Genomic DNA, 54677 nt, shown 5'->3' with positions numbered 1-54677 from the left:
CCGGGGTCGTCATCGGCTACGTCGAGGCGACGACCTGGCCCCGCGGACCATCCATCCCCCCGACCCGTACGTCTACGACCGACACAGAACCGTTACAGCACAGTGCTGTTCGGTGTCAGTCGCCGCGCTGCCGGGCGCGGCGGAGCAGCACCGGATCGTGGGCGTTGACCAAGAGAAGTCCGGGAGTCTCGGTGCTCCACAGTTCGGTGAGCCGTTCGTGGTTGGCCCGCACCCGCCGCATATCGCTGGCGACGAAGCGCTCCATCAGGGTCAGGGCCGGTGGCACACGGCCGCCACCGTCGATCTGCCCGTGGTGGTAGAACGCGTCGCCCGCGTGCAGGATCCACCGCTCACCGGTATCGATGGCAACGGCGGCATGGCCGCGACTGTGGCCGGGCAAGCCGATGATGGCGAGGCCGGGCGCGATGTCGGTCAGCTCTTTCGTGGCGGCGAACCCGTTCCAGGATTCCCCGTCACCGGGGTTGTGGCACAACAGGTTCGGGTGGTGGTCACGTTGCGCCTGCAGGTATCGGCGCTTTTCGACGAGGCTTCGCGGGTGCAGCGCCGCGTCGGCTTCGGTGGCGGTGAGATGCACTCTTGCCCAAGGAAAGTCAGCCAGCCCGCCGACGTGATCGGCATCGAAATGGGTGATGACGATGTCGCGAACATCGTGCGGGTCGAAGCCCAGGCATTCGATCTGCCGGATCGCGGTCTCGTTCTCGTCGAAGCGCGGCCGCACGTAGAAGCGTGCCGGGCCGAAACGTCCGGCCGGATCGGCGATATCGCGCAAACCGAGCCCGCTGTCCACCAGTGCGAGTCCGGTGGCGGTTTCCAACAGCAGCACGTGGCAGACCAACCTTTCCGGTGTGCCCGGCGGGTGCATGGTGCCGCAGTTGAGGTGATGGATCCTCATCCGAGCGCCTCCAGCATCGCGGCCATGGCAGCGGGATCGCCACCGACGAGCGCACGCATTGCCACGGTCTTCTCCTGAGCTCGTTCGAGTGGCGGGTTAGCCGAGGTCGGGTGGGATGGTGGCGAGCAGGCGCGGGTCCGGTTCGGTGCCGGCCGCGGCGAGGGCTCCACCGAGAGCCCTTGCGAGCGTCAGCAAGTCGCGCGGGCTGCGCCGATCCAGGCCGCCCAGTAGCTGTTTGAGGACGGTGAGCTGGTCGAAGTAGATGCGTTCGACCACCAGGCGCTCGTGCTCGTCGAACACGAAGTATGCGGTCATCCTGGTCCGGTGGGCCGACCCGGTCGGCGGGATCTTGCCCAGCGGACCGAGATGCGTTCCCAGCAGCCAGAATTCGACGATCACCGCATCATGGCTATGGCGCAACGCGATGATCTCGTGATCCTGGTCGGGGAACGCGACGCGAGTGTCGCGATAGTAGCCCCGCACCTCGCCGTCACCGTCGTGCACGACCATCGGGGCGATCAGCTCGTAGTGCGGATGCGGGAACGTGAAAAGCGTTGCGTCCCAGTCCTGAGCGACTTCGTCATGGAAGTGATCAAGGACCACTTTCTCCCGTGCGCGCAGGACGTCTTCGGGAGGCAGGGTGAATCGTGACGACATCGGATCTCCTCGGAGCCGCAGTCTTCAAATATCCACGGCGTGGGTTTTCTCACCCTCAGTTAAACCCACAGTGTGGATTAAAACAAGAGCGTGGGGCAGAATGGCCGCATGCCCAGCCCCGCTCCCCCAGCCCGCCGCGGACGACCTCCGAAAGGAGCCGGGCAGCTCACTCGCTTCCGGATCGTGGAGGCAACACTCGAGGTGATCGATCGCGAAGGTGTCGATACGGTCGGGATGCGCGCCGTCGCGCGGGTGCTGGAGGTCGACCCGAAGAGCCTGTACAACCACGTCGACGGTAAGGACGGTTTGCTCGACGCCGTCGCCGAGCACCTACTGGGCTCGATCGAATTACCCACGCGCACCGGCGATCTGCGGACCGATCTCCGCGCGATCGCGACGGCCTTCCGCGATCGCGCATTGCTGCATCCCGCCGCCGCGGCCCTGGTCCTGACCCGGCAGTTGGCTTCTGTGGCGGGTTTGGCACCGATCCAGGCGGTGCTGGAGATCCTGCGCGCCGCCGGGTGCGCGCCCAACGAAGCGGTACACCTACTGCGCACCATGCTCGCCGCGCTCATCGGAACCGTGCTCCGTGAGGTGAACGCCGGTCCCGTCTACGGCACCAGCGACACCGCCGGTATCGCCGCCCGCCAGACGATCCTCGAACAATCCGGCCTACCAGCGGTCGTCGAAGCCGCCCCCTATCTCGCCCGCTTCGACAGCCAAGCCGAATTCGACTTCACGATCGACGTAGCCCTCGACGCCGTCATCGCCCGCATTCCCCCACCCGGCTGATCCAGGCGATCAGGTCGTCCTCGACCTCGGCACGGTTGAGTTCGTTGAGGATCTCGTGGCGCGCGCCTGGGTAGACGCGGTAGGTGATGTCGGTCAGACCGGCGTCGCGGTAGCGGGCGATCAGCAGGTCGCTCAGTCGCAGGTCGTCGTTGAGCGGGTCATGGTCGCCGACCATCACGTAGAGGGGAAGGTCGGCGGGTACGGTCACCGGCTTCGACAACCGGTCGGCGGCAACCGATGCCAGCGAGGCCATGTTGGCGGGGTCGATCTCGAATCCGCACCACGGATGCGTCACGTACGCGTCGACCTGGGCCTCGTCACGGCTGATCCAGTCGGCCGTGGTTCGGATCGGCTGGAACCGGGCGTTGAAGAACTCCGAGAGATCTCCCTCGGCCGCGGCGATGGCGGCGAACAGCTGGTCGACTGCTGTGGTCCCGCACAATACGACGTCGTCGACCAGTCCCGAGTGATCGAGGATGTACTGCTGAACGGCGAAGGATCCGAGGCTGTGGCCGAACAGCACGACCGGGATTCCGGAGTGCTTGTCGCGCACCGACTTCGTCAATGCCACGAGGTCTTCCACCAGCAGGTTCCAGCCGTCGGGACCGAGGTCACCGGGCGTTCCGGCGATGCTGTGGCCGTGGCCGCGATGGTCATTCGCGTACACGGCGTAGCCGCGGTCGGCGAGGCGCTCGGCGAGATGCGTGTAACGGCCGGCGTATTCGCCCATCCCGTGCGCGATCTGCACGATGCCGATCGGCTCACGATCGGTCGGCAACCATTCGCGAACGTGAATGATGGTGCCGTCTCTGCTGGTGAATGTGGACATGCAGAAGAGCGTGGCACCGACGGGTCGGCGGTCCCATGGTCGCGGGAACAGCATCGCTGCCGCCGCGATTGTGCTCGGGAACAGTTGCGGTGCCGGTAATCTGCGGAAATGTCCCGATCCACCCCGCCGGACGAGGTCGTCGAAGTAGCGGACATCCTGCTCGAACGCATCGACGATCTCGGACTCCGGCTGGCCGAGCGCTTCCTGGTCGAGCTCGACACCTACCGCAATGCGGCGCAGGTTCCCTTCGACAGCATCCGCACGTCGTGCACCCGCAATCTGACACTCATGCTGCGGCACTTCACCACCGACGCACCGGTGGACCCGCAACCACCGAAGGAGACGGGACGGCTGCGCGCGCAGCAGGGGGTGCCGTTGGCGGAAACCTTGCACGCCTTCCGGATCGGGTTCGAATTCCTGTGGTCGGAACTCGTCACCGAGTCCCGGCGCCACCCGCAGGTCACCGACGCGATGCTCGTTCCCCTCGCCGCAGACGTGTGGGCGCTGTCGGGTGAGTACGCGGTCGCCGTCGCGGCCGCCTACCGGGACATGACGGCGGAACTGGTGATGCAACGCGAACACGAGCGTTCGGTACTCGTGGAGGCGCTGTTCACCGGCATGATCGCGGACCCCGCCACGCTCGGCGAGGCCACTCGGATTCTCGGATTGCCGCCCACCGGACGGTATGTCGTCGTCGTGGCGGAGGCGCCGGCCACCGGCCGCGAGGCGCTGCCCGGAATCGAGGCCGCGCTGGGCGCCCAGCAGATCACCTCCGCCTGGCGATTGCTGCCGGAGCAGCAGATCGGGGTGCTGTGCCTGCCCGCCGCCCGAGAACCCGCCGCGCTCAACGCCTTACGCAAGCACCGCAGGCGGATCGGGGTCAGCCCGCCCTACGATGCGCTGCCCGAGACTCCGCAGGCGCTGCACTTCGCGCGGCTCGCGGTCGCCGGTCTGCGGGGTCGCGCGCACGGTGTGGCCCGCTTCGACGACGACCCGCTCGCCATGCTGATCGCGGCCGCTCCCGTGGAAGCCGAACGGATGGTGCGGGTTTCGCTGGGGCCACTGCTGGCGCTGCCGTTCGAGGAACGCGAACGACTGCTGGAAACCCTGCGCACCTGGTTCGCGGCAGCGGGTTCCGCCGCCGATGCCGGCAAACTGCTGTTCCTGCACCCGAATTCGGTGCGCTACCGGCTGCGCCGCATCGAGGAACTGACCAGCCGCTCGTTGAGCGATCCTCGCACCGTTGTCGAACTCGGTGCCGCGTTGCGGGTGCTGCCGGTCAGCGGGTCCGGTGCAGCACGATCGGGCCGCCGGGGAGCTGGAGGGTGAGGTCGGTGAGGGTGGCGGTCGCATTGAACTCGCGTAGTCCGGTGGTGCCGGTGAGGGTTTGGATGGCGGCGGCCAAGGCCGGGGGCTGGCTCGCGAGGCTGTCGAGGACGGGCTGAGGGACCTCGATCGCCGCGAGATAGGTGCGAGGGACGTCGGTGAGGCCGTCGGCGGCTCGGAGCAGTCGGAGGCTGTCGATCAGGTGCAGGCGCAGGTCCACGCACGTGTCGGCGGCGCACACGCGCAGCGGTGCGGGTGAGGCGGCGTAGTCGAAATCGGCGGTGGTCATGGACCATTGGGCCGGGTCGATGTAGCCGTAATCCATCCCGGACGGGGGTGCGAGGGTTTCGTCGGAGTGGTCGCCGGGGCGGTTGTCGAGTAGGTCGGCGGTCAGGTCCGCGCCGGTCGCTTCGAAATTCCAGTTCGCATCCGGATCAACGGGTTTGTGCCAGTAGCCGGTTCGGCCGCCGCTGCGGCCCTGCACCCGCAGTTCTCGATCCGGGGAGTCTCCGCCGGTCTGGTGGATGCTGATCGCCGAGGTGATCTCGCCGGGAATCTTGGGCTGGCGCACCCAGTCCGGTGCGGGCAGCTGGTTCGCGGCGTAGGCCTTGGGGCCGAAGAGGTTGTCGATCTCGGCGAGGCTCAGGTTGGGGGCGGAAGGCTTGCCGCGCTGGTCGGCGTAGGAGTAGCGGAAGAAGAGGTTGTCCGCACCGGACATGTCGAAATCCCAGAGCCGCGTGTACATGTCGCCGAATCGGTTGATCACCAGGGTGGTCGAGCCCGCCGAGCTGAGGTTGACCGCCTCGAATCGACCGCCCTTCGGGGTGGACATCTCGTAGGAGTAGTCGTCGGGCGCGCCGGGGTCGCCACCCGGGAGCCACGGATCCAGGATGGCGATCCGATTGCCCTGCGCGCTCAGCACATACGCCGTGGTGACACCCGCGCCGCCGACCGGTTGCCGGCTGTCGGACGTGTCGTTCCAGAAGCCGAACTGCTCCCAGAAGCCCGGCTGCAGCGACGGGATCAGCGTCGGAATCCGATTGTCCAGCCACGACAGACTCCACGCCCGCGAGCCCGCCCGCACCCGCTGCCCGAACGGGCTCTGCCAGATCGGCGCGCCGAATCGGGAAGTCCAGGCCCAGGTTTCGGGCCCGTGGGCGGCATTGCCCATGGTGTAGAGCCGACCGGTCGTGTCGGTGGCCATCAGCACATTGCCGTCGACCGAGACGGAGGTGAGCTTCCCGGCCAGGCAACCGGGCAGCCAGACCTGCCGCCACGGTTCGCCGCCGCCGGTCACGTAGAGGTTGCCCGCGTCGAGCGCGTAGGACCACTGGTTGTTGAAACCCTGCCGCTCGGTGCGCAGGTCGACCTGCCGCGGCAACCGCGCCTGGACCTCAGCGGCGGCCACGGCCAGCGGGCCGAGCCCGGCACCCGGGTTCGGCGCCGTGTAGAGCGACAGCGGCGGCCCGACCAGGCCCGGCAGCGCCAATTGAGTGCAGCTGTCCAGCGGGCCGTCCGCGTTCGCCGAGTCCGCCTGCGCCGGACCGGCGGCGGCGCAGGCGGCGATCAGTGCCAGTCCGAGCCGCAGCGCGTTGCGCACACCATTCACGGTCACCAGATCCTCGTTCGCTCGTCGCGCGGGATGAATCACTCAACGAAGTCAGGACCGTACTCGGTGGTCTGGGCCGACGGTGATATTCGCGGGCGCCGTGTCGCATTGTCACCGCGTGAATATCGGGGCGACCGGGCCAGTGCCGGCGCGGCTGAGTTCGATGGCGGGAAACGCGATGGGGGCCACCGGTTTCCCGCCCTGGACCTCCCACGCCTGGCCGGTCTCTCCACTGCGGACAACGTGTTCGACGGCGGCGGCGACCTCGTCGGGATGCGCGACGAAATATCCCTGATCGCGCAGGCGCGGTAGCCATTCCGTGGGGATCATGCCGGTCTCCACCACGCCCGGGCAGATTGCGTTCATGGTGACTCCGGCCTCCGACCACACCATGGCCAGTGACCGCACGAAACCGATGATGGCGTGTTTGCTCGCGGAGTAGGCCGGGTCGAACGGGGTGGGCGCGACACCTGCGAGGCTGGAGGTGACCACGATCGCGCCGCCACCGGAGGAGATGAGCGCCGGGAGGGCGGCGCGAATGCCGAAGAGGGTGCCGTCGACATTGATCGCCATGACCCGGCGATAGCGTTCGAGGTCGAAATCGTCTCCCGCGCCGCCCGCCCCACCGGCTCCCGCATTGAGGTGCACGAGGGTGAGGCGACCGAATTCGGCCAGCGCGACTTCGACCGCGGCCCGATTGTCGTCCTCACTGGAGACATCCGTGACCACGAAGGTCGCGCCGGTCTCGGCCGCCACCGCCAGGCCCGCGGCCTCGTCGAGATCGGCGATCACCACCTTCGCTCCGGCGGCGGCATAGCGGCGGGCCACCGCCGCGCCGATACCGTTCGCGCCACCGGTCACCAAAACAACGTCGTTGCTCACTGCAGCTCCAATCCGGCTTCGGCGGCGACCTTGGCGCGGGTGCGCGAATTGCGCACGGCGCGAAGGCTGGACACCTCGAGCACCACGAACACCACTACGTACTGCAGGCCGTTGATCAGCGGCACCTGGTCGACCGGCAGCGTGTAGGCGAGCACCACCCGCACCACCGCGTCCGCGACCAGCCCGACACCCCAGATGAGTGAGGCCAGCCGCACCGCACGGCGGAAGGTGGCCGAGCGCGCCCAGCTGATCTCGATGCGCTCGCGTGCGGCGCCCGTCGTCATCGCCCGCGCCATCTGCAGATAGAACGGTGTCCGCAGCAGGGTCGCGCACAGGCCGAGCCCGATGATGCCGGTCACCCAGCCGTCCTTGGCCAGCACGAACCGGGGGCTGCCGGTCAGGAACGAGACCGCCACGCTGATCGCCAGGATGCCGATCGTGAACAGCGCCAACGCATCCACGCGCCGCCGGGTCGCGATGGTCCACGCGGTGTAGGCGGTCGGCGGGATCACGCCGAGCGTGACGGCCGCCCACTGATCGACGCCGCCCGCCCGCAATCCGTAGAACAGCGCGACGGGGGCGACCACATTGATGGCGAGATTCGCGAGCGCGGCCCGCCGCGGATCCGGTACCGCTTCTTGTGTCGCGGCCGGGGCCGCGGTCGACAGATGCATGACATTCCCTCCGAAACTCACGGAAACTGCTGGTAGAACCAAAATTACGAGACCGGGGCGCGCGGGGACATCCGCTTGGCACCCCGGCGGGGTGGGGCTGGCCCCACCCCCTGACCCGGGTGTTGAGGGCACTCCTTCTCGCATCGCGGTAGGCCAGACTGGAACCGACGAGGAGGTGGGAGTGTCCCGGCTGTACACCGGAACCCGGGCGATCGGACGCGGACTGGCGTGGTGCGTGCTCGCACCCGTGCAGTTGGCGGCCTTCCTCGCGCAGGCGGCCGCGATCGTCGCCGCCTGCGTCGGGCTGATCTTCCTGTTCCCGCCGATCGTCGAGCGGGTGCGCGCATTGGCGGCACTGGCGCGCCGGCTGTCGGCGAAATGGTCCGCGGTGCCGATCGATTCGCCCTACCGACCCGAACCGGAGGTGGCCGTGCGCGGCGCCGACGAGCGCTTCCACGCCCCGGACGGCACCGCCTATCCCACCCGGCGCACCGCCGTGTTCGGGACGCGCTCACGCTGGGTATGGACGGATCCGGCGACCTGGCGCGATCTGCTGTGGATGCTCACCGACCCGTTCGTGGGCGGCACGCTGGCGGCGTTCCCGGCCTTCATGATCGGGGCCGGGCTGGCGTTGCTGTGGTGGCGGCCGTGGTCGTGGCCCGCCGCGCTGGGTGTGGTGAGCATCGTGCTGGGCTGGGTGATCGCACCGACCATGCTTGTGCTGCACGGTTATTGGACGCGGCTCCTGCTGGCACCGGCGTCGGCGGCCGCCCTCGCGCGCGCCGAGCGCCTGCGGCGGCGTTTCGGGGCGGGCGTGCTGGCGGTGTTCCGTTGCCTCGTGCTGGGTGTGCTGTCGCTGCTGGCCGCGCCGCTGCTGGCGGTCTGCTTCGTGTCGCTGCTGTTCACCGGTCCGGTGGTGGCGATGTGGGTGCTGGCATGGGCGCGCTGGCTGCCGAACCTGTTCCGGCGCTTGGGCATCGACTGGTCCGGCGCGGAGCTGCCGCGGCCCTATCTGTCCACGCCGCGGCTCGACGTGGTGGACCGGGACCCGCGCGCGAGCTGGTGGGCCGGGTTCGCCGGTCAGGCCCGCGCCATGTGGTTCGATCCGGCGACGTGGCGGGATCTGGGGTGGCTGGCCTGCCAACCGGTGGCCGGGCTGCCGCTGTTCCTCCCGGCCGCGCTGATCGGCTACGGCGTCTGGGGGCTGTTCTTACCGGTGCTGGAATCGCCTCTGGGCGAGACGGTTTCGCCGTGGTACGGCGAGGTGGCGGGCTCGAGCTTGGCCGCGGTGGTGGTCGGGCCGCTGCTGGTGGCGCTCGGTCTGGCGCTCGCGCCGGGTCTGCTGCCGCGACACGGTCGCTGGCTGCGCGTGCTGTTGCGACCGACCGACCGGTCCCGCCTGGTGGTCGAGCGCGCACAACTGGCAGCCCGGGTCGAGCGGCTGACCGAGACCCGCACCGCCGCCACCGATACCCTGACCGCCGAATTGCGTCGCATCGAACGCGACCTGCACGACGGCGCGCAGGCGCGGATGGTGGCGGTCGGCATGACGCTGGGCGCGGTCGAAGCCCTCATCGATCGGGATCCGGAAGCGGCGAAAGCGCTGGTGGCGCAGGCGCGTACGGCCTCGGCCGCGGCGCTGGCGGAGCTGCGCGGGCTGGTGCGCGGCATCCATCCGCCCGTGCTGGCCGAACGCGGACTCGTCGACGCGGTGCGGGCGCTGGCTCTCGACTGCCCGATCGAGGTGCGGGTCGAGGCCCGGCTGGACGCGCCGGTCGCGTCGCCGCTGGAGTCGGCGCTCTACTTCACCATTGCCGAACTGCTCACCAACGCGGTCCGGCACTCCGGGGCCGACCGGGTCGAGGTGGAGCTGGCCGGGGACGCCGCGCTACTGCGAATCAGTGTGCGCGACAATGGTTCCGGCGGCGCCGACCCGGCGCTGGGGAGCGGGCTGCGGGGGATCGAACATCGTCTGAGCAGCTTCGACGGGCAGGTATCGGTGGCGAGTCCGCCGGGCGGGCCGACGGTCGTCAGGGTCGAAATACCGCTCACCGTGGACTGATTACGCGCGATAACCTGGTGCGCGACGACCTCGACCCGGGAGCAGCCGTGCGCATTGTCCTCGCCGAGGACCTCTTCCTTCTCCGTGACGGCATGACGCATCTGCTGACCGCGCACGGGTTCGAGGTGGTCGCGGCGGTCGCCACCGGGCCCGAACTGCAGCGGGCATTGCGCGACACCGAACTCGATGTGGCGCTGGTGGATGTGCGGCTGCCGCCGACCTTCACCGACGAGGGCTTGCAAGCGGCGCTCGCGGCCCGCCGGGAGCGACCGGGGCTGCCGGTCCTGGTGTTGTCGCAGCACGTCGAACAGCTCTACGCGCGGGAACTGCTGGCCGACGGCACCGGCGCGATCGGTTACCTGCTCAAGGACCGGGTGTTCAATGCCGAGCAGTTCGTCGATGCGATCCGACGGGTCGCGGCGGGTGGCACCGTGATGGATCCCGAGGTGATCGCGAAGCTGCTGGCCAGCACTCCGCGCAACGAGCCGCTCGGCACACTCTCACCGCGGGAGCGGGAAGTGCTGGGCCTCATGGCCGAAGGCTGCTCCAATGCCGCCATCGCGGGACGCCTGTTCGTCAGTGAGGGCGCGGTGGGAAAGCACACCGCCAATATCTTCACCAAGCTCGCGCTCACCCAATCCGACGACACCAACCGCCGCGTCCTGGCAGTGCTGGCGTTCCTACACGGGCGTTGAGGGTCGATTGTGCAAATCCCCATCCGACCCTTCGAAGATTCGTGATCTGCCACATTTCACACCGGCCGGTCTCGGATAGCTTTGACGCACCAGGAGAATTCACGCTGGACCGAGCGACCGGCCGCCGTCCAGAGGGAGATTGCACCGATGAAAGGTCTCGACACTTCGACGGTGCGAGCAGAGTGGCGCGACATCCTCGGTGAGGTGTACGCGGACGCCGAGACCTTCGTGATCCTCAAGCACGGGCGGCCCGAAGCCGTCCTGCTCTCCCAACGGGCCTGGACACAGGGCTGTCGCGTGCTGCCGGTGCCCGACGCGGACCGCCGGTACCGCGCGTCGTCCGATGTCCGCAGCGGTCTGCGCTCGGTCCGGTCCGCGGCGGTGCAGCGCGGCGAGCACACCCTGATCCAGCGACTCTACGGTCCGCTGTTCAAAGACCCTGCGGCCCTGACGATCGCCGCGGTAGTCTCCCCCTACTCCTGGGTCCGCCGAGCCTTGCCGGAACTGGGGGAATTCCCCACCGCGTGAAAGCGTCACACAGATGTGTTGCCGGACAGTGCGTTCGTTCACCTACTGGTGGGGCTGACGAGACATGCTCGCGGAGGGACCGCTGACGACCACGAGCACAGGATGGGCAGAACCCCTTGGTGATCGAAACAATGCGACAGCGGGCGACGCCCGGCCCCGCCGGGGCGGTACCGGCCCGCGGCAGTGAGTACTCGGTCCTGCTGCGGCGGGTGCGCGAGGCGGGCCTGCTCGACCGGCGGACGCGGTTCTACGGCTGGCGAACCGCGCTCACCGCAACGGCTTTCGTCGGCGGCTGGGCGGCATTGTGGCTGATCGGGAACTCGTGGTGGGCGCTGATCGCTGCGGCCTTCCTCGCGGCGGTGTTCGCGCAACTGGCGTTCCTCGGGCATGACGCCGGGCACCAGCAGATCTTCGCGACCAAGCAAGCCAACCAGTGGTACGGGCTGGTGGTCGGCAATCTCGCGACCGGCGTGAGCATCGGCTGGTGGACCAGCAATCACAACCGGCACCACGCGCACCCCAACACCGAGGGCGCCGACCCCGACATCGAAGGCGTGCTGGCGCACTCCGGCGCCCGGGCGAGGATTGCAAAAGGCTGGCGGCGCTTCATCTTCCGCCACCAGGCCCGGCTGTTCTTCCCGCTGCTGCTGCTCGAGGCGGGCAGCCTGCACTTCGCGAGCGTGCGCGCGGTCCTGACCTGGCCCATCCCCCACCGCATCCGCGAGGGCATAGCACTGTCGGCCCACGCCATCCTCTACCTGAGCGCAGTCTTCCTCATCCTCTCCCCCGTCAAGGCGCTGGTCTTCATCGCCGTCCAACAGGGCCTGTTCGGCTTCTACATGGGCTGCACCTTCGCCCCCAACCACAAAGGCATGGCCGTTCTCCCCGAGAACGACCGCACCGACTTCCTCCGCCGCCAGGTCCTCACCTCCCGCAACGTCCGAGGCGGCCTCCTCACCGACGCCGCCCTAGGTGGCCTCAACTACCAAATCGAACACCACCTCTTCCCCTCCATGCCCCGCCCCAACCTCCGCACCGCCCAACCCCTCGTCCAAGCCTTCTGCACCGAAATAGGCGTCCCCTACGCCGAAACCACCCTCCTCGACTCCTACACCCAAGCCCTCCGCCACCTCGACAGCGTCGGCCGCCAAACCCGCTCGTAAATCGTTTTACCGCAACCAAGCGGGAGCGTTTTTGGGCGAAATCGGGTGCCTACGTGGAGAAATGTCTTTCGAACCCCGACGGAGAAGGTGGCGCGGATACTGGGTGGGAGCCCGGAGGAGGCGTCATGGATCTTCAGGCACCCGTGTGCGTGGTGGGCGCTGGACAGAGCGGGATCCTCGTGGCGGCGAAGTTGCGGGAGCTGGGGTTCGAGCGGGTCGATGTGTTCGAGGCGCGGCCGCGGATCGGGGGTTACTGCGAGACCGCGACAGTGGCGGGTGAGGTGTACGACTTCCAGGCGCACCTGGTGATTCAGCAGGACTTCGGGGCGGGGTTCGCGGGGACGGCGATCCACGGATTGCTGGAGCGGCATCCGGTCGAGACACAAACCGAGGCTTTGTATTTCGTGGGGCGATCGCGGTCGGGGAAGCCCCGGATAGGTGTGCCACCACATTTCGTGCCCCTGTTCGCGGCCTTGACGCCGGAACAGGTGGCGGATCAGATCTCCGAGGCGTGGACGATTATCGAAGGGGCGGTACGGGATCGGCGCGGGCCGGGAATGAACGGGCTGGCCTTCGACCGCCGAGCCGGGGAGACGTGGGAGACATATCGGGCCCGACACGCACCGCTGGTGGGGGAAGTACTGCAGGGGCTGACCCTGTACGCGAATATGCGGCGGCCGCGGCAGCCGGCCGAGAGCGTCATCAACATCAATGCGCATATCTCGGGGCACGTCTCGCAGCTGGCGAAAATGATGCTGTCGGCGTATCCGGGACAGCGGGAGTCCCTACTGAAACGCCTACCTGAATCACTTGTCGCACAGATGAATTCACCCTTGCCGGTCACTCTCAGCTTCCGGCGGGGATTTATCGATCTCCTCCGGCGCATCGTCGCGGACAATCGAATCGAGGTGATGGTCGACGCTCCGGTGACGCAGATCGAGTCGCTCGGCGCGGAAGGTGTGCGCGTCAGTTATCGACACGCCGGAGTGGCGTGCGCCGCGCTGTACTCCCAGGTGGTGATCACGACGCGGCCCACGCAGATCCGGGAGATGTTCCAGGGCGGGGAGATACGGGAACTCTTCGATGAGCGGAACTGCCCGCGCGCCTGGACACGCAGTTACCTCATCCGAGTTCGCAACGAGCTCATCACGTTCCCTCGCGGAGTCGATGACCCCGAACCGCTGGGCTTCTGGGTGATCGACCCGTACGGGAGCTACACCGACACCGATCCGGAGCAAGCCCTGCATCGGATCACCGCGGCCAATAAGCAGCACCCAGGGCCCTACTGGGTGTGCTTCAGCAATTCGGACAGATCGGTGTCCGACGCGCGCGCCTGGGACCTGGCGAAGGAGAGCCTCTTCCTGTTCGAGGACCCGGAACTGATCACGGAGACCATCGCCGAATGGCCCGCGTATCCGAGCGCCGCGGCCATCCGCGAAGGCTGGCTCGACCGGGTGGAGGCCATACAGGGCCGCGACGGCATCTACTTCGCCGGGGAGATTCTATCCGGGCCAACCATCGAGTGCATCAGTTCCTTTGTACAGGAGGCAATTCCGCAGTGGTGCGGCCCTGGGAACTGACAGCCGAAGTTGCAGTTGAGAAGGTTCATTCCGACCGCAGGGCCGGAGGTCCTGCGAGTCTCGCGTCCGCAATCACAGGGGAAGCTCACCCACGATGCGGGCACCGTTGTCGAAGACGAGAGTCAGTACCTCATCCTTCGTTTGTGCAGTAGCCAGTCGGCATCGCAACAGACCCAGGACTGGCCCTGCCGTGCGGGGGTCGCCCTCGGGGCGGACATCCCATTCCTTGCCCTCAGCGTCGGTGAAGTGGAAATCGTTGAGATCCACATAGGGATCGCCGTCAGCGCGTGGGACCGAGTCGAACAGAACGATGCGCACCCAGCCGCTCCAGACCCACACCTGCTCAACTTCCAAGCCGGACAATCCCGCAAACCAATCTGCAACCACGATCGGCAGCGTACTGGCGACCAGCGCGTTCCGGACGCTCGAGCATGGCCGCCGATCCCACACCCTCCCAACAATACCGACGTCGTCATCACCAACACCGGACCATATCTCATCGCTGAGTGGCACATCCTGGAGGCGCTTCGCCTGTCTTGTCCTCCATTTTGTGCCACTCGGCATTCGGCAATGCCGGACACCGCCGGCGCCTGAGACGATCTCGGCTCGTTGGTCTTCCGGACTGCCGCGCTGGCCGGTTCGGTCAGCGCGGTCCGCGGCAGAAGGGGACGTTCGGCCGTCCGCCAGCAGCACGACTCGTAGAAGGTGCGGCGCGCCGAGTTCGATTGCAGGACGGTCATTCCCGTAGCGGCCACAGGCTGCGCCTGGTGTCGAGTTCGTTGTACTGTTCCGGCGGTGCTTTCGAGTGCTGTCTTATCCGTCCGAAAGAATGGATTTGCCGTGACCCCTCCTCAGCCCACCGAGCCGGGCCCGGCGGCGCACGACGACGATCCTTTGGTTCCCATCCCGATTCCTGCGCTCATGGCCCTGCTGATCCGTCGGGAAGACGACAAGGGTGAGGCTTTGACAGAGGACGAGGCCCTCGACGTACGCGATAAGGCCCTCTGCATGATGCTGCCACTGTCGGCGCAGCGAGCGGTGGATCGGTCGCGTGGATACCGCGACATCGATCCGGACAACCTCTGGCAGGAATGGTGCGCTTACAAATCCGGTCAGGACCCCTTCATCCTCGCCGACGATCACCTCTGATTGCGCTCCACCGGCACCTTCGGCGGACTTGAGAGTATGTCCCCAAATGCGGTTGCGTACCGACGGTCTTGTTTTTGACCCAGATCATGAATGCGCTGGAATCGGCATTCGGGATGTTGAAATGTCATGTGGCCGGCACAACGTCGATTGGGCTTGGCCTAGGCGGACGTCTGACGCTGGTCGCACAGGCCTCGCCGCACCTGCCCCCGCCCCAAGGGCTTCCGTGGATCGCGGACAGCGGCAATAGCGCGGGGTTCGTATCGGTGGCATGTGTGACGCTCGCCCTGACCGGCGCGTCCGCAACAGCACACGCGGACGAGACCGCCTGGCTCTCACTGCAACCCGGCGATTGCGCCAATGGCTTCACCGTCGCAGACATCGGCAACGAAACAGGATGGGCCTCATTGATGCCCTGCATCGCCCCACACGACGCCGAGGTCGTTGCGAGAATCAACTACTACGGGGAACCGTGGCCCGGTGAGGCCGAGATCTTGGGCCGAGCCTGGACCGCATGCTCGGACCCCGTGCCACGACTGGTCAACAACCGCATCTTCCGAATGACCTGGTCGGCGATCTACCCCAACACCGAACAATGGTGGGACACCAACCCCGCAATCGTCTGTACCGTCGTCGACGCCGGCGGCGGCAAGCTGATCGGCGGCTTTGTCGGGCAACCGCAGATTCCCCTGGTTGGCTTCTAGAGGCAAAGATGCCACAGTTTCAACCCTCGGAATGCATTGCTGACAGCCAGCTTTGGGGTGAGCGGATGGGACTCGATTAAAGCTATGAGGTTTACGTTCAACGGAATTCCGCACGTGCGCTGTTGGAGACGGTCAGGGCGAGTACGTTCTCCAGGCCTACCGAAACCACCGCTTCGACTCGGCAACTACAGTTGGAACCTCGATGGAAGCGGAACCTCCACTTGCCACGCCCTCGGTGGAAAACCACCGCCATATCGGGGTTTACGCAGGTAACGACTAGAACATCGCGGCGGAAGGTGAGAAGCCAGCGGCCGTCCTCCTAGGTCGTGCCGTACAGCGGCATATCGAGTCCCCGCACCACCCGATTCCGCACCTGCATCGCCGTGAAGTGCGCGAACCCCGCGAACATCCCTCCAAAGGCTCATCGACGCGTCGGCTCCCACGTAGCAGAACCGGGCTCGGCGTTCCATCGCGCCGCAATGGACCATGAAGTCGTTTGGGCGGCACCGGAATCGGTTCGGCCCGGACCTTCTCCGGCGTGCCGGAGTGTGTGAAACGATCGTACGTAATATCGGTGGTGGAATTCCTGCCGGAGCAGTGGCGGCGGGTTGTGGATGAAAGGATCCCGATGACCACCGAGACCACCGAAGACACCCGCCAGGCGGAGACCCCGCAGGCGCCGATGACCCGGGCCGATCAGTTACGGGCGGTGGTGACGCTGGTCAAAGCGGGTGGATTGAAGCCGCTGGCTATCTACCTGTACGGCGAGCGGAAGAAGGCCGCCAAGAACACCATGTACCAGTACGTCGGCAAGGGGGTCATGGCGGGAACCGCCGCCCTGCACCGCGCCATGCTGCCCGTGGCGACCGCACCCGGCGACGGGCCGGTGCGCGACCGGCTGATCGAACTGCTCGACCGCCAGGCCGAGGTCATCTACGCCGCACCGGTGCGCAAGGTGGCCCTGACCTGGCTCGCCGGAGGTACCCCGGTCGATATGACTGCGCCGCTGAGCAAGGCCGACATGTTCAGGCTGGCACTGAATTACCACTACCGGCAGCCGTTCGAGGAGTTGTTCGCGACCGAGGAAGGCCGTGCGGTGCTCGGTACGGACAATGTGCCCGCGGTGGTCGCGCAACTGGTCGGCCCGATCGCCTACGGCCGACTGGTCGGGGCCGCCCACACCACCCACGACGACCACGTTCGCATCGTCGACGAGTTCCTGGCCGCGCACCGCCAGCCGGAGGCCGACTCTGCCGCCGTGGCTACGGAGTCTTGACACAAGTTAGATCCAGCTGGAACCACAGGAAGCGGCCGGTCATCGCAGGCGTTGCGATGACCGGCCGCTTTGATCCGGTCACGGTGGCGCGCACAGGGTTTCGATTACTCCTCGATCGGGGTCGCCGCCCGGAAGACTGCGTAGTCGTGTGCCATCGGCAACGGGGGGTTCTCGACCGCCGCGGCAGCATTGTCGATCACCGGGTTCGACCAGACAGGCATGTACTGCCGATGATCCAGATCTTCGCTCATGCTTTCGATCATGCCCGATTCGCCCGCGCCGCGGGTACGGCCACGCCAGATGAGCCCCTCGATCATTACGTTTCGGCGGAGTGTCACTCCCCCAGTTGGACCGCTCGGCGTAGGTCGGCCGCGTACGCCTCGGGCTGTTCCCACGCTGCGAAGTGGCCGCCCGCAGGGTGTTCCACGTAATCGCGGATGTTCAGGAACGCCTCGGCGTAGCTTCGGGGTTCCGGTTTGATGTCGCGCGGGAAGACGGAAAGCACTGTCGGCGTGTCGATCCGGTCGGGGAGAGTGGCCGGTTCGGCGTAGGTGGCGAACGAGGTGCCGATCGTGCCGGTGGCCCAGTAGGCGGTGACCCAGGTGAGCAGTTCGTCCTCGGTGAAAGCCGAATCATCGGACCAGGACTCGAGTTTCTCGACGATCCAGGCCGCGAGGCCCGCGGGCGAGTCACCGAGCGCGACGGCGAGAGTGTTCGGCCGCGTCGACTGTTCGGCGATGTATCCACCCTCCGTTCGAAACCAGTGCGCCGCCCGGTCGAGGTAGGCCACCGCGTCGGGCGCGAGCCGCGTGCGATCCGCCGTGAGCGCACGCAGTGGGGCAATGTTCGTGAGGTGCAGGGCGGCAACCCGGTCCGGGTGTTGTGCCGCAAGGATTTCCGCGACGGTGCCACCTACGTCGCCCCCGGACACTGTGTAGCGCGCGTAACCGAGTTCGGCCACTGCGTCCGCGATAATCTCGGCGATCCGGTCGACCGGCATGCCCGAACCGTCGAGCGGGACCGCGAACGGGAAGCCCGGCAGTGCGGGAACCACCACGTTCATATCCGCAAGCAACGGCAGGACGCGCTCGAACCGCAGCACCGAGTCGGGCCAGCCGTGCAGGAGTACGACGACCGGGGCGCCGGGCGACACGGACCGCCGGTGGATCACCCGCAGCGCGGCATCCCCCGCTTGCACTGTCACCCAAGGCAACTCGGCGATGCGGCGCTCGTGCGCACTCCAGTCGTATCCGTTCACCCAGCGTTCGAGCAGTTCGTCGAGGCGAGTTCCGGTGATGCCCCGCTGCTCGTCGGCACTCCACGGCGTCGTGACACGCCGCGTCCGCTGCAGTCGTTCCCGTAGGTCATCGATCATGTGTATCAGCGTACACATGAATGTGTATGCTGATACACATGACTTTGCGTAACGCGGCCGCCACCAAACAGCGGATCCTGGAGCATGCGCAACGCCAGTTCGCGCAGAACGGATATGCGGCGACCACCGTCAAGGGGGTTGCCGATGCGGCCGGTGTGTCACCCAACCTCATCACCCGCTACTTCGGTGGCAAGGAGGGCGTCTTCCTGGCGGCGACCCGGGTGGAGATCCCGGTCTCGAATTCCTTCGACGGCGACCGTTCCGAGTTGGGTTCGCGCCTCGCGGCGAGCATCGTCGAGCGCTGGTTCGGTGTGCCCGAAGAGGATCCGCTGCTCGTGCTGCTGCGCGCGTCCGGCGAACGCCCGGAAGCGGCGGAGGCGCTTGCCGGGTTCCTCGACACCAATTCGCTGGAACCGCTGTACCACTACCTGCGCGACAGCGGCCTGGACGACGGCGAAGCCCGCGCGCGAGCCGCGGCGATCGACGCCTTCGTCCTGGGCGTATCGGCTCGCCGACGGGTTCTGCGTTCGGAACTCGGCGACCCCGCTGAACTCCAGACTTGGCTGAGCACCACCATCCAGCGCCTCACCGACGGGTGATCCGAGAGATTCCAACACCCAGTCTCGGGCGGAGTTACCGGGCGCAGGCTGCGGTCGCTCAGATGACGCGGGCGGCCACCAAGGTCTCGAAGGTGTAGGGCCGCAGCCCATCGGTGCGGTCGGCGAAGTAGCGCTGTTGGAGGTCTGCGCGGGTGGGATGGTCCATGACCTTCAGCCCGCACCGGCTGATCAGCCGCTCGATCTCGGATACCGGCCAGCCGGGTTGAAGAGGCTCGCCGACAGCAGCTGCGATCGGCGTGTAGATGCGGGCGAATTCCGTCCCCGCCGCGTCGAGCGCACTGTCCTCGGCTCGGTAGGAGAACACCACCTCGGACCCGGGAGCGGCCGCCGCGATCGTATGCAGCGTCGACTCGATCGCCTGGGCCGTCAGATAGGGGGCGACGCCCGTCCAGCTGAACATCGCCGGCTGCGTCCAGTCGAAACCGGCCGGGCCCAGAGCATCCGCAACCGGTCCGGCCTCGAAATCGACCGGCACGAATACCTGCGAGTCGCTGAGCGGTAGGCCGAGCTCCCCGACCCGCTCGAGCTTCCATGCCTGGGAGGCAGGGTGATCAACCTCGAACAGCGTGAGCGAGCCGAGTAGATCCGGCCTCCGCCACGCGAACGAGTCGAGCCCCGCACCGAGAATCACGTACTGCGGGAAGGCACCGGCAGCGAGCCGATCCTCGGCGTACCGGCTGCGGGTGCAGACGGCCGCGCGGGATTCGCGACGGACACGGTCGGGGAACAGCGGATCGAACCGGTCTCGCAACTGCTGCCACACCGGACCGACCAGCGCCAGGGCCAGCACATCGTCCAGCACCCACGGCGACGCGTTCTCCAGGCGAAACAATCCACGCGACACAGCCGCAAACATCGCCGTCCTGCTCGGAGCGCTTTCCATGCATTCCTCCTCGCCGACCAGAACCCGGCATGTCCGACCGCTCGTCCACTCTGCGCACTTCACAGGATGCGCCTGAAGCGCCCCGACGGCCATAGCCAGATCGCCTGTCCACCACGATCTGCCACCGTCGAGATACTCCAAAACCCATGCACGCCAGCATCACAGCCGCCGGTAAGAAGGCTGACCTTGCGGATAGGTCGAAGCCGTTGCTGCGGAACGGCGTTCGATTTCGGTCAGAGTTGGGTGTGTCCGGAGCCGCCGAGGATGATCAGGGGCATCAACAGGGTGCCGAGGATTTCGTTGCCGGTGCATTGGGCCGAGGCGCTGGAGCTGCCCGTTGGCTGGCTGCCGCATTGCTGCACCGTCATGGACTTCGTTGACGAGCCCTGGGTGGCGGTGAGGCTGTAGATGCCTTCGGGAAGCTTTGAGCGATAGACGTATTGGATGGTTCCGGTGCCGGCGGTGGATCCGGCTTGCGGGGTGAAGGTGCCGACGTTCTGTCCGTCCAAGGTGATCGTCACCGGTGCGAGGGCGTCGGCGCCGCTGGTGGCTACCAGGATCGTGCAGGTATTGCCTGCCCCTTCGCATCCGCCGATGCCGGTCTCGACCTGCGTCAGATTCACATTGTCGACCGTGGCCGACGCCGTGGCCGCCGCGACGACCGGTACCGCCAGCGCGGCCACGGTGACGGCGGCCCAACTCATTTGCCTCATCTGTACTTTCCCGTTGGAGTAGTCGTTGCGCACCCGAGTGCGGCTCCGACGGTAACTGCGTAGCGAGGCCCCGCGCGTACAAATTGAAAAGCTCATACTTCAATATGTCGCTGGGGGGTGCGCGGCACCGACTGCGTGTCCGGGGCCGAGTGGGCGCCTGGTCTGCGAGTCTTGGGGTGATCGACGAACCCCATTGCCGGAGAACGGAGTCTCTCCCGTGACCGATGATGTACTGCTGGTCGATACCGCGGCGGGAACGATCGCGGGATGCCACCCGCCGGCTGGGGGTCGCCTGTTCGCAGGCATTCCTTTCGCGGCCGCACCGGTGGATGAGTTGCGATGGCGGCCGCCGCAGCCGCCCGAGCCCTGGCAGGGTGTGCGGCCCGCCGACCGTTTCCGCGCCGCACCGGCGCAGGGCGCCTCGCCGAATGTGCCGGGGGCGAGCCCGAAGTCGACCTTCCCGACCTTCCCGACCGCGGAGATCACCGAGACCTCCGAGGATTGCCTGTACCTCAACGTGTGGGTTCCGGCCGGAACGGGAGATGGGCCGCGGCCGGTCATCGTGTGGATCTACGGGGGTGGATTCGAGGCAGGCTCGGCCGCACCCCCGTACAGCGACGGCGAGGCACTGGCCCGGCAGACCGGTGCCGTCGTGGTGGCCGCGAACTATCGACTCGGGGCGTTCGGGTTCCTGCACCTCGCCGATCTGGGCACTCGATGGGCCGGGTCCACCAACCTCGCCGTGCAGGATCAGGTGGCCGCACTGCGCTGGGTGGCCGCGAATATCCGGGCTTTCGGCGGTGATCCGGGCAATGTCACCGTGGCCGGTCAGTCCGCGGGCGCGTTTTCCATCGGCACGCTGCTGGCCGTCCCGGCCGCGGCCGGGTTGTTCGCCAAGGCGATCCTGCACAGCGGCAGCACCTCCCGGATCCTCGACCGGAGTCTTGCGAACGCGATGACCGAAAGCCTGCTCGCCGCACTACGACTCGACGACCCCGAGGACCTGATGCAGGTCCCCACGCAAGACGTCTTGGATGCGCAGACGATCATCGCGAGTACCGACATCGGCAGCCGCAACCTGCCCGGCGGGCGCGTGTGGGGCGTCGTGCTCGACGGTGTCGTGCTGCCGCGTGACCCGCTGCGGGCCGTCGCCGACGGTGCGGTCGCGCATATTCCGTTGCTCATCGGCACGACCCACGACGAGATACGACTGTTCCAGCGACTCGCCGGGGACGCCTTCCGCCCGGCAGACCGCGCGGCTTTGCTCGCGGAGATGCGGCGAGCCGGAATCACCGAACCGGACGAACTCCTGCACGCCTACAGCTCTCGCGTTCCGCAGTCCGATGATCTGGCCGATCTGCGCAGCATGTTCCTCACCGATGCGGTGTATCGAATGCCGGCCGTCGACCTCGCTCGGGCTCAGACCGCTGCGGGCGGGCGTGCCTACCATCATTTGCTGTCGGCCGAACCGTGCGGCCCGGACATGGGTGCGTTCCACGGCGCCGACCTCCTCTACCTGTTCGACAAGCTTGCCCTCGTCGATGCCGCTCGCCCGGAACACCTCGCCGTGCGCGATCTGCTCGTCGGCGGGTGGACCGACTTCGCCGCATCCGGGGCTCCGCCCTGGCCGGTGTACACCCCTGACAAGGGGGCCAATTCCCGCGCGATCACCGCGCCACCGATTGTCGATTCGATGATCACCGAGCCGCCGGACGACATCGCGCGCCTGTGGCCACTCTCCCCGATCTGAAGACTGCGCTGCGGTCACAGCTCAGACCGGTGGCCGTGCGCGGCGTCACACTTGAACATGTTCAACAAGCCGCCTAGCCTCACAGTTGAACACGTTCAAATAATCGAGGAGCTGGGACAATGAACTTCGTCGTCATCACATACGCGGCCTACGCGACCATCAGCCTGGCAGTCACATTCTGGGTGGCGCGCACCCTGCATCGCACCGGCGCGCTGTTTCTGGTCGACGTCATGAACGGCGACAGCGAACTCGCCGAAGTCGTGAATCACCTGCTGGTCATCGGATTCTGGCTCGTCAATGCGGGCTTCGTCGCGGTGGCGCTGCGCATCAGCGGCCCGGTCGTCGATACCCGCGCCGCCATCGAGGAACTCGCCATGAAACTGGGCATGGTGCTGCTGGTGCTCGGTGGCATGCACTTCGCAAACCTGATCGCCCTGAACAAGATCCGCCGCAGCCGCCACCAGGAGCAGCAGACCACGGTCGATCCGTTTCCGGTCGACGCGGCCACGCTAGCCTGACCCGCATGACCCGCCCCGAGCCCGCGACCGCGCGCGGCGAGGAAACTCGCCAGCAGATCATCGACGCCGCCCTGCGTCTGTTCGAGCAGAACGGCTACACGAAGACCACCATGCGCGCGATCGCGAGCGAAGCCGGTGTCAGCGTCGGCAACGCCTACTACTACTTCAAGTCCAAAGAGCATTTGGTTCAGGGCTTCTACCAGCACATCCAGGATCTGCACGCACAGCAGCTCGAGCAGACCACCCGCGGCGACTCACTCGCCGCCCGCTGGCAGACGATGGAGCTGGCCTTCGTCGATATCGCCGGCCCTTACCACGAGTTCGGCGGCAAGTTCTTCGCCAGCGCCGCCGAACCCACCAGCCCGCTGAGTCCTTTCAGCGACGAAAGCCAGCCCGCCCGTGCGGCTTCCACCGCCATCATGCGCGACCTGGTCATCGGCAACGACGTCAAGGGTGACAAGCGGCTGCTGGCCGAGCTGCCGAATCTGTTGTGGCTGGCCCACATGGGCGTGGTCCTGTTCTGGGTCCACGACCGCAGCCCCGACCAGGAACGCACCCGGTTGCTGATTCGCCGGGTGGCCCCGCTCGTCGAACGGATCGTCGCGCTGTCGAGACTTCGTCCCCTGCGTCCCGTCCTCTACCCGGCCCTGGATCTCATCGACGACCTCGGTAAGTTCACCAACGGCACCCCCACCACCAACTTCACCCCCGGCGCACCCCACGACGGCTCCATCATCGACCACCTCACCGAACGAAAAACCTCGAACTATCCACCCGCAGAACCCCTTTGACACCATCCCGGCCGATTCCGATCCCCGCGTTTCTGCAACGACGTTGAACGGCGAACACGCCATAGCGGGCAGTTCAGTGCGTTCGGTAGGTGACCCAGTTGTAGCCGGCGCACTGCACGCGTTCCGTTTCGGTCCAGCGGTTCGGATCGATCACAGGGAAATAGACATCACCGTCGAGGACTGACTCGATCTCTGTAATCTCCAGGCGATCGGCGTGACCGATGAGCTGGGAGTAGAGCTCACCACCACCGAAACAGATGACTTCACCGTCGCCTGCGGCCGCCATCGCCTCGTCGATCGACCCCATGACCGTGACACCGTCTGGCACCCAGTTGTTCTGGCGGGTAACGACAATGGTGCGTCGATCAGGCAGCGGCCGTCCGATGGATTCGAAGGTGCGCCGCCCCATCACCAGCACCTTGCCGAGCGTCATGCGTTTGACCCGCTGTAGATCATCCCGGTCGCGCCATGCCAGATCCCCGCCGCGGCCGATCACGCCGTTCTGGGCCACCGATGCAATGAGCGTCAACGTCACACCCACATCATGCCTGGCGAGGCGGCAGCGAACATGCGCTGCATTGAGCTTCTGCGTTGGACTATTGCTCGACTACTTCTCCGTTGCCTTTCGGCATCGGTGGGTCCGCGAATTCAATCCTGCCGAACTCCCGCTGAGCCTGTGCGACAGCAGCTGGAATGTCACCGTGATCGGTGTCAGAGATGCACTCCCACTCTGCATCGCAGTAGAACAGGTACACATCGGAGCCAGAGTCATACTTGGCGATCGCCAGGCGCGCGAAGTCCTCGACGATGCGACCATCCACCCAATGCCGCGTCACACCGGTGGGGATCACGCCACGAACGTCAGCCACTTTCAGAACTCGTGCACCATCGATGAATGCCGGTACGTCTGTCACGATCTCATTGTCGCTCGCGCCTTGACGGACTCCACTCTGGCCCGCCTGATCCGTGAATGAAGGCAAGCACCGTTGGCGGCCACGAGGACCAAATCGAGGGTCGCCGGTGACTTGCTGCGGAGTGCGGAGGCCCCGGCAGTGCCGGGGCCTCCGGTCGGTGTCGTTACTTTTGGGCCGAAAGGCTGCTGAGGAGTCCGCCAATCACGGGAATCGAACTCGCGCTGCCGGTTCCAGCGGGATTCGTGGGCGTGCAGCTCGCGCCGGCCGGGGCGCTGTTGACAACGTTGATCGGGCCCAGGGTCAGCTTTCCCTTGCCTGGGAGCGTTCCGTTGAAGGGAACTGCGGAAATCGTCGTCTGCGCTGCTGCTTGGGGTGTCCACTGCACGGTCACGTCTTTGCCGCTTGTCCAGGGCACAATGCCGACGGCGCTGAAGATGGTGTAGGGATCTTGCGTGTACATGGAGTTGAAATTGATTGTGCTGTATGACGGATCAGTCTCCAACGCGGCTGCGTCGGCGGCTGGAACGGTGATCGTGTACGCCGTGCCGACGCAATAGGCTTGCGACGGTTGAATGGTCATGGCTGCTGATGCGGTCGTAGCCGAGACGATGGTGGCCACCCCCATCGCCGCAATTGCGGCGATTCCGACGGTCGAACGAGCAAAGACCGACATATTCATACTTCCTTCTCCAGCGATCGAAAATCCCTGTATGTCAATGGGACTGGCGCAGCCTATCGCGAGTGACTGACACATATTTCAGAGTGCCCTCACGTGCCTGCACGCGGAGTGTCGGGCTGCGGATCTCGAAGTCCGCTACCTGTTCGTCGAGGGTCTACGCGTGGTCTACCGAGCAGTCGAGGATCCGGCCGTCCACGGTTCCGATCACTAGGTGCCCTGGACCGGTCAGCGTTACTGACAGGGGCACCGCGGGGAGACCGTCGACTTCCAGGTGCTGTCGCCACCGTATCGTCCCGTCCGCGGTGTGAATGGCTACGAGCTCACCGGAATTGAAGGCGACGTACACCGTGTCCTCGTCCCCGTCGAGGGCAGTGACCGGGAAGTCGGCGGTGACCACCCACCGCACCGCTCCGTACAGGCCGCTGCGCCGGACAACAAAGACATTGCCCGGTAGTAGGCCGGCACCGTCGTGAATGGCCCCGGCGTGCACCAGGTCCCGGTTGCCTACGCTGCCCACCTCGATGCCGGGCCCACCGAAAAGGTGTCCGGCACGCTCGATGTCCCACTCGAGGGGGAACAGCGCCTGCACCGGCGACTCACCGTCGCTAGGGGCTGGGTCGACGGAGACAACGTACTTGTCCTCCGATGATTCCTCACCGTCCGTGCCCTGAAGGAACAACAATTGGCTGCTGTGGCGGATCGGAAATGCGTGGTTGCGGGCTTCGAATCCCCCTAGTGGCGTACGCATCTCGGGTGCCTGCCCCGTGGGGCTGATCAGCGCTAACCAGCCCTGGCTGTATGTATCGGTGGAACGCAGTGCGAGCCAGCCATCCTCACGGGTGGTGAGTGTGACGGACGAGTCCAGAGCCACAGAGTCGAGCATGTTCCCGTTCTCGAGCGACACGCGGACGACCAGTGGCGACTCGGTGACCCATTCGGTACCCACCCGGTGGCACAGCTCCCTGGCCACGTTGACCCAGGCCTCGAGCTGACCGTCGCGAATCACGAGTTGTCGGCCGCCTTGCGCGTCCTGGACGCGCCACTCCAGTTGCCCGTCAGGCCGCCATGATTCGGCCAGCACCCCTTCGGTGCAGGCCAGCACCCGTCCGTCCCGCAGCTGATGCACATCCCACACATGCCGCCGTAGTTCCCACGGCTCACCGGTCAACGCGGTGAGCGCTGCGATGGCCCGAGCATCCACGACTTCTGTTGCAGGGCGCTGGAATTCGATTCGCTGCCCATCGAACTCTTGGTGCTGTACAGACCGGGCGGCGACCTTGCTCCAGTCGGGCCGTTCGAGCACCGCGGTGTACGCGTAAGTGTGCGCCGTGCAGTCGTAATGTCCGCCGGGGAAACTGTCCACCGGAGCAACCACGACACGCAAAGCCTGCTCGCTGACCCATTCGAGGTGCAACACCTCCCGTGCCCCACGCTGCACCGAGGTCGAGAGCCCGGACAGCAGATCGAGGATCAGCAACTCACCCTCGTAGGCATATCCCCCGTCGTAGGACCCGGTCCCTACGGCCGCGATCGGCAGCGTCGGATGAATGGCCACCGTATGCACCGGCCGCTGGCATCCCACGACCCACCGGCACCGACGATCTTGCATGCCATAGATTCCCACTCGGTACTGCCGCCAACGGTATCGGTCGATTCCGTAGCCGGACCACTCTAGATACCCCAGATCGCCACCGACGACGACAAGGCCACGCTCCTCGTCGACAGCTACCGCCGAAGGCTCGCCGATCTCGCAGAAGGGGCGGTCACCGAGAATACGGCGAATGATCAACGGACCGTGCATATAGCGAAAGCTCCTGATGCTCGAGTGATAGTCGTTGCTCGACTTGATCATTCGCCCCGCGAGGACTTCGATGCCGAGGGCAGAAGGTCCCGGATGGTGTCGAATCTGATGTCAAACGAGGGCAGGTACGTGCCTGCGCAGCAACCGTTCTCGATTACGGGCCAAGGACCTAACCGCACCCGCACAACGAGATGGGCGGGAGCCGGGGCCCTTCCGGGGGTCACCGGCTGAGGCGCACGGCGCCTTTCCCGCGAGAAACGATCACGTCATCACGGTAGTCGGCAATTGCACACCCCGCAAAGCCGATACAGCCCACCAGTTCGGCGCTGGTCGCTCATCGGCAGTGGCGGAGGTTCCGGCAAGCCTCCGATACGCACGGCCAGTTGAAGTTTCGGAGTGCGTTCGTGGATAATCACCAATCCGGCGTCGCCCCAAGTGCGCCTTTGGAGGTCAGGGAGTACTCACTGCGGAATTTTGTCCGCTTTCCCGCGCTGACAACTCCCTGATCTTGTTACTTCACCAGTCTCGGCGCACCGCGGCCTTGGGGCCTGTGACCAAGCTGCGTGCTGGCACGTCGTCGGCTACGACCGCGCCTGCGGCGATCACTGCGTCACGCCCGATGCTGACACCGGGCAGGATCATCGCGCCGGCACCGATCCACACGTTCTCCGCCACATCGATCGGTGCGCCGGTGAGGAATCGGCGCCGTTCCTCCGGGTCTACCGGGTGACCCATGGTGATGAATGTGGCCTTCGGGCCGATCATCACGCCTTTACCCAACCGGATACCGGCGTAGTCCAGGAACGTGCACCCCTGGTTGATGAACACGCGTTCGGCCAATTCCAGGTGCAGTCCATGGTCGGTGTAGAAGGGCGGGTAGATCGTGAGTCCTGCTGGGAGAGGGCGGCCCAGGATCTGTTCGAGTAGGGCGGCCTTTCCGGTCTCGTCGTCGAAGGGCAGGACGTTGAGACGGGAGGTCAACTTCGTGACCTGCATAACTCGCTCGTGCATCGCTGTGAACTCGGCACCGAGAACCCGTTCGCCCTGGGCTAGGAGCTCGGCATCGTGGATCAGCATGAAGTTGTCGCTCGCCATCCCGCCATACTTGCGCATCCGAACGGCGAATGGATTCTCGGTCATCGGCGAGTCACCCTGACGACGGCCACATCGGCAGCGCAAGCAGGCAGGCAGGCATAATGTGGAGCTGCCCAGGTGAACGGGTGTGAGGATGAGCAGATTTGGGGGATTCGCTGCGGGTGTCGCATCGGGTGCGTCCTTGGAATCGCAATATCAATGGCGCGGCCTTCGGCGGGACCCTGTACGCGATGACCGACCCGTTCTTCGGGGTCATGGCACGTGGGCAGCTCGGTGAGGGCTACCGGGTGTGGAGCGTCAGATCCGGTATCGAATTCGTCGCGCCCGGACGCGGAACCGTCACCGCGATAATGGAACTCGACGCCGCGCAAGCCGAACAGATACGTCATGCCACCCGCGACGGGGCTCTACTACGCCTTACTCCTCTGCGGGCGGCGGGCCGAAGTCGCCAGCGCGCCAGACAACGTCGAGAACGACGTTCTGGAATTGCCAGCCCGCGGCCGTTCGAACCGTTGTGCCACTGAGTATTCCGCCGGCGACGAACAGATTGTCCGCCGCGTCAGGGCTGGTGCCGGGCGGCGGCAAGACGACATGGGTGACGTGGGTGTTGGCGCGAAACACCGCCTGCGCGCCGTCGATTTCGGTGAGCACGTTGGTCATGATGTGTTGAGTGGATCCGAAGGGGGTCATCACCTGCTCATGGAACTGATCCAGACCCGCGAGGCCGCGATGGTCACCGGGCGGCAGTTCGACGTACGCGTCCTCGGTGAAGAGCGCGGGCAGCGTGGCGGTGAATTTTCGTTCGTCGAAAAGCTTGGCGTAGCGGTTGATCAGTTCGGTGATCTCGGCGTGGTCGATCCACCGCCGAATCTCACCGGGGTCGACGGTTTCCCTCGTCTCAGCCATCTCCGCTCCTTGTTGTCGGCCAGCTGAAGAATCAACGGACTACGAGCAGCTCGATACCCGACGATAACGGCAAGACCCCCAGGTTCCGGGGACCTCGGTATCCTTCGCGCATGACGGCGGATCAGTTCCCGCGGCTGGCTGAAGTCTTTCCCGGCCTGGCCTTCGAAATCGCCGAGTTGTTGGCCGTCGATGATGCACGGCTTGCCCGGTCCATCCAGGCGCTGCCGTTCCTCGGTCGATGCACCTGCACACCCACCTGTCCGGTGTTGTTGACCGCACCGCTGGGCTCGCCCAGCCCAGGGATCATCGACCTCGAACGCGATGGCGACACCATCGTTTTGCTGCATTACGACCCTGCGGGCAGATCGGTGACCGGGATCGAAGTGGTCGACGGTCGCGATCTGTCGATTCCTCCGCTCGAACCATGACCGATAGCTCAGGAACCCAGCCGAAAATCGCTTTACCGCTTCGGAACCCACTGCTACCTTCACTCCAAGACGACGGCCACGACGACAGGAAGGCGGCCCCTCGACAATGCTGAATCAGCGTCAGTTCATCCTCGGCCAGCGCCGCTTCCTCCGAGTACGCGCCAATGTACGGAGCTGCCCCTAAGGTCTCACCACGCAGACCGACCAGGGCCGCTCGCTGCACTCGCAGCAGCGGCTCTTTTCATTCCCGACCCAGCAGCCACGCCGCGCACCTCAACAGCGAGTAGCCGTCACTGTCGACGCACGCACCGGCTGGCCCGAGCCGACCAAACGATCATGCTCCGCGCACCTCAGTGCCGAGCCGATGTCAACGACGACATCCGCGTGGAGCCCTGTGCCCGTAGCTCAACTGGACAGAGCGTCTCCCTACGAAGGAGAAGGCTGGAGGTTCGATTCCTCCCGGGCATACCGAATTCGAATGAAGCCTGCTCGTGCAGCAAATCTCTTGCGGCCGAGTATGTTTACTGTTCCATGGACGCAAGTGACCAGCCGCAGGTATACGAATCCGTCGTCGAATTCGTGGAGAACTACCTCAGTCTCGTCTACCGGCGAGAGGTTGATAACGGACGTCGAGTGTGGTGTCCGGAGTGGTGGAAGCACGCCGAGGGGGTGGCGCGACTGGATGCCATGTGGCGGTCGTGGGAGCACCATCGGCGCGACGGGCATACGGGATTGAGCGTGTGGTTTCTCGACCACGCCGATATGCATATGAGAGTGCTCTTCGACCCGGATGGACCCTTTCAGTACTGCTCGCCGACATCCGGGCACTCCGGTCAGCTAACGCCGCTGCCGCTGAAATCGCCGCAGCCGGGCCTTTTCAGGTTATGAGGAGCTGCATGGCGGTTGCGACCGCCGTGTCGCCGTGCGCGCTGGGATGCCAGGGGAATCCGAGGGGTTCGGTGCGGGGGTCGAACACTCCGTCCAGCCAGGGATCGGCGGCGCAGGGGCCATGTCCGACGGTGACCGCTCGGGCGTCGAAGAAGTCGACGTTCAGCATGGTCGCGGCCTCGCGCTGGGCCGTGTCGAGGTGGTCCAGGAAGGCGGTGATAGCACCCGCTCGGGGCTGGACGATATCGATGCCGAGGATGCCCGCACAGGCGGAATCATCACCGGGAGTGTGGATTTCGGGGTAGCCCACGAAGACGATGTGCGCGTTCGGCGCATAGTAGCGGATGTAGTCGACCGCTTGGCGGACGCGGCTGGCATAGGCCTTGGCGGTGACGGACTCGGCGTCGGGGACACGGCCTTTCGCCGCGGCGTCCGGACCGCAACCGTCGACCAGGTCGGTCAAGCACGTGACGGCGTGCGCCATGGAGACCGGGTTGTCGGTCCCCCAGGCGTCGTTCATGCCGAGCTGAATTGTCACTGCCCGGGTGTTGGGTCCGAAGGCGTTGTCGGCCATGGCCTTTTTCACCTGGTGCACCAGGGTCCAGCCCGAGGTGTCGATCGAAGCGCCCTGGCACGAGGTGTCCTCGACGTCGTCCGCCGCCAGTCCGAGCCGCTGGGTCAGCTGCGTCGGCCACGAGGTGGGCACATGCTTGCAACCGACATCCCCGCCCGTGTTCAGCAGGTCGAGGATCTCTCCGTTGGCGGAGAAGGAATCACCCATTGTCACCAGGGTTTTCCCGCCGGGCGTCTCCGCCGAGGTCGTCGGTGCCAGCACGGCGGCGAACACCGCCGCGGTGCCGCACGCCGTCGACGCCGCCAACAACCGCAACCGAACCGAACTCTTCACCGGCCGTGCGCCTCCCATCGATCCGCTGCGAACATCCGAAGCGCCAATGCTTCAGATGCGAAGGCTCACTGTAGCCGCGCGACGAGACCCCCACCGGCCGATCGCGAATTCGGCGGAACCCGACTCCTTACGCCAATTTCGCGGCCAGGGTCCGGATGACCTCATAGAGGACCTTTTCCCGCCAGGTCGAGCTGTCGAGCTTGCCACTGTCCACCCGGGAGGAGTATCCCGAGACCTCGAAGTAGTACCGACCCGCGGTGCAGCGGATCGAATCCGCGATGTCTGACCAGCAGTTCGAAGCGCTGGGGACAGAGCCGAGGTCGGTCGCGTGCGTATCCTCGGCACGCTCCTTCTTTGCGAAGTCGCTGATACTGGCGGAATCCGCGATAGCGAGGGTGGTCACCTCGACTTCACTATTCTTGCCGCCGTACTTATCGGGCAACGAGAAGTTGAACTCACACCCACCCGCCGACACCTTCGCGGGCGGAGTCGAGGCGCGCAACTTTCCGGTGGCGGGATCCACACCACCCAAGGCCGGAAGAAAACTGACCTCGATCGGTTTCCGGTCAATACTCGACGCCTGCGGCAGAATCGCGGTGAGATCGGCATCGGCAAGCAGGTCACAGCCGTTGGGCCACTGACTCGGCTCCAGCACACCCTGCGCGGGAACCGGCAGGTTCAGCCGCGCCGCCGAGGCATTCGCCACGCCGTAGGTAATGGCCGGCGGATCATCGGATCCACACCCGGCGACCAACGCCCCAAGGGTCGCCACCGCCAGCACCGCACCGATTCTCCGCCGCGAATTACGCACCCCTGGTGCAGCTTTCACAGAACCGCCCTCCCCCATCACGTTGCCGGTGCGCCAATCCACCACCGCGCCCCCGAAACCGTATCGTAGACAGGCGCGATAGCGGACAACCCGAGGTAGTGCCCCTCGAGCAGCAGTCGGTCACACCCAGTAGCGGTCGAACCTCCCCGCCGCGACCTCGTTCGCGAACGAATCCCATTGGCCCGCACCGAAAACCAGCACCGGTCCGGTGGGATTCTTCGAATCCCGCACCCCCACAGCCCCTCCCCCGAGCCACGCCACCTCGACGCAATCACCTTGGCTCCCGCTGTGACTGCTCTTGAACCACGCGGCCACTGATAGGTCAGCGGTGCTCATGCTCGAACTCCTTGATGACTCGGCGAACCAGTTCACGGCTCGGTCCGTCTTCCAATGCGGCACTGCGGATTGCTGCCGCAAGGTCACTGTAAAGCCGGACATCGTCGGACTTTTCGAGATAGACGTCTTGGATGGGACCGCCCTCGATGTAGACGATGGGCGGCTCGGTGCGATCGCCGTCGGGCTCGAATTCGAGGAGGGTGAACGAGCCGCGCGGCATGCCCCAGGTCAATCCGGCCGAGAAGGGGTGGATTCGGATTGTCACGTTCGCCAGCTTGGAGACCTCGGCAAGATGCCGAAGTTGCGCAGCCATGATCGGGCGGCTTCCGATCAGTCGGTGCAGCGCGGATTCGTGCAGCAGCACCTCGAGCGCGATGGGTCGCGTCTTGCGAGTCACGATGACCTGCCGCCGCATTCGATGCTCGACCCTGCGGTCGATGTCAGTGCGGTTGATGAATCCGGGATATGCGCCGATCACCGCGCGGGCGTAGTCGGCGGTTTGCAGCAGCCCGGGAATATGCTCGTGATACGTGGTCAGCCGCTGTGCGGCGGCTTCCAGTCCGGTGTACATGTTGAACGCCTCGGAGTAGAGGCCACCATAGGCGTGGTACCAACTCTGCGTCCGCGCGATCGTCGCGAGGTCGATGGCGGCACCCAGTTCCGCCGGGCCGACCCCGTATATCTCGCACAGCGCACGCACGTCCTGCTTGCGCACCTTCTGAGTTTGCCCCGCCTCGATCCGCTGCAGCGCCGACGCCGATAGATCGGCCAGCTTTGCCGCCGCGGCGATCGTGAACCCGTTCGCATCCCGACATTCCCGAAGAAAGCGACCGAGTTGCCGCCGCGGCAACGTGGATCCCGAGACTGCTTCCTTGTCATCCTCACTGGCCATACCGACATCCCTCATCATCGAACCGGGTCGAGCGGGTCATGAAATCGGGTGCTGCACAGACCATTATCGGGTAGACCACTGGGCGTTCGGGCGACTTTCGATCGGGTACCCGATTTCGCGCAATCCGATTCTTCGCCGGTGGTGTGCTGGTGGCACAGCAGCGGCAGGGAGGAGATCGCGATGTCCAGTCAGAATCCGTGGTCGGTCCGGTCCATCAGTGAGCGAATCGAATCGGAGCGGGAGGGCGGGGGAAGGCGGCGGCCGACCTCGCATCGAAGACGGCCTCCGGGCGCTTGGCGGTACGGGATGACGGTGCTCGCGCTGCTGCTCTTCGGTGATGGCACAGCGCAATTGGGCGGTCGTCATGCCGCGCGATGAACTCGGGCAGATCGAGTTGCAGGTTATTCAGGATGTGCTGGACGCGGTGGAGGCCCAGATCCGTGAATTGGAACGCCGCGGGTGGCGGTTGACGGTGCCCCGCTCGCGCGTCTACGCCACGATCCTGCTCGCGGTGGTGGTGAGCGCGCGCGAGGCGCACCGGATTCCGGCGACGCTCGATCGAGCCGCGATACTCGACGAAATCCTCGACGGCGCCGAACCGTTCGACACTCACCCGGCACGGCGATCGATCGAAGAAACCATCCGCAACTACACCGCACCCGCCAATTGAAAGCCGGCCGGAGGGCGCTTGCGGGCGAGGTTAACGGGGCGGCGTGGCGGGGCGATCCAGGTATTGATCTTGTTGGTCGAAGTGTTAGGGAAAGCCACAGTGAGAGTTGTTGTTTCGATGGTCGCGCTGATCGCGGCGGCGATGTGCGTCAGCGGGTGCCAGGCGGACGTTTCGGGAGCGCACTCGACCAGCGCGGCGATCACGCAACCCGCCAATGGAGGCGCAGCGCCGACGAGCGAATCATCCGGCGCGGCAGCGGATGTCGCTGAATGCCGAACCGATCAGCTCAGCGTGGCGACCGGCGGGAAGGGCGGGGCGGCGGCGATGCATTCCTACTTCGCGCTCGTGTTCACCAACACCAGCGCGGTGGCGTGCACGATGCAGGGGTACCCGGGGGTCAGCTATACGAACGGCCCCGACGGTGATCCGATCGGCAAACCCGCCGACCGCGACCACGCCGACAATGCCACCCCGGTGACGGTGGTGCGGCTGGATCCGGGCGCGCGGGCCTCTGCGAAGATCGCTGCGCTCAACGGACAGGGCGCGTACTCGACCGCCGATTGCAAGCCCGTGGCGGAGAAGGGGCTGCGAATCTACCCGCCCGACAACAAGTCCTCGTTGTTCCTCGACTTGTCGGGAACCACCTGCAGCAGCCAAGCGCTGACCACCCTCACTATCCAGGCTGTGCAATCCGGGGTTGCGAGCTAGCAGCCTTAGATATCGACGCCGATCTGCCGGAGCAGGGTGACGTCGTCGAATACCGCTCGGGCTCCGGCGATCTTGCCGTCGCGGATGGTGTACATGCCGAGTTGGGTGTACTCGACCGGGCGGTGAGTGGCCGGAATGCCGCGCAGTTCGCCCTCGTGGGTGCCGCGGATGGTGATGCGGGCCCACACCTGATCACCTTCGGCCACCAGTTCTTCCGGAGTGAAGGTGGCATCGGGCAGCGCCTCGAAGTATGCGAGCAGGAACGTCTTGTAGTCCTCGACACCGAAGTTCTCGCGGCCGGTCCGCACCGCGAGCGTGGGGAATTCACAGTCGGGCGTGAAGGAGTCCCAAATCGCTTGCAGGTCACGGGTATCCACGTCCCCAACCTTCATGAACCGGCGGATCACGTTCTTGTTGTCTTCCAGCGACATCTTCAACCCCTATAGTCTCATTGATACGGTCTCGCTGGCATGAAATCTATAGTCCCATTGATACTGTGTCAACCCCCGCGCGGATTCAGCGCACCGCGAGACCGCGGCGAAATGTGTTCGTCGGAACCACAATTCCGGCCTGACCTACGGCAGCGCGTCAGCCTGCCGGCGGGGCTTCGGTGGCGCGGAGGGATTCGCCCGCAAGGCCCAACCAGAACTCGATGGTCTGGGTGAGGATGGCGCTGGAGCGTTCGCTGCTGATGACGCCGGACACGATCCCGGCCGCCAGACCCATGCCGGTGCCGAGGACGCCCTGGACCGCGTCCTCCAGGAGCTGAGCATTGTGGGCCGCGCTCTCGGGGAGATGCTCGAGCAGCAGCACGCGGCCGGATTCCAGTAGCCGCTCGCACAATTCGACCGCCGCGGCCTGCCGGACCGGATCGCGCAGCACGCTGACCCCGTACTCGGCGGCCAGGATCAGGGGAGCCGGATCACCCATGAGCTGGGTGTCCCACCAGGTGGCGATGGCGTCGAGACGTTGTTCGAGGGTGCCATCGGTAGAGGCGACCGCGGCGGCCAGCCGCGACATGCGCGAGGTGCCCCAGCCGCGCAGCACCTCGACGCAGAGGTCTTCCTTGCCGTCGAAGTTGCTGTACACCGCGCCGATGGTGCGACCCGCCTCGGCGGCGATCGCGGCCAGCGAGGTGGTGTGATAGCCGTTGGCGTAGAAGAGGCGCTCGGCGGCTTCGATCAGTTCTTCCCGCGTCAGTGCCTGACTTTCGGCTCGGGTCAGCACCCGGCGAGCGGCCACTGCTTCCTCCATCGTCGATCATCGGCAGGCTCCGGTGAACGCACGAGCGCTGTGCATTCCAGGTAGTGACATTATCCAGATTCGTGCAGATGACCAACGGCGGGTGGCGGCCGTGTCACGGCCGATGTGCCAGGGCCCTGCCGATCTCGGTCACCGGCTCGTCGCCGTAGATCCATTCGCGGGCGATGCGATGCCAATTCCCGGTCGCGCCGAGTTGGCCCAGGATGCCGAAGGTCTGGAAGTCGACCCGCCGGGAGAAGACGTGCTCGCGCGGCAGCATCTGATGCCGGATCGCGCTGTACTCGGCCACGCGCGGGTCGATCGCCGAAATCAGCGCCCCGGTGGCCAGATCGGCGGTGATGGTGAGCTCCTCGTCGGCCAGATTCCATTCCGAAGCGGCCCACAGGTATTCGAGGCATTCGGCGGGCTCGACACCGGCGGCCGGGTCGACGATGCCGCGGTCCACCAGCAGGGCGTAGAGATCACCGGCCCGTCGCTCGGCCGCGGCACGCGCCACCTGCCGCTCGAATTCGACTGCGGCGGAATCCATCCGGTGATAGAGACCGAAGTCGATGAAGCCGACCCGGCCGTCCGCGGCCAGCAGGATATTGCCCGGGTGCGGATCACCGGGGAACTCACCGCGCTCGAACAGGGAACCAACATAGAAGCGGTAGATCAGCTCCCCGATCCGATCGCGCTCGGCGGCGGGCAAGGTTCGCATGTGCGAGAACGGTTTCGAATCCAGATACTCCGTCACCATGACGCGGTCACCGCAGTGCTCGGGCACGCTGTCGGGCACCACGATGAACGGGTGCCCGCGATAGTGGGCCGCCACCAGATGCTGGGTCCACGCCTCACGCCGGTAGTCGAGTTCGGACTCCAGATTCCGGGTGATCTCGTCGAGCAGGCCCTCCCCACCGATGGCGGGCCACATGGACTTCCACAGCTTCGCGAACAACGCCAGATTGCGCAGGTCCGCCCGCACCGCCTTCTCCACGCCCGGATACTGCACCTTGACGGCCACCTCGCGACCATCGCGCAGGGTTGCCCGATACACCTGCCCGATCGATGCCGCCGCCAAGGGCTCCTCGTCGAAGTCCCGGAATACCCGTGTGAGCGAACCGTATTCGGCCTCGAGCACGGCCCGCATGCTCGCGAACGGCATCACCGGCGCCTGATCGCACAGCACCGCGAGCTTGGCGCGGAAGCGTTCCCGATGCGTTTCGGGAATCAGGTCCACGTCCACCACCGAGAGCATCTGGCCGAGTTTCATGGCCGCGCCCTTCATATTGCCGAGCACGTCGACCAGCTGTTCGGCGGCGTCGAGGGTGGAGCGCCGGGCCAGCACCTCGCGCGCATGCTCCGAGCGACCGATCATGGACAGCTTGGCCGTGGCCCCGCGCGCGGCCTGCCCGGCCGCCAGCATGCCGAGCTTGCGGCCGCGCGCCACCCGTCCCCGCGGCACCCGTTCGGACCGCGGAACCCGTTCGGACATCGGTGTCTCCTCGCATCGAACCGTCGGCGGACCGGAGGGCCATCGCGCTCCGGTTCGCGCCCAACCCCTCCGGCCTGAGTGCAGGCTAGCCCCCTTTCAGCCGGCGCAGCGCCGACCAGCGGCGGTCGGTGGTCGCGGCCCGCTCGAGCAGCGCGGGATCCGACAGCGCCGGGGTGCTCGCCACCGCACGCGCCATGTCGTCGGGGAGGTATTCGACGACATCGAGCAGTTCCGCGACGGCATCGGCCGCCACGATCCGCGCGCACAGGTGCGCGGTGGCATCCTCGCCCGCGATCCCGAGGTACTCGTTCCCGAAGAACTGGATGCTCATCGGAACCGCGAATTCGGCGTCGACTCGGCCCAGCAGCGAGAGGGTCGCCGCCAGCACGTCGAGATCGCCTGCGGCCCCGGCCGCGACCACGCGGGCGCGCCGGTCCGGCGAGACCGCCCGCAGGATCGCGTCGAGCACCTCCGTGCGCGCCACCATGGCCCCGGTGAGCACGATCGCCTCGTCGTCCTGGACGTGGCGCTCGAACTCCCGGATCAACTCGTCGGTGGCGAACTCCACGAACCGTGCGGCGGTGACGAAGTCGCGTCGCCGTAGCAATTCATCGGTCGCCGGAACCAGCAGGGCGAAGGGCAGTTTCGAGGCGAAGAACGGAATGATGCGCGGATCGACGTAGGGTGCCGCGTCAGCCAGGTAAGCCGGTGTCAGCCGTCCCAGCAGGCTCGCCGCCCGATGGTGGTGATCCAATCCGACCACGCCCCCGCGCCCGGCCACCTCCGGCGGAATCGCCTTCAACGCCACCGCCGCCGCAAGCGCGTCCGGCACCAGCGGGGCCAGCTTGCTGACCCGCGTGAAAACCGCTGCCAGCGCATCGAACAGGACGTCGGACATGCTCTTGCGCAGCGCTTCCACCCGGTCCGCGCCGAGCCGCTCGAGACCGTCGAGAACCGCCGGTTCGACCTCCAGCGTTTGCGCCAGCATGGTCAGCTGGGCGCGAGTTCGTAAGTCGGCCATGGCCTCTCACTTTCCGAAAAGGATCGAGCGCGCCGCGACCCGCAGTAATCGCGGCGCGAGCTTCATGGCGTCGTCGATCGCCCGATCGAGGCTGCGGCGCTGCGCGATCCGGGCGCGCTGCAACAACGTCAGCAACAGCTCGGATTCCTGCTGGGTCAGCGCCGCCAGCACCTCGTCGGGACCGCCGATCACGGCGCGCAGGGCGGCACGATGATCGGTCATCGACGGAAGGCGATCGAGGCGGGCACCCGGTCGGCCGCCACCCGGGCCACGTTCTCGGCCAACGTCATGGTCGGGATCGAGCAGACCCACCGCATCAGTCCGGGCGAGAGCCGATGCAGCAGCCACGCGAGGGTGGCGTCGAAATTCACCGGCACGATGGCGAGGTTGAAACGGATGGCCCGCTCCACCGCACGCGCCACCATGTCGGGGCTCGCGAAGCTGTACCGCGATTGCACATCCGCGAAGTTCGTGCGGACCTGCTCGATCGCGGCATTGTCCTCGCCGACCAGGGTGGCGTTCACTGCGAGATGCGTTCTGGTGACGCCGGGGCAGACCGCGCTGACACCGATGTTCTTGGGCGCGAGCTCGGTTCGCAGCGATTCCGCGATCATCAGCGCCGCTGCTTTGGACGCCGAATAGGAGGGCGCGACCCGGTTCGGCGTCCACGCCGCACCGGAGGCGATCACCACGATGTGCCCCGGCCGACCCCGCTCCACCATCTTCTTGCCGACGATCCGGCTGCCGTGGACCACGCCGTAGACATTGATCGCCATGACCTTCTCCCAGTCCTGCGGCGACTGGTCGAGGAAGGCGCCGCCGAGTGCGATGCCCGCGTTGTTCACCAGGATGTCGGGGACGCCGAACTCGGCGCTCACCGCGTCCGTGATCGCCTCCCACTGTTGCGGATCACGGACGTCGAGGGTGCGGGCGTGGCAGGTGCCCTCGGCCAGTTTCGCGGTCTGCTCCGCCGACGCCGAATCGATGTCGGTCGCGATCACGATGTCGCCCGCGGCGGCCTGCCGCAGCGCGATGGCCCGGCCGATGCCGCTCCCGGCGCCGGTCACCAGGACCACCCGTCCGCGCTTGTCCGCGACGGGACCGGAGTAGGGAAGTCTCATCATCGATCCGTTCAGTTCGTGTTCGCAGGAACGGTTTTCGGCTGCCGCGAGCGGGCAACGCCGTTTCCGGATGACGCAGGGGCGACGGCCCGGAAGGTGTAGTCCGCGCGCGGGTCGAAGCGCTCGCTGTGATCCCACAACGAGTCACGGAATCCGCGCGACGGGCGCAGGATCGGCGATTCGCCCCGCGCGTTGAAGAAGTAGCTGCGGACGTTGTGCCGCTTGAACTGTCGCTCGACCAGGTACTCCTGCGCGACCCGGGTGAACGGGCTGGTCACCATCATCCGATGCCAGTCCTCGTGCGCCTGCGGCGTCACCTCCACGACCGGCGCCTCCTGTGCCCGAGCGTCCGAGATGACCCGAACCGCATGCAGCGCAGCGCTTTCCATCATGCTCACCCAGGTCACCCCGTTCCAGCCGTACGGGCCGTATAGGAACCAGCGGTTGGGCAGCTTGGGGATGGTCACACCCGCGTACGCCTGCATGCCGTTGGCGCGGTAGAACTCGCCGAGATCGAAGCCGTCACGACCGCGCACCGCGCCGATGGGGAAGGCTTCCGGATCCGAGGCCACCGTGAATCCCGTTGCCAGCACGATCATGTCGTAGTCGCGCTCGGTGCCGTCGGCGGTCCGGATACCGGTCTCGGTGAAGCGCTCGATCGGGGCGGTCAGCAAGGACCCGTTGTCCCGGCTGAAGGTCTGCAGGAATCCCCGGCCGAAGGTCGGCATGTTCGCCATCAGGCCGTGCCGCGGCATCAGGGCACGCCGGGCGTCCGCGTCCTTCACCTGGAACCCCAGGTACAGCCGATACGCCGCGCGCAGCACGGCCTCGAGGCCGGTGATCAAGGCCAGCGCCGCTCGCTTCGGAAGCCGCTCGGCCGCGACGACAAGCGCTTGGTACACATACCAATTGGCCATATAGGCGAAGGTGTGGAAGCGGTCCGATCGCATCAACCGCTGCCCGAGGCGGCCGAAGGCGAAGTCCGGCTTGGGAAAACACCACGTCGCGGTGCGCTGGTAGACGTCGATGCGGTCCACCTCCCCCGCGATCGACGGCACGATCTGCATCGCGCTCGCCCCGGTGCCGATCACCGCGACCCGCTTGCCCCGGTAGTCGTAGGAGTGATCCCACCCGGCCGAGAGCATCAGCTGGCCCCGGTACTTCTCCACGTCGGGAATGCCGGACTCGGAACGGGGTTCGAGGAAGAATCCGGTGGCATTGAGCACGTAGCGCGCGGTCAGCCGCTCGCCACCGGCCAAATGCAGTGTCCAGAAACCGTTTTCGTCGTCCCACTCCTCGCGTTCCACCGAGACGCCGAAGCGGGCGCGCTCGTAGAGACCGTGCTCGCGCGCGACCCGCTGGCAGTACTCCCGCACCTCCTGACCCGTCGCGAACACCCGCGACCAGCGATTGGGCGCGAAGGTGAACTCGTAGGAGGTCGAGGGCACGTCCAGCGCGACCCCGGGGTAGGTGTTGGCGATCCAGGTGCCGCTGAAATCGCTTCTGCGCTCGAGGATGACGAAGTCGTCGATCCCGGCGCGCCGCAGCTGGCAGCCGGCGGCGATACCGCCGACGCCCGCGCCGATCACGGCGGCTTCGACGTCGGGCGCGGCCCGGCCGGCCGCCCGTTTCCCAGTGTTGGACCCCAATGTCCCCAGCTCCCGTCGGTTTTCACGCGCTCAGATAGCAGCGATATTCGGATAGTAGATCAATCCACATTTATCCACTACCCCTTGAGATAAGACCGCTATCCGAATACCGTCGATATCTACCGACCTCGCCGCCGCATCGAGCACCCGGGGTCACCAGTGGAAAGATCTGCAATGTCGCAAGTCTTCGATCGCCGATCCACGTCCGGATCCGGCTCACCGCTCACCTCCGCGAATGCGCCCCTGCTCGACCGATTCGCCAGGTCGATGACCCAGCCCGCCACCATCAAGCGCTGGTACGCGCTGGTGATCGCCGTCTGCGTGACGCTGATCGCCGCGACCCTGCTGGTCCTCGTCAAGGTGATGCCCGAAGGATCGGATGTCGCCGGGACCGTGGCCTTCTACGCGAAGTACAACACCCTGCTCCGCGTGGTCTCGGCGCTGCTGGCGCTCCTGTTCCTGGCCGGAACGGTCTGGTCGGGCGCGTTCATCGGCAGCCTGTGGGCGGCCGACACCAGCCGCAATCGCGTCTACACCTGGGCGGCCGCGTTCAGCGAAATGATCGTGCTCAGCCTGTTTTTCACCGAGGCCGGGTTCTTCGCGGCGACCGTCCTGCTCTCCGGGCACGCACCCGACTCGACCATCCACACCCTGCACGTCTGCGTGCTCGTCTCGGCGGCGCTGCTCGGTCCGGTGTGGATTCCCTATGCCCTTGCAGCCTTGTTGATTTCGCGGCGGTCCGGGCTGTTTCCGAGCTGGCTGAACAGACTCTGCGTCGCGGTCGTGGTCATCGACCTGTGCACCATCACCGGCGTCTTCACGCTGTCCGGACCGCTCAATGGCGAGAACGGGCTCGTCGGCGCGTTCGCGGGGGCACTCGGACCGATCATCTGGGTCGGCGGCGTCGTCGCGTGGGAGCTCGTCGACTGGGCACGGTACCGGGTCGCTGCGAGCGGGAATCGCTAAGGGAGGCATGGGTAATGACCGAGAGCATGACGCACCCGCAGTACGAGGTCGCCGTGATCGGGGCCGGGCCCGGCGGGATCGCGGCCGGGGCCAAGCTGCGGATGAGCGGGATCGACGACATCGTGATCCTCGAGCGCGCCGACGATGTGGGCGGCAGCTGGCAGGAGAACCACTATCCGGGCATCGCCGTCGACGTGCCGTCGACCACCTACCAGTACTCGTTCGCGCGAAATCCCAACTGGTCCAGGTTCTTCGCCCGTGGGCCCGAGGTGAAGCAGTATCACGCGGACGTGGCGCGGCGGTACGGGCTCTACGTGAAGACCCGGTTCAACGCCGATGTCGAACGCGAGGAGTGGGACGAGGACGGGCGGTGCTGGTCGCTGTATCTCGGCGACGGGTCCACCGTCACAGCGCGATTCGTGATCAGTGCGATCGGCGCGTTCGTCCGGCCCAAGCAGGATGTGGGGATCGCGGGGGCGAGCTCGTTCGCGGGCAAGGTACAGCGGCCGACGTCGTGGGACGACGATTACGATCCGGCGGGCAAACGGGTCGGCATCATCGGCACGGGAGCCAGTGCGGTGCAGATCATTCCGGCCATCGCGCCGTCCGTGGGCAGCCTCGCCGTCTTCCAGCGCACACCGGTGTGGTCAGTGCCCAAGCCCGATTTCGTGGTGCCGCAGGCGATGAAGCGGGCACTGGCGGTGCCCGGGGTGTCGGCGGCGATCAATGGCGCGGCGTTCGTGGTGGTGGATCTGGTGCTGCGTTTCGTGTCCAAGGCCCCGATGCGGGTGTTCCGGCCGGTCGCGGATCGGTTCGACGCGTGGATGATTGCCGGATATCGCCGGTATGTGCGCTTTGTCATCGACGATCCGCAGACCGCGGCGCGACTCAGTCCCGACTTCGGGGTGCTGGCGAAGCGGCCGACCATGTCGACCGGGTATCTGACCGCGTACAACCGGAACAATGTCAGCCTGATCACCGATCCGATCGCGCGAATCACGTCGACCGGCGTCGAGACCCGCGACGGCGTGCTGCACGAGCTGGACGTGCTCATCCTCGCCACCGGTTACGAGGTGTTCTCCGATCCGGAAACCTATGTGCCGGGAACCGTTGTCGGCCGTGACGGATTCGACCTGGCCAAGTTCTATCGGGAGGAGGGATTGCAGGCCTACCAGAGCGTTTCCGTGCCCGGGCTGCCGAACCGATGGACGCTGGTCGGACCCTACTCGTGGAGCGGCACGAGCTGGCACGCCTTCGTCGAGACCACCGCCGACCATGCCGTGCGGGCGATCACCGAGACCCGCCGCCGCGGCGCCGACGTCTGCGAGGTCCGACCCGAAGCCGCCGCGGAGTACCACCGCACCATCCACCGGCAGGCGGCGGGCGTGCGCTATTACCTGTGTGAACTCAATGGGCACGTGCCGACCTATTACCGGAATTCGCAGGGCGACAGCACCTATGTCCGGCCTCAGGGCTTTTTCGAAGCCAGGCGGCAGACACGAGAGTTCCCGCTCGAGGATTACCGCTATACCCGGGCCGGCGCCGCACGCGGGTCTCTCGGATGACCGACGAATAGAAGTTGCTCGACACCGATGACTTTCGCGGTGCGATCCGCTCTCCATACGTAGGAGACATCCCCGACAGGATGGGCGGATCATGCGCACGATGACCGAGACCGGCAGCGAGGATTTCGGGCGGCTGAGCGAGCCGTTCCGCCGCGAGCTGCTCGCCTACTGCTATCGCATGCTCGGATCGGTCGACGAGGCCGAGGAGGTGGTGCAGGACGTCTACCTGGACGCCTGGCGGGCCTACGACGGGTTCGAGGGCCGGTCGTCGCTGCGCACCTGGCTCTACCGCATCGCGACCCGGGCCTGCTTCAAGGCGCTGGAGAAGGGCCGACGCAGGCCGCTGCCCGCCGACCTCGGCGACGCCGAGACCCGCATGTCCGCCGGCCTGGCACGGTCACCGGAAGTGCCCTGGCTGCAACCGATCCCCGACTTCCTGTTCACCGCGGCCCCGAGCGATCCGGCAACCGTCGTGGTGCAACGGCAGAGCCTGCGACTGGCCTTGATGGGGGCCCTGCAGCAACTGCCGCCGCGACAGCGGGCCGTGCTGATCCTGCGCGATGTGCTGCAATGGCGAGCCACCGAGGTCGCGGAGCTGCTGCAGATGACCACGGCGGCGGTCAACAGCGCCCTGCAGCGGGCGCGCGCCCAGGTTCCGCTCAGCGAGGACGGGCTGAGCGAACCCGACGAACCACGCCAACGCGCCCTGCTCGACCGGTACGTCACCGCCTTCGAGACCGCCGACGTCGATCAACTCGTCGCGGTCCTGACCGAGGACGCGCGCTGGGAAATGCCGCCCATCGCAACCTGGTTCGAAGGCCGCGACACCATCCTCGCCTTCCTGGCCCAGCAGATGCGAGCCATCGGCTCGGCCGAACTGGTCCCCACCTCCGCCAACGGCCAGCCCGCCTTCGCGGTCTACACCCGCGGCCGCGACGGCGCCCGCCACCCCCACGCCCTGCACATCCTGACCGTCACCGACGCGGGCGTCACCCGGGTCGTCGCCTTCCACGGCTCCGCCCTGTTCCCCCTGTTCGGACTCTGAGCGAGAACCACGATGCCCGAATCAGCGCCCATCGACGACGCCCTGCACACCCAACTGCGCCTGTTCTGCGAACTCATGCTCGGCTCCGCCGAGGCCGCAGACTGCGTGATCAACCAGATCTACCAAGAGAATTCGCCCGCGGAACGCCTACATCTCTTCCGCCTTGCCGCCGCCCGCTGCGGACTCCGACCATGATCAGGTAGCAGGCGCGACAGCCGTCGGTGGCGGCCGATCCGACAGCCACGGTGGGGGTTCGGCGCCGCTGGAGTACTGCTCCCACAGCGGACCGAGGTCGGATCGGCGGGGTAGGCCGTCGCGGCCGCCGACGGTGGCGGATGCGGCCAGCGCCATCACGTGGGCCAGGTTGACCGCCTCCTCCGGGGTGCCGCCACTGAGTAGGGCGAGCATGACGCCCGCGACCGAGGCGTCGCCGGCACCCGTGGTGTCGGTGAGCCGGTGGCAATCGACATCGACGACACCCTCCGGGTAGTGGGTCGTCATCCGCTCGCCGGCCTCGGTCACCGTGATCGCGACCGACCGCGTATTCGCCACGCCCGTAGACAGTTTCAACACGATGACCATCGGCCGGAGCCGGGGCAGTTGCGCACGAATGTCGCGAATCTTGTCCTCGATCGGACGATCCTGCAGGGTGCGGTGTCCGAGTAGCAGGTCGAGATGGTGTTCGTAGACGAACACCACGTCGGTGAGGCCGAGCAGCGGCTTCACCCCCGCGACGCCCAAGGATGCGTAGATCGAGCCGGGGTTCAGGGTGATGACCGCCCGATCCGCCACCGCCGCAGCAACTTTCTGCTGCAACACCCGCTGCTGCGGGCCTTCCATCGAGGTCAGGTGCAGAATCCGGCAACGCTGCGCGGCCTCGACCAGCGCATCGACCCGCCCTTGACGATGCAGCCGGGTCGCCAATTCCGAATTGATGCCGGGCGATACGACGATCATCCGCCCGCCGGACTGGTCCGCCAGCACGATGGTGCTGCCGGTAGGGCGCTGGGAATGCGGCACGGACAGCACACAGTCGACGTCGACACCATCGGTGACGAGTTGCGCCACCAGATTCCGACCGGCACCGTCATCGGCGACAATGCCGGCGACGGCGGCTCTGCCCCCGATACGCGACAGCGCGACAGCGGTATTGGCGCCGGAGCCTCCCGGCGCGTAGTGGTTTCGGCGACTGACCACCTCGTGGTCGCGCTGGATGCGATCGACGAGATGCACCGCGTCGGCGTTCATCGCGGTGATGGTCAGCAGATCGGTGGAACGGTCGGGCCGCGCCTTCGCGAGAGCTTGACTCCATCCGTCGACGGGCGCGAGTGAGGTGGTGCCGTAACCGCGATAGAGATCGTCCCACCAGTCCTGGTCCCGCCATGGGGGATTGATCGTCCGGCCCGTCCGGTCGGCCAGATCCAGACACGTCCGGACGAACCCTTCCACCGTGGACCACGCCGGAACCCGGGTATCCGCCGGTGTATCCAGACGGCTGTACAGGTCGTAGAGGGTGTTGCGCCCCAGCGGGATACCGAGGGTTTGGCTGCGGCGGAACAGATCCGCCGCCGTCGGGAATTCGACCGCGGCCCGCAAGGCGCGCAAGGACGCGAAAAGATCCGGCTCCGTCGCCACAGCTACCCACCCCAGTACGAAATTCCGGCCCGTCAGGCCGGATCCGGACCGGATTTCCGGGCCTGCTCGAGCGGTGACCATAGTTTATGGCAACTATTCCGGTGGGGCACAAAGAAAATGCCTCGCCACCACCCGTGACACCGGGCCGCGGATCGGTCATCGGCGTCACCGTGCGCAACCCCGACGTGATCCCGATGGGTGCGCCGCAACCACTCGCCGCCGTGCTCCCGGCGACGGTCCTGCTCATCGAACAGGCACTCGCGCCGATCACGGTGCTACCCAGCCTCGGCGCGGTACTGCTGGCCTTGGCACTCCAGCTTCGGCTGGCTTCCGCCGGCCGACGAGGTAGGGCGTCGATCCTGGTCCGGTGCTCCCCGTGGCAACGCCGACCCGGCATGCTGATCCACCTGGTCGACGACTCCGGCCGCAGCTGGGATGCACGTTTCCTGCCGGTCACCCCGATGGAGCTGAGCATCGGCGACCCCGTGTTCACCGAAGGTCGGATCGACCGTCGTGGCCGACTGCGGATTCGCGCGATCACCAACATTCGCACCGGCGTTCGTCGACTCAGCCGCGGCTGGGCGGTGTGGCCGATTGTCGGGATCAGTGTCGCGATGATGGTCCTGACCGCCGTTGCGGCGATCTGAAATCGGCTATCGGGTCAGGTCAGGATGATCGAGGCGGCGTGTTCGCCGATCATCATGGTGGCGGCGTTGGTATTGCCGCCGACGATGCTGGGCATGATCGAGGCGTCGGCCACCCGGAGGGACTCGATGCCGCGGACTCGGAGAGTCGGGTCGACCACGGCGCGGGCGTCGGTGCCCATGCGGCAGGTGCCGACGGGGTGGTAGACGGTGGTGGCGCGGTTGGGGACTTCGGCGGCGAGGTCGGCGCGGGTGGCGTATTGGGGGCCGGGGGCGATCTCGGTGTCGACGGCGGGGGTGATCGACTTGGCGGCCATGACTTCCCGGGTCAGTTCCATGCCGTGGACCAGGGTGTCGAGGTCTTGTTGCTCGGCGAGGTAGTTGGGGTCGATGGCGGGGGCGGCGGTGGGGTCGGCGGAGGTCAGGCGCAGGGTGCCGCGGCTGCGGGGGTAGATCATCGTCACCAGGACGGTCAGCGAGCGGCGCGGGTCCGGGACGTGGCGGATGGGGGCGTCCTGGTTCGGGCCGGGGTAGCCCCAGGGCAGGACGTGCAGTTGCAGATCGGGCGCGTTCCCCGCGTACGGGGTGCGCAGGAACGCGACCGCCTCGAAAACGCTGCGAGCCAGCCAGGTGCTGTTGTTGCGCAGGGACTCTCGCACGAACGCACGGGCGAAGTAGCCGGGTGAGGATCGGCGCACGGCGGTCGGCATGGCGAAGGACATCGGGACGAACAGGTGGTCGTGCAGGTTGTCGCCCACCGGGAGGTCGGCGACCACGTCGATGTCGAAGGCACGCAGATGGTCGGCGGGACCGATGCCGGAGAGCATGAGCAGTTGCGGGGAGCCGAATGTGCCAGCGCTGACAATGATTTCGCGATCGGCGTGCAGAGTTTCGGTGCCGCTCTCGGCCAGGTACTCCACCCCGACGGCTCGACCGTTGTCGATCACGATTCGGGTGACCTGCGTATTCGGTAGCACCGTAAGGTTTTTCGGCCGATCGTCGAGGTAGCCGACCGAGGTGCTGTAGCGCAGGCCGTTGCTGTTGCTCTGCTGCAGGATCGAGATGCCGTCCTGCTCGGCGGCGTTGTAGTCGGGATTGAGCGGCAGGTCCACGGTGTCGGTGAACGCCTGCATGAACGCCTCGGAGGCGGGGGTGAGATCGCGGGCCCGGATCACCCGGATCGGGCCGGAGCCGCCGCGGAGGTCACTCGCGCCGTCCTCGAAGGACTCGAACTTCTTGAAGCTGGGCAGCACATCCTGATACGCCCAGCCCGCGTTGCCCTCGCCCGCCCAGTCGTCGAAATTGCGGCGGTTGCCGCGCACGAACACCATGCCGTTGACCGAACTGGAACCGCCGACCACCTTGCCGTGCGTCTGCGGGACGGTGCGACCCAGCGCGTGCTTCTGTTCGACCGTGTAGTGGCCCCAGTCGATGCGCTTCTTCAACTGGGGCACACTGTGCATCGGGCCGATCATGCCGGGCTTGCGCACCAGCCGGGAGCGGTCGGGTCCGCCCGCCTCGAACAGGGTGACGGTCGCACCCGAATCGGCGAGCCGGCGGGCGATGATGGCCCCGGCGCTCCCGGAACCGATGACGATGTAATCCGTGGCTGCCATGACCCAGTCCTTCCGCCCACGCGAGTCCCGCCGCGAGTCGCCGACGAAACTGGAACGTGTTGCGAAACTACTCGAATCCGGTCGCGAGCGAGTCCGTTTCGGGCCAGCCGACCCGCAGGTTTCACCTGGCGAGCTGAAGAGCCACCGTCGCGGCGGCCGGTACCAGGTAGAGCACCGGGAAAATCGCCGAACCGGCGTGACCGGCGCGGATGGAGGTGGCCGAAGCGCCGAGGAAATACAGCACCAGGCAGATCGCGGCCGCGATCCCGACCACGGGGATGAAGAAACCCGCGATCAGGCCGAGCGCACCGGCGGTCTTGGCCGACGCCAGCCAGTTCCACCAGGACTTGGGGACACCGTACTGCTCGAGCGGCTCGACCACGAACTGCTTCTCGGTGAACAGGGAGAAGCCGGAGAATCCGATCCACAGGGCCGCGACGACTCCGACGACGTGGTAGGCGATGTTCATGAGGGTTCCTTTGCGAATTCGTGCGTGGGAGTGAAAGTTGTCGGGCCTCAGGGGAATTCGTCGATGATCTCGCCGGTGAGCACGGAGGCGTCCAGCATCAGCGCCTCGGTGGCCTCGACCAGCGGAACGCCCTGTGCGGCCGACAGTGCGGCGAGCATGTCCTCGGCGCGATCCCAGCGCCAGGCATCGAGGTAGGTACCGTCCTCGAGTCGGGTGAGACGGGTCCCGGTCAGGCTCGGATTGGCCCGCCGGATGCCATCGATGAGTATTTTGCGTTGTGCCAGCAGGCTTTCGAGATCGGCGCGGGCCACTCGAAACTTGTGCAGTCGGACCACGGGCATAGTGGTGTCCTCGCTTCTTCGGTTTGTCGTGTGAACGAGAACAAGCCTCACATCGGGGAAGGGGGCGCAGTAGTGCGCGCGGCACCGATCAGGCATGCATCCGGCAGCGCCAGACCATGCAAAATGCACAGGCCAGCAGGTCAGCAGGGCAGTGCCGAATTCAGCAGGGCAGTGCGGCTTCCAGCCGAAACTCACCGCCGCCGATCGAAGTCGTGAACGAGCCACCGGCGTCGACCACGCGGGCGCGCATATTGCGCAGGCCCTGCCCGGATCCGCCCGAATCAGCCTCGCCCGCACCGTCATTGCGAATATTGAGCTGCACCTGACGATTTCGGCTCCGGCAGCGGATCTCGACCCGCGTCGCGGTGCTGTGCCGCAACACATTGGTGACCGCTTCCCGCACGACCGGGGCGAGTATCAAGTCGGCCCGCTCCGGCAGCTCGTCATCGCAGTCGATGCTGACGCTGGCGATCGCGGCGGCGAGGATGGCTGCGGCCGAATCGAATTCACCACGCAAGGTGCGGGCGGCGCGATCGTCGGTGAGGGCGAGCGCCTCGAGTTGCGCGTCGGCGGCGATACGCAGCGCCTGGCCGATCTCCGACTCCGCCCGGCGCGAATCCCGGATGATCAGTTCGCCGATGAGATCGCACTTCAATGCCAGCACCGACAGCGTCAATCCGAGCAGATCATGGATGTCGCGGGCCAGCCGCAGTCGTTCCAATTGCGCCGTCCGTGCCGCCAGCGCAGCCCGGGATCGGTTGAGCTGCACCGACAATTGGTGGAATCGGGAGAGCCCGAACAGCACCAGGGTCGCTTCCAGGGCGAGCAGCACCCAGCTGGTGCGATCGGCCAGTCCCCCGGTCGGTGCGGTGAATACCGCACGCAGCGCGAGACAGCCGACCGCCACCAGCAGCCACGACACCCGTTCGCGCAGTAGGGCGGCCACCGCCAGCGGGACCAGCCACAGCGCCCAGAACGGGCCGAGCCACGGCAGCGGAGCCAGGGTGAGAATCAACTGGGCCCAGAGCAGCGGTCCCGCGAAATCCGGCCGAAGCACCTGCGCCAGCAGCAACGCCGAGACGGCCAGCCCGCCGAAGGCGTTCGCCACGGGGTACCGGGCAACCTCGAAAACCTGATTGGCAGTCAGCGCGAGCATGCTCGCAGCCAGCGTGGCCAACGCCAGCCGGGGCGCGATGCGCGCGACCGGTGCCGCGTCCTCGGCGGGCAGGTCGAGCTCGTGCTGGGCGGCGGCGGTGCGACGCATCATGGCGACGATCGCGCGCGTCCGCTCGGCCGCGTCCTCGGCCGTGACCGCCGCCCGGTCCGGCGCGTGCGCGAGCTCGTCTCGCACCCGGTGCAGACGTTCGGTCACCGCGACGAGCTGTGCGCCGAGCCCGGCACGCAGATCCCGTGCCACGCGTAGTCGTTCCTCGGAGCGGATGACCCGGGCCAATTCCTCCTGGGTCGAGCCGAGCCGATCGACCAAGCCCGGCAAGCGCAGCAGGCTGAAGATCACCACGCCGATGGCCGCCGTGCCCAGGGAGGCGAGCAGATAGGTGGTGGTGCTCGCGTGCCAGCCGTGATGCGCGGGACCGGAGATCAGTGCGATCGCAATAAAGCCCGGCCACCGCCAGCGCCGTTGCGGCCCGAGGGCGATCGTGGCGGCCAGCAGGGCGTCGAGATCGACTGTGCCCGGGGCGAAGAACGCGATCGGAAGGTAGGTGATCAGCGTCTGGGCGACCAGCGCCGCCCGGTAGTGCCCGCGCCATCGGAATGCCGTGACCAGCAATGCCGCCTGGATGGCCGCGCAGCAACCGACGGCAATCCCGTTCTCGCCGAACACGACCGAGAGGACGTACACGAGGAGGAACAGGTACCCGGTCGACCTGGCGAGCAACGACACGCGATGATTGCATACCGTCCGGCCGGTCCTGAGCAAATCGAACGGCATGGGTGGCCAGTGAGGAGAGGTATCAGATGATCAGAATCCTGATCGCCGAGGACATGCGGCTGTTGCGCGAAACCCTGGTCGCCTCGCTGGAACTGGAGGACGACCTCGAAGTGGCGGCCGTGCTGGCGGACGGCAACGCGATCGTCGCGACCGTGGCGGCCGAGCGTATCGACCTCGCCATCCTCGATATCGATCTGCCCGGCAAGGACGGTCTCACCGCCGCCGCCGAACTCCGACGTGATCATCCGCACTGCCGGATCCTGGTGCTCACCTCGCTGGCCAGCCCCGGCCACCTCAAGCGGGCCATCGAGATCGGCGTCGCCGGGTTCGTGCTCAAGGACAGTTCTCGCCGTGACCTGCTGCACGCGGTCCGCACGGTCGCCGAAGGCGGCAGCATCCTCGACCCCGGCCTCGCCTTCAGCGCCCTGCGCAGCCCGGCCAATCCCCTGACCGACCGCGAAGCCGATGTCCTGCGCGGGCTAGCCGCCGGTGCCGACCCGAAGCAGATCGCCGCGGATCTCCATCTCTCCTACGGCACGGTCCGCAACTACCTCGCGGCCGCCACCAGCAAACTCCAGGCTCGCACCCGGGTCGACGCGATCCGCATCGCCCAGCAGGCCGGTTGGTTGTGACTTCCCGCGAAAAACCTTCCCCGGAAAGCGCGAAACCCGCGCCGTAGCGCGGGTCTCGGTGTCAGTACCAGAACTTAGATGACGCGGACGTTCTGGGCCTGCGGGCCCTTCTGGCCCTGGCCGATCTCGAACTCGACACGCTGGCCCTCTTCGAGGGACTTGAAGCCGGAGCCGGAGATCGCGGAGAAATGAACGAAAACGTCCGGATCGCCATTATCCTGCGCGATGAACCCGAAGCCCTTTTCGCCGTTGAACCACTTCACACTGCCTTGCGACATTCTTTTTATTTGCTTTCTGTTGCGAGCCGAGCGATCACATCAACAACCCGTTCTCGACATACAGCATGCCACACTTCAGTGCGACTGCCGACGGCGACCCGGCGTGGAGATCACAACTCTCGACCTACGATGTGGCCTAGGCCACTTTCGCGATGTACGTTTTTTGGACGACGCAGAGGAACTCAACTCGTTTCCCAGCTATAGATCCAGGAACTTCCCTGCGTCGCGGGACCACCATAGCGGGCCCGCGCCGTCGACGCCACTCGATTGAGCCTTGGTGAGGCGGGCGATGGCCTCGTGGAGAGTGGCGTCACGTTTGCAGTAGGCGAATCGGACGAGGTTGTTCCAGTGCGATCGGGCGGCCAGCGCGGCGACGGGGATGGCCGCGACACCGGCTCGGGCGGGGAGTTCGCGGCAGAACTCGGTGCCATCGGTGCCGACGTCGGCGCAGACGAAGTAGCCGCCGGCGCTGCGCTTCACGGGGTAGCCGAGGTCACACAGGGCGGTCGAGAGCAGTTCGTATTTCTCGCGTAAGGCGGCGCGATTGGTCGCGGCCCAAGCCTGTTCGTGGGTGAGGGCGTGGGCGACTGCGGGCTGGAAGGGGGCGGGCGAGACGAAGGACAGGTACTGCTTGGCGGCGTGAATGGCGTGGATCAGCGGGGCCGGGCCCAGTGCCCAGCCGATGCGCCAGCCGGTGACGTGAAAGGTCTTGGCGGGGCTGGAGACGACGATGGTGCGCTCGCGCATGCCGGGCAGGGTCGCGATCGAGAGGTAGTCGTCCGCGTCGAAGACCAGGTGCTCGTACACCTCGTCGGAGACGACGAGAAAGTCGTGCGCACAGGCCAATTCGGCGATCAGGCGCAGATCCGCGGGGCGCAGCAGGGAACCGCTGGGATTGTGCGGGGAATTGACCAGCAGCAGCCGGGTGCGGGCGGTGATCGAGCGGCGCAACTCGTCGAGATCGAGGGTGAAGCCGTCGCCGTCGGACACCATGGCCACCGTGCGCGGCACGGCCCCGGCCATGGCGACGGCCGCGGCGTAGGAGTCGTAATACGGTTCGATCAGCACCACTTCCGCGCCCGGCTCCACCAGGGCGAGCATGGCCGCCGTCAGCGCCTCGGTGGCCCCGGCGGTGACCACCACCTCCGAGAGCGGGTCGTATCCGCCGCCGAGCCGCCGCTCGCGCTCGGCGACGATGGCCTCGCGCAGGACGGCCTGCCCCTTCGAGGACGAATAGTGGTTCATGCCGCCGGATATCGCCGAGCGGGCCAGCTCGAGCATGGCGGCGGGACCCTCGTAATCGGGGAAGCCCTGACCCAGGTCGACCGCCTCGTTGCTGGTGGCCAGGCGGGAGATCTCCTCGAAAACCGAAGAGCTGTAAGGGCGTAGCCGTTCGACCAGGTTGTCGTTCACCGCACACCCCGCAGCACGAAGCAGGTGACCGGCTCGCGGCGGCCCTTGACCGCGATCGCGTGCAAGGGTTCCACCAGCGCGCGAGGTCCGAGCTGGGCACGGGTGAGCGGGCCGATCACCACATCGCCGGGATGCGCGACGCCCTGCAACCGGGCCGCGGTGTTGGTGGTGTCGCCGATGGCGGTGTAGTTGCGCATCTGCGCCGCACCGATATTGCCGACCAGGGCCGGACCGGTATTGACGCCGACCCGGAAGCGCGGCCAATCGGGTCGCCCCTCGGCAATGCGTGCGACGGCTTGCTGCAAGCCCAGCCCGGCGCGCGCGGCGCGCAACGCGTGATCCGGTTGCGGGGTCGGCGCGTTGAACACCGCCATCACCGCGTCACCGACGAACTGCACCACCACGCCCCCCGCTTCCAGAATCACCGGCACGATAGCGCCGTAATAGGTATTGAGCATCTGCACCACCAACGCCGGGTCGGTGCGTTCGGCGAACGGAGTGAATCCGCTCAGGTCCGCCATCAGCACGCTGACCTCCGCGATCCGCCCGCCCAGGTCGGCCTCGGCCGGGTTTGCCATGAGTGCGGTCGCGACCTGCGGGGACATGTAGGAGCGGAAGAGCTGATCGAGTTGCCGATACAGCCGGGCGTTCTGTTCCAGCACGGCGAACTGTCTCTCGGTGAGGCCGAAGCGTTTCGACAGTTCGACACCGACCGCGCCGAGCGGCTGGTCGGCGGGGACGCCGTGAGCCGCGCGCTGGCGCAGCACCTCGGCCATTTCGGTCAGCGCCCGCGTGTAGTCGCGTTCGAGTGCGGCCATGGTCTGGTTCAGGGTGACGCTGTCGAAGAGTCCGAGCGAGGAGCCCTCGCGGCGGAATTGCAGGTGGCTGCTGACCGCGATCAGCCCGAAGGCCGCCACCATCAGCACATGCCATTCCCACCAGGAGACCTGCCAACTGCGCCCGTAGCCGACGGCCAGCAGCGCCTCGATCAGCAAAACCAGCGCGGAAAGCACACTGAGCAGCAGTAATCCGCGTCGGCGGCGGAATTGGCGGGC

General features: G+C 66.6%; 61 protein-coding genes and 1 tRNA gene (1 of these 62 cut by a window edge). 26 read left to right on the top strand and 36 right to left on the bottom strand.

Features of this window, described 5'->3' with window-relative positions; genetic code table 11:
- Positions 1–115: 115 nt before the first annotated feature.
- Together ACYVN4_RS33735 and ACYVN4_RS33730 are read right to left on the bottom strand one after the other, a co-directional pair.
- Complete coding sequence (locus tag ACYVN4_RS33735) at positions 116–913, bottom strand: MBL fold metallo-hydrolase (protein ID WP_460726124.1); 798 nt, start codon at positions 911–913, stop codon at positions 116–118.
- A 96-nt stretch (positions 914–1009) separates the two neighbouring features.
- On the bottom strand, positions 1010–1570 hold the full coding sequence (locus ACYVN4_RS33730) for an ester cyclase (RefSeq protein ID WP_460726122.1): 561 nt from the start codon (positions 1568–1570) through the stop codon (positions 1010–1012).
- Between the two features lie 183 nt (positions 1571–1753).
- On the opposite strand from ACYVN4_RS33730, the gene ACYVN4_RS33725 reads away from it, so the two are divergent.
- Complete coding sequence (locus ACYVN4_RS33725) at positions 1754–2362, top strand: TetR/AcrR family transcriptional regulator (RefSeq protein WP_460726120.1); 609 nt, start codon at positions 1754–1756, stop codon at positions 2360–2362.
- On the opposite strand, the gene ACYVN4_RS33720 is transcribed toward ACYVN4_RS33725, so the two are convergent.
- Positions 2334–3191 (bottom strand): alpha/beta fold hydrolase, encoded by an 858-nt coding sequence (locus tag ACYVN4_RS33720; protein ID WP_460726118.1) that lies wholly within the window; start codon positions 3189–3191, stop codon positions 2334–2336. The two genes, ACYVN4_RS33725 and ACYVN4_RS33720, sit on opposite strands and share 29 nt — an antisense overlap.
- A gap of 108 nt (positions 3192–3299) precedes the next feature.
- On the opposite strand from ACYVN4_RS33720, the gene ACYVN4_RS33715 reads away from it, so the two are divergent.
- Complete coding sequence (locus ACYVN4_RS33715) at positions 3300–4520, top strand: PucR family transcriptional regulator (RefSeq protein WP_460726116.1); 1221 nt, start codon at positions 3300–3302, stop codon at positions 4518–4520.
- Here the strand turns inward: ACYVN4_RS33715 and ACYVN4_RS33710 are convergent.
- The 3 genes from ACYVN4_RS33710 to ACYVN4_RS33700 form a co-directional block, all read right to left on the bottom strand.
- Positions 4471–6132 carry a hypothetical protein gene (locus ACYVN4_RS33710; protein ID WP_460726114.1) on the bottom strand — a complete coding sequence of 554 codons (1662 nt, stop codon included), beginning with the start codon at positions 6130–6132 and terminating at the stop codon, positions 4471–4473. The two genes, ACYVN4_RS33715 and ACYVN4_RS33710, sit on opposite strands and share 50 nt — an antisense overlap.
- A 105-nt stretch (positions 6133–6237) precedes the next feature.
- Entirely contained in the window at positions 6238–7008 is a 771-nt protein-coding gene (locus ACYVN4_RS33705; RefSeq protein ID WP_460726112.1) for an SDR family NAD(P)-dependent oxidoreductase, read from the bottom strand.
- Complete coding sequence (locus ACYVN4_RS33700; protein ID WP_460726110.1) at positions 7005–7682, bottom strand: VC0807 family protein; 678 nt, start codon at positions 7680–7682, stop codon at positions 7005–7007. Before ACYVN4_RS33700 ends, ACYVN4_RS33705 begins: the two co-directional genes overlap by 4 nt.
- Positions 7683–7863: 181 nt before the next feature.
- On the opposite strand from ACYVN4_RS33700, the gene ACYVN4_RS33695 reads away from it, so the two are divergent.
- The 5 genes from ACYVN4_RS33695 (at position 7864) to ACYVN4_RS33675 (ending at position 13710) form a co-directional block, all read left to right on the top strand.
- The gene (locus ACYVN4_RS33695; protein ID WP_460726108.1) at positions 7864–9744 is read left to right on the top strand and encodes a sensor histidine kinase; all 1881 of its coding nucleotides are present in this window, start codon (positions 7864–7866) and stop codon (positions 9742–9744) included.
- A gap of 47 nt (positions 9745–9791) precedes the next feature.
- Positions 9792–10439, top strand: coding sequence for a response regulator transcription factor (locus tag ACYVN4_RS33690; RefSeq protein WP_460726106.1), 648 nt, complete (start codon positions 9792–9794; stop codon positions 10437–10439).
- 147 nt (positions 10440–10586) lie between these two features.
- Entirely contained in the window at positions 10587–10967 is a 381-nt protein-coding gene (locus ACYVN4_RS33685) for a hypothetical protein (protein WP_460726104.1), read from the top strand.
- Between the two features lie 131 nt (positions 10968–11098).
- A complete protein-coding gene (locus ACYVN4_RS33680; protein WP_460726102.1) occupies positions 11099–12130 on the top strand; it encodes a fatty acid desaturase family protein in 1032 nt (343 codons plus the stop codon).
- A gap of 125 nt (positions 12131–12255) precedes the next feature.
- Positions 12256–13710: an NAD(P)/FAD-dependent oxidoreductase gene (locus ACYVN4_RS33675; protein WP_460726100.1), complete on the top strand. Its 1455-nt coding sequence runs from the start codon at positions 12256–12258 to the stop codon at positions 13708–13710.
- A gap of 72 nt (positions 13711–13782) precedes the next feature.
- Here ACYVN4_RS33675 and ACYVN4_RS33670 read toward each other — a convergent pair whose 3' ends face one another.
- The gene (locus ACYVN4_RS33670; protein WP_460726098.1) at positions 13783–14097 is read right to left on the bottom strand and encodes a hypothetical protein; all 315 of its coding nucleotides are present in this window, start codon (positions 14095–14097) and stop codon (positions 13783–13785) included.
- Between the two features lie 453 nt (positions 14098–14550).
- Between ACYVN4_RS33670 and ACYVN4_RS33665 the strand changes: the two genes are divergently transcribed.
- The 3 genes from ACYVN4_RS33665 to ACYVN4_RS33655 all read left to right on the top strand — a co-directional run bounded on the left by ACYVN4_RS33665 (position 14551) and on the right by ACYVN4_RS33655 (position 16836).
- Positions 14551–14859, top strand: a complete 309-nt coding sequence (locus ACYVN4_RS33665) for a hypothetical protein (RefSeq protein WP_460726096.1) — start codon at positions 14551–14553, stop codon at positions 14857–14859.
- Positions 14860–14933: 74 nt separating this feature from the next.
- The gene (locus ACYVN4_RS33660; RefSeq protein WP_460726094.1) at positions 14934–15560 is read left to right on the top strand and encodes a hypothetical protein; all 627 of its coding nucleotides are present in this window, start codon (positions 14934–14936) and stop codon (positions 15558–15560) included.
- Positions 15561–16188: 628 nt separating this feature from the next.
- Positions 16189–16836: a hypothetical protein gene (locus ACYVN4_RS33655; RefSeq protein WP_460726092.1), complete on the top strand. Its 648-nt coding sequence runs from the start codon at positions 16189–16191 to the stop codon at positions 16834–16836.
- 104 nt (positions 16837–16940) lie between these two features.
- Here ACYVN4_RS33655 and ACYVN4_RS33650 read toward each other — a convergent pair whose 3' ends face one another.
- On the bottom strand, positions 16941–17087 hold the full coding sequence (locus ACYVN4_RS33650; protein ID WP_460726090.1) for a hypothetical protein: 147 nt from the start codon (positions 17085–17087) through the stop codon (positions 16941–16943).
- An 83-nt stretch (positions 17088–17170) separates the two neighbouring features.
- Positions 17171–18211: an epoxide hydrolase family protein gene (locus ACYVN4_RS33645; protein ID WP_460726088.1), complete on the bottom strand. Its 1041-nt coding sequence runs from the start codon at positions 18209–18211 to the stop codon at positions 17171–17173.
- Between the two features lie 38 nt (positions 18212–18249).
- On the opposite strand from ACYVN4_RS33645, the gene ACYVN4_RS33640 reads away from it, so the two are divergent.
- Complete coding sequence (locus ACYVN4_RS33640; protein WP_460726086.1) at positions 18250–18810, top strand: TetR/AcrR family transcriptional regulator; 561 nt, start codon at positions 18250–18252, stop codon at positions 18808–18810.
- Positions 18811–18868: 58 nt separating this feature from the next.
- Here the strand turns inward: ACYVN4_RS33640 and ACYVN4_RS33635 are convergent, their stop codons facing one another.
- Together ACYVN4_RS33635 and ACYVN4_RS33630 are read right to left on the bottom strand one after the other, a co-directional pair.
- A complete protein-coding gene (locus tag ACYVN4_RS33635) occupies positions 18869–19687 on the bottom strand; it encodes a class I SAM-dependent methyltransferase (RefSeq protein WP_460726084.1) in 819 nt (272 codons plus the stop codon).
- A gap of 260 nt (positions 19688–19947) precedes the next feature.
- The gene (locus ACYVN4_RS33630) at positions 19948–20418 is read right to left on the bottom strand and encodes a hypothetical protein (protein ID WP_460726082.1); all 471 of its coding nucleotides are present in this window, start codon (positions 20416–20418) and stop codon (positions 19948–19950) included.
- 226 nt (positions 20419–20644) lie between these two features.
- Between ACYVN4_RS33630 and ACYVN4_RS33625 the strand changes: the two genes are divergently transcribed.
- From ACYVN4_RS33625 to ACYVN4_RS33615, 3 genes are all read left to right on the top strand, one after another.
- Positions 20645–22177 carry a carboxylesterase/lipase family protein gene (locus ACYVN4_RS33625; protein WP_460726080.1) on the top strand — a complete coding sequence of 511 codons (1533 nt, stop codon included), beginning with the start codon at positions 20645–20647 and terminating at the stop codon, positions 22175–22177.
- Between the two features lie 119 nt (positions 22178–22296).
- Complete coding sequence (locus ACYVN4_RS33620; protein WP_460726078.1) at positions 22297–22695, top strand: hypothetical protein; 399 nt, start codon at positions 22297–22299, stop codon at positions 22693–22695.
- Positions 22696–22700: 5 nt separating this feature from the next.
- On the top strand, positions 22701–23486 hold the full coding sequence (locus tag ACYVN4_RS33615) for a TetR family transcriptional regulator (RefSeq protein ID WP_460726076.1): 786 nt from the start codon (positions 22701–22703) through the stop codon (positions 23484–23486).
- 73 nt (positions 23487–23559) lie between these two features.
- Here the strand turns inward: ACYVN4_RS33615 and ACYVN4_RS33610 are convergent, their stop codons facing one another.
- The 5 genes from ACYVN4_RS33610 to ACYVN4_RS33590 all read right to left on the bottom strand — a co-directional run bounded on the left by ACYVN4_RS33610 (position 23560) and on the right by ACYVN4_RS33590 (position 28020).
- Entirely contained in the window at positions 23560–24021 is a 462-nt protein-coding gene (locus ACYVN4_RS33610) for a dihydrofolate reductase (protein WP_460726074.1), read from the bottom strand.
- Between the two features lie 61 nt (positions 24022–24082).
- Positions 24083–24400 carry a hypothetical protein gene (locus ACYVN4_RS33605; protein ID WP_460726073.1) on the bottom strand — a complete coding sequence of 106 codons (318 nt, stop codon included), beginning with the start codon at positions 24398–24400 and terminating at the stop codon, positions 24083–24085.
- Positions 24401–24563: 163 nt separating this feature from the next.
- Positions 24564–25073, bottom strand: a complete 510-nt coding sequence (locus ACYVN4_RS33600; RefSeq protein ID WP_460726071.1) for a hypothetical protein — start codon at positions 25071–25073, stop codon at positions 24564–24566.
- Between the two features lie 160 nt (positions 25074–25233).
- The gene (locus ACYVN4_RS33595) at positions 25234–26634 is read right to left on the bottom strand and encodes a hypothetical protein (protein ID WP_460726070.1); all 1401 of its coding nucleotides are present in this window, start codon (positions 26632–26634) and stop codon (positions 25234–25236) included.
- A gap of 762 nt (positions 26635–27396) precedes the next feature.
- Positions 27397–28020, bottom strand: a complete 624-nt coding sequence (locus tag ACYVN4_RS33590) for a DapH/DapD/GlmU-related protein (protein ID WP_460726068.1) — start codon at positions 28018–28020, stop codon at positions 27397–27399.
- Positions 28021–28136: 116 nt separating this feature from the next.
- On the opposite strand from ACYVN4_RS33590, the gene ACYVN4_RS33585 reads away from it, so the two are divergent.
- On the top strand, positions 28137–28499 hold the full coding sequence (locus tag ACYVN4_RS33585) for a DUF4442 domain-containing protein (protein WP_460726819.1): 363 nt from the start codon (positions 28137–28139) through the stop codon (positions 28497–28499).
- Here ACYVN4_RS33585 and ACYVN4_RS33580 read toward each other — a convergent pair.
- Positions 28393–28881: a nuclear transport factor 2 family protein gene (locus ACYVN4_RS33580; RefSeq protein ID WP_460726066.1), complete on the bottom strand. Its 489-nt coding sequence runs from the start codon at positions 28879–28881 to the stop codon at positions 28393–28395. The genes ACYVN4_RS33585 and ACYVN4_RS33580 overlap by 107 nt on opposite strands.
- A 110-nt stretch (positions 28882–28991) precedes the next feature.
- On the opposite strand from ACYVN4_RS33580, the gene ACYVN4_RS33575 reads away from it, so the two are divergent.
- From ACYVN4_RS33575 to ACYVN4_RS33565, 3 genes are all read left to right on the top strand, one after another.
- Complete coding sequence (locus ACYVN4_RS33575; RefSeq protein WP_460726064.1) at positions 28992–29309, top strand: hypothetical protein; 318 nt, start codon at positions 28992–28994, stop codon at positions 29307–29309.
- Positions 29310–29703: 394 nt separating this feature from the next.
- Positions 29704–29777, top strand: a tRNA-Arg gene (locus ACYVN4_RS33570).
- A gap of 63 nt (positions 29778–29840) precedes the next feature.
- Complete coding sequence (locus tag ACYVN4_RS33565) at positions 29841–30197, top strand: DUF4913 domain-containing protein (protein WP_460726062.1); 357 nt, start codon at positions 29841–29843, stop codon at positions 30195–30197.
- Here the strand turns inward: ACYVN4_RS33565 and ACYVN4_RS33560 are convergent.
- The 4 genes from ACYVN4_RS33560 to ACYVN4_RS33545 all read right to left on the bottom strand — a co-directional run bounded on the left by ACYVN4_RS33560 (position 30187) and on the right by ACYVN4_RS33545 (position 33161).
- Positions 30187–31104: an SGNH/GDSL hydrolase family protein gene (locus tag ACYVN4_RS33560; RefSeq protein WP_460726060.1), complete on the bottom strand. Its 918-nt coding sequence runs from the start codon at positions 31102–31104 to the stop codon at positions 30187–30189. The genes ACYVN4_RS33565 and ACYVN4_RS33560 overlap by 11 nt on opposite strands.
- A gap of 127 nt (positions 31105–31231) precedes the next feature.
- Entirely contained in the window at positions 31232–31975 is a 744-nt protein-coding gene (locus tag ACYVN4_RS33555) for a hypothetical protein (protein ID WP_460726058.1), read from the bottom strand.
- Between the two features lie 78 nt (positions 31976–32053).
- On the bottom strand, positions 32054–32269 hold the full coding sequence (locus ACYVN4_RS33550) for a DUF397 domain-containing protein (RefSeq protein WP_460726056.1): 216 nt from the start codon (positions 32267–32269) through the stop codon (positions 32054–32056).
- Complete coding sequence (locus ACYVN4_RS33545; RefSeq protein WP_460726055.1) at positions 32256–33161, bottom strand: helix-turn-helix domain-containing protein; 906 nt, start codon at positions 33159–33161, stop codon at positions 32256–32258. Before ACYVN4_RS33545 ends, ACYVN4_RS33550 begins: the two co-directional genes overlap by 14 nt.
- Before the next feature lie 337 nt (positions 33162–33498).
- Here ACYVN4_RS33545 and ACYVN4_RS33540 point away from each other — a divergent pair, with 337 nt between their 5' ends.
- Both ACYVN4_RS33540 and ACYVN4_RS33535 read left to right on the top strand, forming a co-directional pair.
- Positions 33499–33831, top strand: a complete 333-nt coding sequence (locus tag ACYVN4_RS33540; RefSeq protein WP_460726054.1) for a hypothetical protein — start codon at positions 33499–33501, stop codon at positions 33829–33831.
- A gap of 99 nt (positions 33832–33930) precedes the next feature.
- Entirely contained in the window at positions 33931–34539 is a 609-nt protein-coding gene (locus ACYVN4_RS33535) for a DUF4232 domain-containing protein (RefSeq protein WP_460726052.1), read from the top strand.
- A 5-nt stretch (positions 34540–34544) separates the two neighbouring features.
- Here the strand turns inward: ACYVN4_RS33535 and ACYVN4_RS33530 are convergent, their stop codons facing one another.
- The 7 genes from ACYVN4_RS33530 to ACYVN4_RS33500 form a co-directional block, all read right to left on the bottom strand.
- Positions 34545–34970, bottom strand: a complete 426-nt coding sequence (locus ACYVN4_RS33530) for an ester cyclase (RefSeq protein ID WP_460726050.1) — start codon at positions 34968–34970, stop codon at positions 34545–34547.
- A 157-nt stretch (positions 34971–35127) separates the two neighbouring features.
- Positions 35128–35793, bottom strand: coding sequence for a TetR/AcrR family transcriptional regulator (locus ACYVN4_RS33525; RefSeq protein ID WP_460726048.1), 666 nt, complete (start codon positions 35791–35793; stop codon positions 35128–35130).
- Between the two features lie 103 nt (positions 35794–35896).
- Positions 35897–37276, bottom strand: a complete 1380-nt coding sequence (locus ACYVN4_RS33520) for an ABC1 kinase family protein (protein WP_460726046.1) — start codon at positions 37274–37276, stop codon at positions 35897–35899.
- An 85-nt stretch (positions 37277–37361) separates the two neighbouring features.
- The gene (locus tag ACYVN4_RS33515; RefSeq protein ID WP_460726044.1) at positions 37362–38297 is read right to left on the bottom strand and encodes a hypothetical protein; all 936 of its coding nucleotides are present in this window, start codon (positions 38295–38297) and stop codon (positions 37362–37364) included.
- Positions 38298–38303: 6 nt separating this feature from the next.
- Complete coding sequence (locus tag ACYVN4_RS33510) at positions 38304–38519, bottom strand: hypothetical protein (RefSeq protein WP_460726042.1); 216 nt, start codon at positions 38517–38519, stop codon at positions 38304–38306.
- Entirely contained in the window at positions 38516–39418 is a 903-nt protein-coding gene (locus ACYVN4_RS33505; protein ID WP_460726041.1) for an SDR family NAD(P)-dependent oxidoreductase, read from the bottom strand. Before ACYVN4_RS33505 ends, ACYVN4_RS33510 begins: the two co-directional genes overlap by 4 nt.
- 11 nt (positions 39419–39429) lie before the next feature.
- On the bottom strand, positions 39430–41067 hold the full coding sequence (locus ACYVN4_RS33500) for a flavin-containing monooxygenase (protein ID WP_460726039.1): 1638 nt from the start codon (positions 41065–41067) through the stop codon (positions 39430–39432).
- Between the two features lie 174 nt (positions 41068–41241).
- On the opposite strand from ACYVN4_RS33500, the gene ACYVN4_RS33495 reads away from it, so the two are divergent.
- From ACYVN4_RS33495 to ACYVN4_RS33480, 4 genes are all read left to right on the top strand, one after another.
- Complete coding sequence (locus ACYVN4_RS33495; protein WP_460726037.1) at positions 41242–42033, top strand: hypothetical protein; 792 nt, start codon at positions 41242–41244, stop codon at positions 42031–42033.
- Positions 42034–42047: 14 nt separating this feature from the next.
- Complete coding sequence (locus ACYVN4_RS33490) at positions 42048–43598, top strand: flavin-containing monooxygenase (protein WP_460726035.1); 1551 nt, start codon at positions 42048–42050, stop codon at positions 43596–43598.
- Between the two features lie 91 nt (positions 43599–43689).
- Positions 43690–44643: a sigma-70 family RNA polymerase sigma factor gene (locus ACYVN4_RS33485; protein ID WP_460726033.1), complete on the top strand. Its 954-nt coding sequence runs from the start codon at positions 43690–43692 to the stop codon at positions 44641–44643.
- 12 nt (positions 44644–44655) lie between these two features.
- Entirely contained in the window at positions 44656–44838 is a 183-nt protein-coding gene (locus ACYVN4_RS33480) for a hypothetical protein (protein ID WP_460726031.1), read from the top strand.
- On the opposite strand, the gene ACYVN4_RS33475 is transcribed toward ACYVN4_RS33480, so the two are convergent.
- Positions 44839–46278 carry a carbohydrate kinase family protein gene (locus ACYVN4_RS33475; RefSeq protein WP_460726029.1) on the bottom strand — a complete coding sequence of 480 codons (1440 nt, stop codon included), beginning with the start codon at positions 46276–46278 and terminating at the stop codon, positions 44839–44841.
- A gap of 134 nt (positions 46279–46412) precedes the next feature.
- Here ACYVN4_RS33475 and ACYVN4_RS33470 point away from each other — a divergent pair, with 134 nt between their 5' ends.
- A complete protein-coding gene (locus ACYVN4_RS33470) occupies positions 46413–46925 on the top strand; it encodes a hypothetical protein (RefSeq protein ID WP_460726027.1) in 513 nt (170 codons plus the stop codon).
- Positions 46926–46939: 14 nt separating this feature from the next.
- On the opposite strand, the gene ACYVN4_RS33465 is transcribed toward ACYVN4_RS33470, so the two are convergent.
- From ACYVN4_RS33465 to ACYVN4_RS33450, 4 genes are all read right to left on the bottom strand, one after another.
- Entirely contained in the window at positions 46940–48538 is a 1599-nt protein-coding gene (locus tag ACYVN4_RS33465) for a GMC family oxidoreductase (protein ID WP_460726025.1), read from the bottom strand.
- A gap of 121 nt (positions 48539–48659) precedes the next feature.
- A complete protein-coding gene (locus ACYVN4_RS33460) occupies positions 48660–49007 on the bottom strand; it encodes a DoxX family protein (RefSeq protein WP_460726023.1) in 348 nt (115 codons plus the stop codon).
- Between the two features lie 47 nt (positions 49008–49054).
- Entirely contained in the window at positions 49055–49348 is a 294-nt protein-coding gene (locus ACYVN4_RS33455; RefSeq protein ID WP_460726021.1) for a hypothetical protein, read from the bottom strand.
- 160 nt (positions 49349–49508) lie between these two features.
- Positions 49509–51251, bottom strand: a complete 1743-nt coding sequence (locus ACYVN4_RS33450; RefSeq protein WP_460726019.1) for a sensor histidine kinase — start codon at positions 51249–51251, stop codon at positions 49509–49511.
- 74 nt (positions 51252–51325) lie between these two features.
- Here ACYVN4_RS33450 and ACYVN4_RS33445 point away from each other — a divergent pair, with 74 nt between their 5' ends.
- Positions 51326–51931 (top strand): response regulator transcription factor, encoded by a 606-nt coding sequence (locus tag ACYVN4_RS33445; protein ID WP_460726017.1) that lies wholly within the window; start codon positions 51326–51328, stop codon positions 51929–51931.
- Positions 51932–52005: 74 nt separating this feature from the next.
- Here the strand turns inward: ACYVN4_RS33445 and ACYVN4_RS33440 are convergent, their stop codons facing one another.
- The 3 genes from ACYVN4_RS33440 to ACYVN4_RS33430 form a co-directional block, all read right to left on the bottom strand.
- A complete protein-coding gene (locus tag ACYVN4_RS33440) occupies positions 52006–52209 on the bottom strand; it encodes a cold-shock protein (RefSeq protein WP_379356051.1) in 204 nt (67 codons plus the stop codon).
- Positions 52210–52407: 198 nt separating this feature from the next.
- The gene (locus ACYVN4_RS33435; RefSeq protein WP_460726014.1) at positions 52408–53622 is read right to left on the bottom strand and encodes an aminotransferase class I/II-fold pyridoxal phosphate-dependent enzyme; all 1215 of its coding nucleotides are present in this window, start codon (positions 53620–53622) and stop codon (positions 52408–52410) included.
- Positions 53619–54677, bottom strand: partial view of an adenylate/guanylate cyclase domain-containing protein gene (locus ACYVN4_RS33430; protein ID WP_460726012.1) — the 3' portion only. 576 nt of this gene lie beyond the right edge of the window; the window shows 1059 of its 1635 coding nt (coding positions 577–1635); its start codon lies off the right edge, out of view — the gene reads right to left on this strand; it ends in the stop codon at positions 53619–53621. The genes ACYVN4_RS33435 and ACYVN4_RS33430 overlap by 4 nt, the downstream gene beginning before the upstream one ends.

The organism is Nocardia heshunensis (genome assembly GCF_054782115.1).
The sequence above is the reverse complement of the archived record's forward strand: the minus strand, read 5'-3'. Positions and strand labels throughout refer to the sequence as shown.

What these genes read in the sequence shown, in the direction of transcription:
- ACYVN4_RS33735 (WP_460726124.1), bottom strand. Translation starts at nt 913, where the DNA reads ATGAGGATCCATCACCTCAACTGCGGCACCATGCACCCGCCGGGCACA.
- ACYVN4_RS33730 (WP_460726122.1), bottom strand. Translation starts at nt 1,570, where the DNA reads ATGTCGTCACGATTCACCCTGCCTCCCGAAGACGTCCTGCGCGCACGG.
- ACYVN4_RS33720 (WP_460726118.1), bottom strand. Translation starts at nt 3,191, where the DNA reads ATGTCCACATTCACCAGCAGAGACGGCACCATCATTCACGTTCGCGAA.
- ACYVN4_RS33715 (WP_460726116.1), top strand. Translation starts at nt 3,300, where the DNA reads ATGTCCCGATCCACCCCGCCGGACGAGGTCGTCGAAGTAGCGGACATC.
- ACYVN4_RS33700 (WP_460726110.1), bottom strand. Translation starts at nt 7,682, where the DNA reads ATGCATCTGTCGACCGCGGCCCCGGCCGCGACACAAGAAGCGGTACCG.
- ACYVN4_RS33685 (WP_460726104.1), top strand. Translation starts at nt 10,587, where the DNA reads ATGAAAGGTCTCGACACTTCGACGGTGCGAGCAGAGTGGCGCGACATC.
- ACYVN4_RS33680 (WP_460726102.1), top strand. Translation starts at nt 11,099, where the DNA reads ATGCGACAGCGGGCGACGCCCGGCCCCGCCGGGGCGGTACCGGCCCGC.
- ACYVN4_RS33675 (WP_460726100.1), top strand. Translation starts at nt 12,256, where the DNA reads ATGGATCTTCAGGCACCCGTGTGCGTGGTGGGCGCTGGACAGAGCGGG.
- ACYVN4_RS33655 (WP_460726092.1), top strand. Translation starts at nt 16,189, where the DNA reads ATGACCACCGAGACCACCGAAGACACCCGCCAGGCGGAGACCCCGCAG.
- ACYVN4_RS33650 (WP_460726090.1), bottom strand. Translation starts at nt 17,087, where the DNA reads ATGAGCGAAGATCTGGATCATCGGCAGTACATGCCTGTCTGGTCGAAC.
- ACYVN4_RS33645 (WP_460726088.1), bottom strand. Translation starts at nt 18,211, where the DNA reads ATGATCGATGACCTACGGGAACGACTGCAGCGGACGCGGCGTGTCACG.
- ACYVN4_RS33640 (WP_460726086.1), top strand. Translation starts at nt 18,250, where the DNA reads ATGACTTTGCGTAACGCGGCCGCCACCAAACAGCGGATCCTGGAGCAT.
- ACYVN4_RS33635 (WP_460726084.1), bottom strand. Translation starts at nt 19,687, where the DNA reads ATGTTTGCGGCTGTGTCGCGTGGATTGTTTCGCCTGGAGAACGCGTCG.
- ACYVN4_RS33630 (WP_460726082.1), bottom strand. Translation starts at nt 20,418, where the DNA reads ATGAGTTGGGCCGCCGTCACCGTGGCCGCGCTGGCGGTACCGGTCGTC.
- ACYVN4_RS33620 (WP_460726078.1), top strand. Translation starts at nt 22,297, where the DNA reads ATGAACTTCGTCGTCATCACATACGCGGCCTACGCGACCATCAGCCTG.
- ACYVN4_RS33615 (WP_460726076.1), top strand. Translation starts at nt 22,701, where the DNA reads ATGACCCGCCCCGAGCCCGCGACCGCGCGCGGCGAGGAAACTCGCCAG.
- ACYVN4_RS33600 (WP_460726071.1), bottom strand. Translation starts at nt 25,073, where the DNA reads ATGTCGGTCTTTGCTCGTTCGACCGTCGGAATCGCCGCAATTGCGGCG.
- ACYVN4_RS33590 (WP_460726068.1), bottom strand. Translation starts at nt 28,020, where the DNA reads ATGACCGAGAATCCATTCGCCGTTCGGATGCGCAAGTATGGCGGGATG.
- ACYVN4_RS33580 (WP_460726066.1), bottom strand. Translation starts at nt 28,881, where the DNA reads ATGGCTGAGACGAGGGAAACCGTCGACCCCGGTGAGATTCGGCGGTGG.
- ACYVN4_RS33575 (WP_460726064.1), top strand. Translation starts at nt 28,992, where the DNA reads ATGACGGCGGATCAGTTCCCGCGGCTGGCTGAAGTCTTTCCCGGCCTG.
- ACYVN4_RS33565 (WP_460726062.1), top strand. Translation starts at nt 29,841, where the DNA reads ATGGACGCAAGTGACCAGCCGCAGGTATACGAATCCGTCGTCGAATTC.
- ACYVN4_RS33550 (WP_460726056.1), bottom strand. Translation starts at nt 32,269, where the DNA reads ATGAGCACCGCTGACCTATCAGTGGCCGCGTGGTTCAAGAGCAGTCAC.
- ACYVN4_RS33545 (WP_460726055.1), bottom strand. Translation starts at nt 33,161, where the DNA reads ATGGCCAGTGAGGATGACAAGGAAGCAGTCTCGGGATCCACGTTGCCG.
- ACYVN4_RS33540 (WP_460726054.1), top strand. Translation starts at nt 33,499, where the DNA reads ATGGCACAGCGCAATTGGGCGGTCGTCATGCCGCGCGATGAACTCGGG.
- ACYVN4_RS33530 (WP_460726050.1), bottom strand. Translation starts at nt 34,970, where the DNA reads ATGTCGCTGGAAGACAACAAGAACGTGATCCGCCGGTTCATGAAGGTT.
- ACYVN4_RS33525 (WP_460726048.1), bottom strand. Translation starts at nt 35,793, where the DNA reads ATGGAGGAAGCAGTGGCCGCTCGCCGGGTGCTGACCCGAGCCGAAAGT.
- ACYVN4_RS33520 (WP_460726046.1), bottom strand. Translation starts at nt 37,276, where the DNA reads ATGTCCGAACGGGTTCCGCGGTCCGAACGGGTGCCGCGGGGACGGGTG.
- ACYVN4_RS33515 (WP_460726044.1), bottom strand. Translation starts at nt 38,297, where the DNA reads ATGGCCGACTTACGAACTCGCGCCCAGCTGACCATGCTGGCGCAAACG.
- ACYVN4_RS33510 (WP_460726042.1), bottom strand. Translation starts at nt 38,519, where the DNA reads ATGACCGATCATCGTGCCGCCCTGCGCGCCGTGATCGGCGGTCCCGAC.
- ACYVN4_RS33505 (WP_460726041.1), bottom strand. Translation starts at nt 39,418, where the DNA reads ATGAGACTTCCCTACTCCGGTCCCGTCGCGGACAAGCGCGGACGGGTG.
- ACYVN4_RS33495 (WP_460726037.1), top strand. Translation starts at nt 41,242, where the DNA reads ATGTCGCAAGTCTTCGATCGCCGATCCACGTCCGGATCCGGCTCACCG.
- ACYVN4_RS33490 (WP_460726035.1), top strand. Translation starts at nt 42,048, where the DNA reads ATGACCGAGAGCATGACGCACCCGCAGTACGAGGTCGCCGTGATCGGG.
- ACYVN4_RS33485 (WP_460726033.1), top strand. Translation starts at nt 43,690, where the DNA reads ATGCGCACGATGACCGAGACCGGCAGCGAGGATTTCGGGCGGCTGAGC.
- ACYVN4_RS33480 (WP_460726031.1), top strand. Translation starts at nt 44,656, where the DNA reads ATGCCCGAATCAGCGCCCATCGACGACGCCCTGCACACCCAACTGCGC.
- ACYVN4_RS33465 (WP_460726025.1), bottom strand. Translation starts at nt 48,538, where the DNA reads ATGGCAGCCACGGATTACATCGTCATCGGTTCCGGGAGCGCCGGGGCC.
- ACYVN4_RS33460 (WP_460726023.1), bottom strand. Translation starts at nt 49,007, where the DNA reads ATGAACATCGCCTACCACGTCGTCGGAGTCGTCGCGGCCCTGTGGATC.
- ACYVN4_RS33455 (WP_460726021.1), bottom strand. Translation starts at nt 49,348, where the DNA reads ATGCCCGTGGTCCGACTGCACAAGTTTCGAGTGGCCCGCGCCGATCTC.
- ACYVN4_RS33445 (WP_460726017.1), top strand. Translation starts at nt 51,326, where the DNA reads ATGATCAGAATCCTGATCGCCGAGGACATGCGGCTGTTGCGCGAAACC.
- ACYVN4_RS33440 (WP_379356051.1), bottom strand. Translation starts at nt 52,209, where the DNA reads ATGTCGCAAGGCAGTGTGAAGTGGTTCAACGGCGAAAAGGGCTTCGGG.